Here is a 51,444-nt window from a genome sequence, read left to right as displayed (position 1 = left end):
CCCCGGCGCCGTATCGGCGCCGGGGTTCTTAGTCGTTCGGGTCGGCCGATCAGCCGGCGTCGGGGTCCAACGTCTCCTTGATCTTGCCCATGACGCCCTTCTCCGTGCCGAGAGCCGCGTTCGACGGTTCGCCGAGTCCGCCGTCGTAGGTGGCGTAGAGCTTCGGGTCCGGCGGCGGTCCACTCTGCTTGTTGCCCAGCGGCTGCGGATCGGCGAGGAACCTGTTCTCGTGGCGGCCGTCGGGTGCGGTGCCGTGCGCCCACCGGCCCTTGTCGGACTCGGTGCCGTCCGACAGATGCCACAGCGTGCTCGCGTGCTCGTCGTACTCCTCGTCGAACAGGTCGTTCGGCGCCACCACACCCTCCAGACCGTCCGCCTGCAGCTCCTCGATGGCCGCGAGCCACATGTTCTGGTGATACGTGTCGCGGGCCAGGTTGAACTCGAGCATGTTCTTGACACCGGGATCGTCGGTCATGTGCCACAGGCGTGCGGTCTGCACGCGGCCCTGCGCCTCCGCCGCGACGTTGGCGCGGAAGTCCGCCAGCAGGTTGCCGCTGGCGACGATGAAGCGCCCGTTCCACGGGACACCGTTGCTGTCGGCGAGGGTGGGTCCGCCGCCGGACACGATGGCCTGCTGCGGATCCATCCCGCCCAGCACCGCGGCGACGACGGGATCGGCGGCAGCGTTCTTGGTGGACTCGGTGGCCGGTGCGCCCTCGAGGAGCCGCGCGACCATGGTCGCGATCATCTCCACGTGACCGATCTCCTCGGTCGCGATGTCCATGATGAGGTCCTTGTACTTGCCTTTCATGCGACAGTTCCATCCCTGGAACAGGTACTGCATCGTGACGGTCATCTCGCCGTACGCGCCGCCGATCAACTCTTGCAGCTTTCGGGCGTAGACGGGATCCGGCTTCTCCGGATTCACGTCGAACTGGAGGTGGTCGGTGTGACGGAACATGAAGGCTCCTGACAGTGCTCGGGGGTCGTGCTCTTGTCGCGCCCCGGCTACCCGGAGGCGGACCCGACAAACGACCCGGATCGCCGGATCGTGCGCGTGGGTAACGGCCCCGCGAACGGGTAACCGGCTGCGATGAGCACCGACCTGAACGACCCTGCGGCCCCGGGCGACTCCCCCGGTCTGCGTCGCGCCGTCACCGGCAAACTCCTGTTCGTCTTCATCCTGGGTGACGTTCTCGGAGCGGGCATCTACGCACTCGTGGGCGAGATCGCCGGCGAGGTCGGCGGTGCCGTGTGGGTGCCGCTGCTGGTAGCCCTCGCCATGGCCATGCTCACCGCGGCCTCGTACGCCGAGCTGGTGACCAAGTACCCGCGTGCGGGTGGCGCCGCCGTGTTCGCCGAGCGAGCCTTCGGACGGCCGGTGGTGTCGTTCCTCGTCGGGTTCTCGATGCTGGCGGCGGGTGTGACGAGCGCGGCAGGGCTGTCCGTCGCCTTCGCCGGTGACTATCTGGGCGCCTTCCTCGACGTCCCGACGGTTCCTGCCGCGCTGGTGTTCCTCGCCGTCGTCGCTCTGCTGAACGCGCGTGGCATCAAGGAGTCGATGCGGGCGAACCTGGTCATGACCGTCGTCGAGGTCAGCGGACTCGTCCTCGTCGTCGTCCTCGCCTGCATCGTGCTCGGTCGCGGCGACGGCGATCTCGGCCGCACCCTCGAGTTCACCGACGCCGTGAACCCTGCCGTGGCGGTCCTCGCGGCGGCACTGCTCGCTTTCTATTCGTTCGTCGGGTTCGAGACCTCGGCCAACATGGCGGAGGAGGTCCGGGACGTGCACCGCGTCTACCCTCGCGCGCTCTTCCTCTCCCTGGCGGCGGCCGGTGCGGTCTACGTCGCGGTCGGACTCGCAGTGAGTGCGGTCGTGCCCGCGAGCGACCTCGCGGACACCTCGGCGCCCCTGCTCGCCGTCGTCTCGGCCGCCGACGTCGGTGTCCCCGACAGGCTGTTCGGACTCGTCGCGTTGATCGCCGTTGCCAACGGCGCCCTGCTGACCATGATCATGGCCAGTCGCCTCACGTACGGCATGGCCGGACAACGACTGCTGCCCGCCGTCGCGGGCCGGGTGTTGCCACGGCGGCAGACACCGTGGGTGGCCATCGTCGCGACCACGGTGGTGGCCATGATTCTCGCGGCCACCGGCACGGTCGCAGCACTCGCCGAAACCGTCGTCCTGTTGCTCCTGATCGTGTTCGTCAGCACCAATCTCGCCGTGCTGGTGCTACGCAAGGACCGTGTGGACCATCCGCACTTCCGCACCCCGGTGATCCTTCCGGTGCTCGCTCTGATCAGCTGCGGCGTGCTCGCGACGCAGCAGACCGCACAGACATGGCTGCGTGCCGGCGTGCTGCTCCTGGTCGGCGGCGTGCTCTACGCGGCGATGCGGTGGACACGGAGTTTGAGAAGTCCCGAAATCGTCAACACGTGACCTGTCTCCTGTAGAACGGGGACGTTCGATGTGTGTCCGACGCCGGAATTCCGGCGTCCGGTCGTGACGACTGAAAGGTAGACGATGGCTATCAACGACGACGACATCACCACTTCCGGAGCAGCAGGCGGCGAAGGCCCCGCCGACGGCGGCTCCAACCCGAACGGTCACGACGGCGGCGCCGACGGCACCGCGTCCAGCACGGAGGGCCCCGCGGACGGCGGCTCGAATCCGGGTGGACACGACGGCGGCGCGGACGGCTCCGCGGCCAGCGGCGAGGGCCCGGCCGACGGCGGCTCGAACCCCGACGGCCACGACGGCGGTGCGGACGGTACGGCTTGAGCCGACCGACCGATGACGAGCGCGGACCGGGAGACCGGTCCGCGCTGCGTCGTCTTCTGAGCATCGAGCCCCGCGCCTTCGCCGAGGACCACTGGGGTCGCGCGCCGCTCCTGACGCGCGCGGTCGATCTACCCGCTCCGTTCACCGATCTGCTGTCGACGGACGCCGTCGACGAGCTGGTGTCCGAACGCGGCGTGCGCACTCCGTTCGCCCGGATGGCCCGGAACGGCGCACTGACCGACCGCAGTCAGTTCACCGATTCGGGTGGCTTCGGGGCCGAGGTGACCGATCAGCTCGACTCCGCCGGAATTCTGGCGGCCTTCGCGGACGGCCACACCCTCGTCCTGCAGGGACTCCATCGACTGTGGCCTCCCCTCATCCACTTCACCGGCGACCTGGTCGCCGATCTCGGCCACCCGGTGCAGGTCAACTCGTACATCACCCCCGCATCGTCGCGGGGATTCGATCCCCACTACGACGTGCACGACGTCTTCGTCCTCCAGATCGCCGGCGAGAAGCGGTGGATCCTGCACCCCCCGGTGCACGAGCATCCGCTGTCGAACCAGCCGTGGTCGGATCGCCGGGACGCCGTCGCCGCCATGGCGCGCACGGACCCGACCCTCGACGTCGTTCTGCGCGAGGGTGATTCGCTGTACGTTCCGCGTGGCTGGATCCATTCCGCCGAGGCCCTGGGTGACACCTCGATCCATCTGACCGTCGGAATGTCGGCCTTCACCCGGTACGACCTGCTGCATCACGTGCTGGGCACCCTCGCGGACGACGCGAGCTTCCGGGCCCCGCTGCCCGTGGGGCTCGATCTGACCGATCCGGACGCCGTCGCACCGCACGTGCGCGCGCTGATCGCAGACCTGACCGCGGCCCTCGCCGAGACCGACGGCCGCGACAGTCGAGCGCGGGCGGCGGCAGAGCGAGTCGGCCGTCGCTTCGTCGAGGTCACGCGGCCGGCCCCGGTGCGTCCTCTCGAGACCGTCCGCACGATGGCCGGCCTGACCGCGGCCACCGTGGTGACGTGGCGATCCGGGCTCGCCGCGCGGGTGACGCAGTCGCCCGAGGCGGTCGCCGTCACGACGCGGACCAAGACGATCACGCTGCCGGCGATCGCGGCGGACGCCGTTCGGCAGCTGCACAGCGGAAAAGACTGCGCTGTCGGCGATCTCACGGGTCTCGACGATCAGGACGCGGTCGTCGTGGTGCGTCGCCTGCTCCGCGAGGGTCTCGTCGTCGCGCGACCGTGACGACGCCGGTGACCACCACCGCGGCGTGGCGCCCGTGCAGCGATAGGGCGCGCGATCGCGGTGACACGTTGCAGGGCAGCGGTTCTCGCGGCGATCGGTGGTTCCTCGTCGAGCTCGCGGGCAGTTGGGGCCCGTCGGCGTTCCTCGATTCCCCGTCGGTCCTCGATCCCGTGCTCGGCAGAGCCCTCGTGCGCCGCATCGAGGGTGCCGGACTCCGCCCGCTGGCCGTGCGTGAGCCCGGCCGTCGCCGCGGCCGAGGTCGGTGGCGGTGGGCTCTGGTCGACGCACGGCCCGGCCACGAGAGCGTGCGCCGGGGCGAGGTGACCGACGCCGCCGATCTGCTCGACGTCCCGCTCGACGGATCGTCGGGTACCGCGTCGACGGAGACCATCGTGGCCGTGTGCACCCACGGCAGGCACGACCGCTGTTGCGCCGTCCGTGGTCGCACGATCCTCGCCCCGGCCGTGGCGGCGTACCCCGGCGAGGTGTGGGAGTGCTCGCACCTCGGTGGCGATCGGTTCGCCGGCACGATGATCCTCCTGCCGCACGGTCTCTACTACGGCAACGTCGACGACGCGGACGTCGTCCGCATCCTCCGGCGCCACCACGACGGGCTCGTCACCCCGGAGTTCCTGCGTGGCCGCAGCGCGTTCTCGGGCGCCGTCCAGGTGGCCCAGCACGCGGCGCGCGCCGCTCTGCAGGACTTCGCCATCGACACCCTGCACCCACTCTCGGAGGCCCCGGGCCCGGACGGTCGGCGACACGTCCTCCTCGACCACCACGGGGACACCGTCGAGGTGGTTCTCCAGGAGACTCTGTCGGCGCCGATCCTCACCACGTGCCACGCCCGCGTCGCCGGACCGGTGCGCACCCACGACGTGGTGTCCGTCCGCCGGTCTCGGCCCCGCTGAGCGACCATTACTCTGGACGGGAGGCCGGTCGTACATCCGGAAGGGACACGTGTGGAACTCGTAGTACTGCTCGATGAGGACGGCCGTGCCATCGGCACCCACGACAAGGCCACTGTGCATCACGACGCCACACCGCTGCACCTGGCGTTCTCGAGCTACGTGATCAACCGCGAGCGCGAGGTCCTGGTGACACAGCGGGCGCACGACAAGCGCACCTGGCCCGGAATCTGGACCAACACGTGCTGCGGACACCCCGCGCCGGGTGAGCGTCTCGACTCCGCGGTTCTGCGGCGCCTCGATCACGAACTGGGTATCGGTGCGGACAGCGCGGCTCCGGTGCTCCCGTCGTTCCGGTACCGCGCCGTGATGGACAACGGCGTGGTCGAGTACGAGATCTGCCCGGTGTTCCTCGTCCTGCACGACGACAGGACCGTCGATCCGAGACCGGACGAGGTGGCCGACTACCGCTGGGAACCGTGGGACGAGTTCGTCGCGACCGTGCTCGCGGGCGAGAGCGATCTGTCGCCGTGGTGTCAGGACCAGGTCCGTCAGCTGCACGCCCTGGGGTCCGATCCCCTGGCCTGGCCCACCGGCGGCACCGAGTCCCTCCCACCCGCCGCGCGCGTCGCGTGACGCACGGGTCGGGACCGAGCGTCGGCGAGAGAGGTGCACCACCTCGCGGCAACGTGTTGATGACGGCGGTGGATCGGATCTCGCATGCTCTCGGTCGATCGTCGATCTTCGCGGACGTCGATTTCGACGACGAGACACATCCCTGGTTCCTGTCCGAGGAGGAGCGCGCCAACCCGGACACCCGCATCCGCGCGTGGACGGCGGGCAACCGCTGCGTCGCTCTCGTGCACGGCGACACCTACTTCCGGGTGTTGAACGACCACCTCGCCGACGCGGAACCCGACGATCTGGTGATGTTCACCGATTGGCGCGGCGACCCGGAGCAGGTGCTCACCGACCGCGGTCCCACGGTCGAGGACGCATTGACCGGCGCCGCGACGCGCGGTGTCGTCGTCCGAGGCCTGCTGTGGCGCTCGCACGCGGAGGGCCTCGGATACACCGGCGGCAAGAACAGTGCCCTCGCGACCGCCCTCGAGGACGCGGGCGGTGAGTGCGTTCTCGATCAGCGCGTTCTGACCTTCGGCTCCCATCATCAGAAGCTCGTGGTGCTGCGTTCCTCCTCGCGTCGCGACGGCAACGTCGCGTTCGTGGGCGGTATCGATCTGGCCCGGTCCCGACGGGACGATGCGCACCATCACGGCGATGCCCTGAGCCGACCGTTCCCGCCGGAGTACGGGGAGACCCCCGCCTGGCACGACCTGCAGCTCGAGATGCGCGGTCCGGCCGTGCGCGACGTCGAGGACACCTTCCGGGAGCGCTGGGAGGATCCGGCGGCGCTGTCGCGGCTGCCGTGGCACGTGGTGAGCGACGTCGTCCGCCGGCACCGGCGCGAGCCGTCCGAGCTGCCCGCTGCCCTCCCCGACCCCGAGGCGACGGGAACGTGCTCGGTGCAATTGCTCCGCACCTACCCGCGTCGCCGACCGTCGTACCCGTTCGCGCAGGACGGTGAGCGCAGCGCCGCCCGTGCGTACGCCAAGGCCCTCGGTCGCGCCGAGCGCTTGATCTACATCGAGGACCAGTACCTGTGGTCCTTGGACGTCGCGCGGGTCTTCGCGCGTGCGCTGCGGCGCTCGCCCCGGCTCCGCATGATCATCGTGGTACCCCGTCACCTCGACGACGACAGCGCGATCACCATCCCACCGTCGCTCCTCGGCCACGCCGCCGCGTTGGATCTGCTGCGTGACGCGGGCGCCGACCGGGTGCTCGTCCTCGACGTGGAGAACGACGACAGCGTGCCGGTGTACGTGCACTCCAAGGTCTGCATCGTCGACGACGTGTGGGCGGCCATCGGTAGCGACAACTTCAATCGCCGTTCCTGGACCCACGATTCGGAGCTCACGGCGGCCGTGGTCGACGAGGAGCGGGATGCGCGCGAGCCCGTCGATCCCGGTGGCCTGGGTGACGGTGCGCGGGTGTTCGCCCGAGACCTCCGCCTCGAACTGCTCGCCGAACACCTGTCCCGTGGGAGCGGCGCGGACGCCGACGTCGCCGACCTCCTCGACCCGGACGACTGCTTCGACGCGGTCGCCGATCAGGTCAGCGAGCTCGACGCGTGGCACGACGGGGGCCGCGACGGTGATCGCCCGCGAGGACGGTTGCGCATGCATGCCATCGAGGTGCCGCCGCTGTGGAAACAGCGGGTGTTCTCGCTCCTCTACCGGCTGGTGGTCGACCCCGACGGCCGACCACTGCGCCTGCGGTTGACGCGCCGCTTCTGACGGTGCGGCCGCGCGGGCGCTCGGTCATGCCCGAACTGCATCCGCGACAACGTGACTCCTTCCATGCCGTCGTGTCCGGACGAGACGTGCCGGCACTGCTGGTCCTGAGCCCGCTCATCGCGTTGCAACGCGACCAGGTGGATGTCCTGCGTCATCGACTAGTTGGTGTCGGCCGGGGCGCCCTGGCGACCACGATCCTTCGAGGAGCGCGACATCGCCGAGCGACGGCCCCGAAACGGACCTTCGACGACCTGCGGGAGCCGAGAACCGGGACCGACCACGACGGACGCGCGCGACTCGGACCGCAGGTTCGTTTAGCGCGTCGACCTGGCGGTTCCGAGCGCGGATCGACTGGGAAGACCGTAGATTCGCGCATGACAGACATCCCCGGGGGAGGGTGTGCCGTCGCTCCTTCCTGCCCGTCGAGTGTGAGGTTGCTAGACCACATGACAGACCTGAAGCCCTTCTTCAAGAACGTTCAGTCGCACTACGACCTGTCCGACGACTTCTTCGCGCTCTTCCTCGACCCCACGTGGACGTACAGCTGTGCGTACTTCGAGCGCGAGGACATGACGCTCGAGGAGGCACAGCTCGCGAAGATCGATCTGGCCCTGGACAAGTTGGGCCTCGAGTCGGGCATGCGCCTGCTCGACGTCGGCTGCGGATGGGGAACCGCGATGATCCGCGCCCGCGAGCGGTTCGATGTGGACGTGGTCGGCCTGACGCTCAGCGAGCACCAGTTCGGACGCGTCCAGTCCCGTCTGGACGACCTCACGGGCGACCGCAAGGCCGAGGTGCGCCTGCAGGGCTGGGAGGAGTTCGACGAGCCGGTCGACCGGATCGTCAGCGTCGGCGCCTTCGAACACTTCCGCCGCGCGCGCCACGTCCCGTTCTTCGAGAAGGCGCACTCGTTGCTCCCCTCCGACGGAGTCATGTTGCTGCACACCATCGTCGGCTACGGTCTGGACGATCTGGCGGAGAAGGGTGTCGCCGTCGACAAGCGCGACGCCGTCTTCATGCGCTTCATCCTCCGGGAGATCTTCCCCGGCGGGGAGCTCGAGCGCCCGGGCACCATCCAGGAACGCGCGACGTCCGTCGGGTTCTCGGTCGACCGGGTGCACTCGTTGCAGCAGCACTACGCCCGCACGCTGGAGATCTGGACGGAGAACCTCGAGGCCCGCAAGGACGAGGCCATCGCGATCGCCGGCGACGAGGTCTACGAGCGCTACATCAAGTACCTCGGCGGATGCGCGAAGCAGTTCCGCCGCGGAACCATCGACATCATGCAGTTCACGCTGTCCAAGTAGAACCACTCCGTGTGGAACCATGTCGGCGGGGAAGCCGCCGGCATGGTCTCCCACGGCAGCTACACGTTCGACGTCGGGGTTTTCGCGCCGCCGGACGAGGGTAGGCCACCTGAACACGAGACCCGACGTTCAGGACCCGAGAGAAGGAGGCAGTCGTGCCCACGACGGACGACGACGGCAGGCCCATCGAGTCGGAGCTGCCCTCCACCCTGCAGAAATCGGACGAGAAGGCGCAGCGCACCTTCGCGAAGACACTCGACTCCGCGGAGGAGGAGTACGACGACGAGCAGCGGGCGCACCGAGTCGCCTACTCCTCCCTGAAGCACAGCTACGAGAAGGTGGGCGACCACTGGGAGCCGAAGGACGAGAAGGGCCCCTCCGACGAGCGCGCCGAGAGCGGCGGCCCGAACCCGAAGGGCCGCAGCGCCGGCGGCGTCGACGCGAACGCGTCGAAGAAGCACCTCGAGGAGGTCGCTCGCGACCTCGACGTGCACGGCCGATCGACGATGACCAAGGACGAGTTGGTCGACGCCATCGACAAGGAGAACAGGAAGCAGACCGCGAAGAAGCGGTGAGGAGTCAGCGGAAGGCCTGCTGGCCGGTCAGCGCCTTACCGATGGACAGCATGTGCATCTCACTGGTTCCCTCGTAGGTGAGCACGGACTCCAGGTTGTTGGCGTGCCGCAACGGCGAGTACTCCAGAGTGATGCCGCTACCGCCCAGGATCGTGCGGCACTCGCGAGCAATGGCGATGGCCTCGCGCACGTTGTTGAGCTTGCCCAGACTCACCTGATCCGGCGTGATCTCACCGCGGTCCTTGATCCTGCCGAGGTGGACGGCGAGAAGGAACCCCTTGCCGAGCTCGAGCGTCATGTCGGCCAGCTTCTGTTGCGTCAGCTGGAAACTCGCGAGCGGCCGGTCGAACACCTCGCGGGAGTTCGCGTACGCAATGGCGGTCTCGAGACTGTCTCGCGCTGCGCCGAGAGCGCCGAACACGATGCCGAACCGCGCCTCGTTGAGGCAGGAGAGCGGAGCCCCGAGGCTGGTGGCACCGGGCAGCATCGCCGACGACGGGAGCCGGATGTCGTCGAAGACGAGTTCCGCTGTCACCGAGGCGCGCAGCGACAGCTTCTTACCGATGGCGTGCGCGGCGAATCCCGGTGCGTCCGTGGGCACGACGAACCCACGGAAGCCCTCGTCGGTCCGCGCCCACACCGTCGCCACGTCGGCCAGGGTGCCGTTGGTGATCCACATCTTGGAGCCGGAGAGGATCCAGTCGTCGCCGTCCCGTCGCGCACGGGTGCGCATCCCGGACGGGTTGGAACCGAAGTCGGCCTCGGTCAGTCCGAAACACCCGATGGCCTCCCCGGTGGCGAGACGTGGGAGCCATTCCTGCTTCTGCTCCTCCGACCCGTACCGGTGGATCGAGAACATGGACAGCGAGCCCTGCACGGAGACGAAACTCCGGAACCCGCTGTCACCCGCCTCGAGTTCCATGCACGCGAGGCCGTAGCTCACCGCGTTGGTCCCGGCGCAACCGTACCCCTCGAGGTGCATGCCCATCAGACCCATGCCGCCGAACTCGCGAGCGATCTCCCGAGGCAGCGTGCCGGCCTCGAACCAGTCCCCCACCTCGGGCTTGAGCCGCTTGTCGACGAACGTGCGGACCGTGGCCGCGATGTCCCGCTCGTCCTCGTCGAGCAGGGAGTCGGCGGCGAAGAGATCGAGTGGTCCGACGGGTGCTGCGGTGGTGCGCGGTGCGGTGGTCGTCATCCTGTCGAACCTACCCGGATCCGGGCCTGTACTCGATGAGTCTCGCGCTGTTTCCGACGACGATGACGGACGACGCGTTGTGCAGGATCGCCGCGAGTACCGGTGACAGCGCTCCGCCGGCACTCACGGCCAGCCCGATCGCGTTGACCGCGATCGACATGGCGTAGTTCTGGCGGATGACGGCCACCGAGCGCCGCCCCAGCGCGCGCACGTCGAGCAGTCGTGCCAGATCGTCCCCGGCGAGAGCGACGTCCGCGGTCTCCACCGCCACGTCGGTCCCGGCGGCGCCCATCGCGATGCCGATGTCCGCGGCCGCGAGCGCCGGCGCGTCGTTGGTGCCGTCGCCGACGACCGCGACGATGTGGCCCTCGGCCTGCAGGGCGCGGACGACGTCGAGCTTGTCCTCGGGCATGAACTCGGCGCGCCACTCGTCGATACCGAGCTCGGCCGCGACGGCGGCGGCCGTGGCCGGGTTGTCCCCGGTGAGCATCACGATGCGGTGCACACCGTCGGCCCGCAACGCGCGCAGTACCTCGGCGGCGTTGTGGCGGATCTCGTCGCGCAGACTGACCAGCCCGACCAACACGCCGTCGACCGCGAGGAGCAGAGGCGTCTCGGCACGGTGCTGCAGACGGGACACCCAGTCGGACGCCTCCTCGGAGACGTCGACATTCTCTCTGCGCAGCAGCGACGCACTGCCCAGCAGCAGCGTCCGCCCGTCCGAGACGGTCCGCATGCCCAACCCGACGAGCACCTCGCACTCCTCGTGCGGTGGAATCTCGATGCGACGTTCCTCGGTACTGCGAATCACGGCTTCCGCCAACGGATGCCGAGAGTGGATCTCGGAGCTGGCCGCATAGGCGAGCACCTGCTCCGGCTCCCACGCGTCGTGGAACGCGATCACGTTGGTCACCACCGGGCGCCCGACCGTCAGCGTTCCCGTCTTGTCGAAGACGACGGCGTCGACACGGCCTGCCTGTTCGAGGTGGGACCCGCCCTTGATGAGGATTCCGCGCCGGGCACCGTTGCCGATGGCAGCGCTGATGGCGGTGGGGGTGGACAGACCGACCGCGCACGGGCACGCGACGAGCAGCATGGTCATGGCCCGGCGGACGTCACGGGTGACGAGCAGCGTGGCGGCCGAGAGCAGGAACGACGCGGGCACGAAGCGACGGGAGAAGTTGTCGCCCACCGTCTGGATGGGCGCGCGATCCTCCTGCGCCTCTTCGACCCGGGCGATGATGCGGCCGATCGCCGTGTCGCGACCCACGGCCGACGCGCGGACGACGACGCGGCCGCGCAACACGACGGATCCGGCCGACAGCCGGGTCCCCACGGTCACAGTGACCGGCAGCGTCTCGCCGGTGATGGCGGACTGGTCGACGACGGCGTCTCCCTCGATCACGGTGCCGTCGACCGGGACTCCGACGTGGTCGTGCACCACGACCTCGTCGCCGACCTCGAGCGAGTCGATGTCCACGGAGACCTCGGCACCGTCACCGGTCCGGATCCACGCGGTGTCGTGGGTGCCGCTGAGCAGATCCGAGATGGCACGCCTGGTGCGGCGCAGCGTCAACTCCTGGAGGTACTCGCCGATGTTCAGCAGCCACAGCACGGTGAGGGCGACGACGTTCTCACGCAGGACGAGGCTCGCGACCGTCGCCGCGGACACCAGGGCGTCCGTTCCGGCCGCGCGGCCTCCCGTGAGGGACCGCACGGCGCCCTTCAGGAAGGGATAGCCGGTGAAGACGGTGACCCCGGTGGCGACGAGCCGACTGGTGGGGCCCAGCACGGGAGGTCGGCGCAGCGCGTACCGGCGCAGGCCCAGCAGGACCAGGGCCGCTCCGCCCACCGTCATGCGCAGCAGCTCGCCGGTACCGACGTCTGCCGACCGTGGTGTGCGCACCGCGGCCTGGCCCGGCGTGAGCGCGGTCGCCGCGGGTACGGCCGTCAGCGCGGCCAGCACCGACGCGGCGTCGGTACGGGAGCGGGAGTACCAGACGACGACGGACGCCGTCCGAGGGAAGGCGTGCACGGCGCGGACACCGGGAACGGCGTCGAGAAAGTCCTCGACCGCGACCGCGCGGACGTCACTGCCGGCGATCCAGTCGAGTCGGACGCGCATCCTGCCGGCGCCGTGGGACAGGACCTCGGGTGCTGCGGGTGTCGGCGTCTCGGCGGGATCGGTGTCCGTGCGAGCGGCGACCGCGGTGCTCACGTCGGCGCTCAGTGGTCGTGGCCGTGACCGACGTCGGACGCCGCCGGGGGCCGCACCTCCTCACCCATGCGATCCTTCGCCTCGGCGACCACGTCGGAGACCGCGAGACGGGCGGACTCGGCCTTGACCTCCGCCTTGCGCACCCCCCGCAGGCTCACCTCGGTGACCCGGACGGCAGCCTCGCGCAGCGGTGCACGCTCGACGACCTTCTTCACACCGTTGTAGGCCGCGACGCCCACGACCCCGGTCACGACGGTGGACGCCGCCTTGGCGATGACGGGAAACATCATGGTGGGACTCCCTCTGCACCGCGCTGCGAGCAGCTGCGGATCGGTGACGGTGGATCGCCTGCGAGGACGACGTGCAGCGATCATAGCGTTACCGACAACCGTTGTCGGATCGGACGGGCGACGTCGGCCGGTTTGCCCCCATCGTCACGAACCCCTACTGTCTCGACGACAACGATTATCAGTATCGACAGAAGGCGGAGGAACACCACCGTGCTCGAGGTCGAGGACCTGACCGTCCGGGTCGGCGTCACCACGCTCGTGACCGGCATCACGTTCGATGTCGTTGCGGGACAACGTGTCGCACTGGTCGGCGCGTCCGGCTCCGGGAAATCCGTGATCGCGTCCGCCGTCGTCGGCGTCACTCCTCCCGACCTGGTCGTCGCCGGTCACGTGCGCATCGGTGGTCACGACGTGGCGGGCACGCCCGTCCCCCGCCGCCCCCGTGACGCCCGGGCGGCGATGGTCTTCCAGGACGCGTCGTCCGCACTCGCCCCCTTCCGCACCGTCGGACGGCAGCTCGATCTCGCACTGCGCCATCGCGGCGAGGCGAGTCGGCGACGTGCCGATCGAGAGGAACTGTTGCGGGGCATGGCTTTCACCGATCCCGAGCGCATCGCGGCAGCGCGTCCGGCCCAGCTCTCCGGCGGGCAGCGTCAGCGTGTCTGCATTGCGATGGCTCTGGCCTCGAATGCCCCGGTGATCGTGGCCGACGAGCCCACCACGGCACTCGACGTGGTCAGCCAGAGCACCGTCGTCGCGACTCTCGGCGCCGCGACCGGCGGCGATCGAGGACCCGCCCTGCTGTTCGTCACGCACGATCTGGCCGTCGCCGCCGCTCTCTGCGACCGCGTCGTGGTCGCCGACCGGGGAACGATCATCGAGACAGGCACCGTCACAGACATTCTCGCAGCACCGCGCCATCCCGTCACGGCGAGGCTCGTCTCGCGCGCACGGTCCGCCGACGCGGCGCTGCACTCCGCCCCGGTCGCATCGTGACGTCGGGATCTCCCGGTCTGCACGGCCGCGCACTGACGCGCCGGTACGACGGACACACGCTCGCGGTCGACGACGTCACCGTCTCCGTCGCGCCCTCGGAGCGAATCGCACTCGTCGGCGCCTCCGGCTCGGGCAAGTCGACCCTGCTCCGGATGCTGCTGGCGATGGAGACACCCGACTCCGGCGAGGTGACACTCGACGGCGCCGCGATCCGGCCGGGAACGGCCCGCTCGACCCGCTGGTTCCGCCGCGAGGTGCAGTACGTTCCGCAGGATCCCGGTTCCTCACTGGACCCGCGTCGCACCGTGCTCGACTCGGTCGCCGCACCGCTGCGGTGGCTGCGGTGCGAGGGCGATCACCGCGCTCGCGCCCTCGCGGCTCTGGACTCGGTGGAGGTGGCCGCGTCGATGGTCGGCGCCCGCACCGGTGAGCTCTCGGGCGGCCAGAGACAACGGGTGGCCATCGCTCGCGCCCTCGCGTGCCGACCCCGCTACCTCGTCGCCGACGAACCGGTCAGTGGACTCGACCTGCCCCTGCGAGATCTCGTCCTGGACGTCCTCGAGACCGTGTGCGACCGCGACGGCACCGCGTCGCTGCTGGTGACGCACGATCTCGCCGTCGCCGCCCGCACGAGTGACCGTCTTCTGGTCATGGCCGACGGCGTGATCGTCGAGAGTGGCTGCACCACCACGGTTCTCGGGTCCCCGCAGCACACCCACACCCGCGCCCTGGTCGATGCGGTACCGCGTCTTCCCGTCCGCGCGCGCCTGTAGTTCGTTCCGTCCGACCTTCCCTCGAAAGAATGCCCATGATGCGGTCCCCCCGCCGAATGCTGCCCCTCTCCGCCGTTCTCACCGTGTCGGTGCTCGCGCTGTCCGGCTGTTTCGCGGCATCACCGTCCGCCGACGACGGGAGCGGCCGAGTGCGTGTGGCGATGCTGCAGCCGCCGCGCTCCGGGCTGACCCCGCTGAGCGACGACGCCTTCAAGTTGTCCCGATGGTCGACGGCCGAGACCCTCGTCGTACTGGACGATCTCGGCGAGGCACAGCCTGCCCTCGCCACCGCATGGACTCGCGTGGACGACACGACCTGGAGCATCGACCTGCGGCCCGACGTCCGGTTCCACGACGGGACGCCGCTCGACGCCGCCGCGGTGGTCACCGCACTCACCGCGGCCACCACCGCCTCGCCGAAGCCCCGCATTCTCGACGGTGTCGACATGACCGTCGAGGCGGACGGCACGGACACCGTGACCGTGCGCACCGCGACGGTGGATCCGCTGGTACCGCAACGACTGTCGAGCCCACAGCTGGCCATCCTCTCGCCGGGCGCGTACGCGGGCGGTGGTCCCGTCGATCCCGTCGGACACGGCACCGGTGCGTTCGTGCTCACCGCCGTCGACGGCACGTCCACGGCGACACTCGATCGCAACGACGACTACTGGGGTGGTCCGGCGAAGGCCTCGGGCATCGACGTGAGTTTCGTCCCCGACGGCACGGCCCGGGCCGCGGCGCTGCGGAACGGTACCGCCGACATCGTCGAGGCGGTGCCGGTGTCGCAGGCGGCGCTGGTCGATCCGGCTCTCGTGCACGAGGTGCCCATGCCGCGCACCAACACCCTCTACCTGAACAACAGGACGGGCGCCTTCGCCGACCCGTCGATGCGCGCCGCAGCGCGGGAGGCCGTCGACGCCGATCGACTCGTCGACCAGGTCTACGAGGACCGCGCCGACGTGGCCCGCGGACTGCTGGGACCCGCCCTGCCGTGGACGGCGGACCGGCCCGCACGCACGACCGCCCCGGCCGGCGATCCCGCGGGGCGACGGATCACCCTGGGCACCTTCACCGATCGCGCGGAACTGCCCGAGGTCGCGGTGTTGTTGCAGCAGGAGCTCGAGGCCCGCGGTTTCGTGGTGGAGCAGGTGGTCCGGGAGTACCAGTTCATCGAGGCCGATGCTCTCGCCGGCGCGTTCGACGCGTTCGTCCTGTCGCGGGCGACCGTGCTCGACTCGGGTGACCCCGTCGCCTACATGTACTCCGACTTCGCCTGCGCCGGTTCCTTCACCATCGCGCAGTTCTGCGACCCCGCCGTCGACGCCGCTCTGTCCACCGCCTCGGCGACCGAGCCGGGAGCAGCGCGCCGAGCCGCCGTCCTCGAGGCGGAGCGGCTGATACTCGAGCGCGATGCGGTGGTGCCGATGCTGCACGAGCGCGTCGTGCAGGGTGAGGCCGCGTCGGTGTCGGGTGCAGCGCGCGATCCGCGGGAACGGATGTTGGTCACCACCGAGACCACGGTCGGATGACGTCCGGCCGCGTCCTCGTCTCCGCCTCTCGCCTGCTGTCCGTCGCGGGCGTGATCGTGGTGGTCGCACTGCTGCCGTGGCTGTCGGGCCGCGACCCGGCGTTGTCGATCCTGCGTGCGCGCTCCGCGGACCAGGAGCCGACACCCGCCGCACTCGCCGCGATCCGCGCCGATCTGGGACTCGATGCGGGTCCGATCACACTGCTGCGCAGGTGGTTCGGCGCAGTTCTGCGGGGCGATCTCGGCACGTCGTGGAACACCGGCAGGCCCGTCCTTCCCGGCGCCCTCGACGCGCTCGCCGTCTCGACGACCCTGATGGGGTTCGCCCTCGCGGTGGCCTGTGCGGTGGCGACGGTGATCGTGGCTCCGGCACTGCGCGCCGGGCTACGGGGGCGGCCCACCCGCTCGTCGGGTGTCGGCGCCTCGGTTCTCACCTCGGTGCCGGAGTTCCTGCTGGCGTCCGTCGCGGTGATCGTCGGCAGCGTGTGGCTGTCGCTCCCGTCCTACGGCTGGACCGGCCCGACCTCGGCGATCCTCCCGGCTCTCGCACTCGGTCTCCCGGCCGGCGGGCTGCTCGGCCGTCTGCTCGCCGATGCCGTGTCGGTGTCGTTCACCGAGGCATGGGTGACCACGTGGACGGTCGCCGACGTGGACCGCGGCACGCTCGCCCGTGCGGTGCTGCGTCGCGCGGCCTCGTCGCTCACGTCCCAGATCGCCCTCGTGATGGTGGGTCTGCTCGGTGGAGCTGTCGCGGTCGAACGCGTCTTCGCCATCCCCGGGATCGGACGATCGATGCTCGGACACGCTCAGTCGCAGGACCTTCCGGCGCTGCAGGCCGACATTCTGCTGCTCATGGGGGTCAGCGTGTTCATCGGTGTGGCCGCGCAGGCCGCCCGCCGGGCACTGCTCGGCCGGTCGGTGCACGATCACGCCGTCCCGGTACCCACCGCTCGAGTCGCCGCGGGTCGGTTCCCGTTCGTCGTGCCCGCCGTCGCCGCGAGTGCGTTGGGCACCATGGTGCTCGTCGGCCTGCCCCGCGACCCGTTCGCCACCACGCGAGGCAAGTTCCTGCCACCGTCCCTCGCGCATCCGTTCGGCACCGACGCGTCGGGACGCGACGTGCTCGCCCGCGTCGCTCACGGTGCGGCACACACCGTCACCGTGTCCGCGACGGTCGCACTGGGATGTGTGCTGGTGGGTCTGGTTCTCGGTTCGGCGGCGCGGGTGTTCACCGGTCCGATCGAGGTGACCAACGCCGCGCCACCGGTCATCGCCGGCGTGGTCGTCGCCTCCGTCGTGGGCCCCGGCGCCGCGTCGGCAGCCGTGGCTGTCCTGCTGGTCTCGTGGGCACCCCTGGCCGCGCACACTGCAGCGCTGTCGGCCGAGGTCGCGGCCAGGCCGTACGTCGCCGTCCTGCCCACCCTCGGCGCGGGTCGACTGCGCGTGCTGTTCGGGTCGGTGCTCCCGGCGGTCGGTCCCGCCGTTCTGCGTCACGGGGTGGTGCGGCTGCCGGGTATCGCCCTGGCACTCGCCGCCCTGGGCTTCCTGGGACTCGGACCGCAACCACCCAGTCCCGACTGGGGTCTCGTGCTGGCCGACGGGGTGTCCACGGTGGAGCGGGCGCCCTGGGTGGCCCTCGCGCCCCTGGTGAGCCTCGTTCTGCTGTCGGTCACGGCGGTGTCGCTGTCGAGTGCCGTCCGGTCCCGCCGTGGGCGTCGGTCCACCGACGGTCCCGCCGCGCAGGCCGACCGTCCCACCCCGGTCTCCGCGTGCTGAGGGCGTCTCGCCGCGGTCGAGTGCTCCCCTGGCACGACCTCCGTGCGGCCACGCCCACCGTGAGACTGCTCGTCCTCACGCAGATGGCCTTCAACATCGGCTTCTTCATGGTGCTGCCGTACCTGTCCGTGCACCTGACGTCCGACCTCGGTCTCGGCGCCGCGCTGGTCGGTGTCGTGCTCGGAGTCCGCACGTTCTCGCAGCAGGGACTCTTCGTCGTCGGCGGAACGCTGGCGGACCGCCTCGGCGTCAAGCCGGTGGTGCTGACGGGCTGCGTCCTGCGCGTCCTCGGATTCGTGGGACTGGCTCTGGCCCAGAGCCTTCCGGCCGTCCTCGCAGCCACGGCGCTCACCGGCGTGGCCGCGGCGCTGTTCTCGCCGGCCGTCGAGAGCGCGGTGGCGCTGGAAGCGGGCGAGGGTGAACGCGCGGGTGGCCAGTCCCGCCTGGACGCGTTCGCGTTGTTCACCGTGTTCGGCCAGATCGGCGCGTTCACCGGTCCGCTGCTGGGCTCCGCGCTGCTCGCGGTGGACTTCCGACTGACCTGCCTCGTCGCGGCCGGGGTCTTCGTCGTCATCACGCTCGCGCACGTGGTGCTGCTGCCAGCTCGACGCGCCGAGTCGACCACGGACACCTGGCTCGACGACTGGCGGGAGATCGCCCGCAACCGTCTGTTCCTCGTCTTCGCCGCCGCGATGAGCGCGCAGCTCGTCGCGTACAACCAGCTCTATCTCCTGCTGCCGCTGCGGGTCGAGCAGGTGTGGGGATCGCAGGCACCACTGGGATGGTTCTTCGCCGCGGCGTCGGCACTCGTCGTCGCCGGGCAGATGGGCGTGACCCGAGCACTGCGCCGGTTCCCGCTGGTACGTGTGCTCCCACTGGGTTTCGCCGTCATGGCGACCGCGTTCGCCGCGGCGGCCGTGGCCGCACTGCTCGGCACCGAGGGTGCCGCAGGGCTCGTGGGGCCCGCCGCGTTCGTCATGCTGCTGACGGTAGGTCAGATGATCGCCATGCCGTTCGCGCGCGACCTGGTCCCGCGGATGGCGCGGGAGCGCAGCACGGGCTCGTACTACGGTCTGCTGGCCTCGCTGGGCGGGATCGGGGTGCTCGTGGGGTCGGTCGCGCTCGGCGCGATCATCGACGCGATGCCGGACACGCCTGCAGGCGAGGCGGTTCCGTGGGCGGCCGCGGCGGTCCTGCCGCTCGCGGCGGCAGTGACGTTGCGCTCGGTGGCTCGCCGACTGGTACCGGTGACCCCGGCGATCACGCCGCCAGAACCAGATCGCGGCCCGTCAGCACCTCCGTCTCGCGAGTGATGCGTGCCCACACGTCCTCGGTCACGTCGTCCATGATCGAGAACCGGTCCCACCACATCATGCGGGTCCGGTAGCGCTCGTCGGGGTACGCGGCCGGGGCGATGTTCTCGGCCACGCGGCCGCCGCCGGACTCCCACCGTCGCAGCACGTGATCGGCCGCCGTGGCCATGACGTACCGGGCGCCCGTGAAGACCATGGTGGGCAGCGCCGTACGGGACAGCAGTGCGGAGAGCGCACCGGGATGCTCGGCGTCCGCGGAGACGAACGCGGTCTTCATCTCCACCACACCGGCGGGCAGTCGACCGTGGACGAGTTCCGCGACGTCGGGCCGAGCGGCGTTGCCCTCCCACTCCACCAGAGCGTGCGACTGGTCCGCGCTGAGGTACGGGCCCTGGCCGCGGACGCCGGCGACGACCTGCCCCGCACGGTCCACGGCCGCGTAGAACACAGCGGTGTCCGCACCGTCGGCGACGCGCTCGACGTCGAGCGCGACGCCCACTCCGTGGCGCTCGTAGGACCGCGTGGCGCAGGCGAGGTACTCGTCCCAGAGCCCACGATCGGCGGACGGGGAACTCATCACCAGAACGGTCCCACTATCACGATCTGCAAGGCGCGTGCTCCCTTGTGTGATCAGGCGGGTGGGGGCGAGCAGAGTCGTCGACATCGGACACCTCTCGGACAGAGTTGTCGGATCGCCGTCCGGCGCCCCGACCAACAGACCACGGACTCGCCGGACGACGAATCCACACACTTATTGTCCCGCTTCCCGAGCAAAAAGTGGATTCCGCCCCGAAATCGGTGACCTGCGACGAATGTGCCCTTTTCGAGGCCCGAGAACGAACCGCAGGTCATTGACCCGTTACGACAACCTATATCCGAGTTACCCGTTCGTATTCCGGGTCGCTTTGGTGACTCCTCGTAGAACTGCACCGACGAAGCAGACTGAATTTCGTGAAAAGCCACGAACGGCGGGTCGGCGATTCGTGGCGAATTCGCGCTCCACGACGGCCACTCGGGCGCTCTCACAGCGCCACACCGACACCTCGGAACGCAGTCAGCCCCGGACCACACCTCCCGAGAGGTACGGTCCGGGGCTGCTGGAGACCCGGGAGTGGAGCGCGGGAACGGCTCGCCTATCGGCCGGCGCGGCCGAACAATGGTCGTCTGCCGGCCGTCTCGCGACGCGACGACGTGGCTGCGGAGAGGGAGTCCGCGAGCATCAGCTCGACGGTGCGCTCGGCATCGAGCTTGTTGTCGCCGATACCCCCCGTGGCGCCACGCTTGGCCCATCCCACGACGTAGGCCCCGGCCACCGGGCGGTCGTCGGAGTCCACGACGCGACCCTCGACGTTGCGCACGGTTCCGCGGTCCGCGTCGAAGGGAAGTCCGGGCAGGGCGGACCCGCGATACCCGGTCGCCTGCAGCACCAGATCGGCGGGAATCGAGCTCGCGATCCCCGCGTCGGACGTGCCGGATCCGCGGACGTCGAGCGCTCCCGGGCGTACCGCCACCGGTGCGCGCCCGAACGAGAAGACGATGCGCGGCGCGCCGTCACCCGTCTCGGCCTCGTCGGCGCGCGGTGCGGCGGCGAGCGGTGCAGCGGACGCGGACAGCGGCAGCGCCGCCAGGACCGAGGAGAGATCGTCCTCGCCCGCGACCAGAACGGGCACCGATGTGCGATCGACGAGCGCCTGGCACTCGGACCGGGTGAAGGCGGCGACCTCGGGACCGCGTCGACCGAGCACGGTGACCTCCCGCACCGCACTGTCCCGCAGCGCCGCGAGCGCGTGGGCCGAGATGTCCGTGCCCACGAGGTCCTCGACGGGAGCTGTCAGAATCCGCGCCGCGTCGAGGGCCACGTTCCCGTTGCCGATCACGACGACGCGCGTCACGCCGCGCAGATCCACGGCGTCGGCGGGGACGTCGGGGTGACCGGTGTACCAGCCGACGAGGGTGCGGGCACTCATCGGGACGACCTCGGACTCGAGGGGAAGCTGCCTGTCTTGATCGGCACCCACCGCGTAGACCACCGCGTCGAAGGTCCGCGAGAGTTCCTCCACCGTGACGTCGACCCCGACCTCGACGCCGAGGCGCATCGTCACGCGCGAGTGCACGAACAGCGACCGGAAGTGTTCACCGATGCGCCGGGTACTCGTATGGTCCGGTGCCACACCGTATCTCGCGAGACCACCCGGCACGGGCAGCTTGTCGAAGAAGGTCACCGCGGCATCGGTCTGACGCAGGAGCGCCGTCGCGGTGTAGCAGGCGGCCGGCCCGGTTCCCACCACGGCGACCCGTTTCAGCGACACGGAGCCGATGTCCGCGGGCGGGAACGTCGGTGCGCCCCATGCATGATCGACCGGCCGGTCCCGGTAGTAGTCGGCGTTCAGTTCCGCGTAGATCGTCTGCGACGGCGACAGCCGCGACACCCGCGTGATCGCGTCCACCGGGCACGCGTCCGCGCAGGCGCCGCAGTCGATGCAGGACCGCGGATCGATGTACAGCAGGTCGGTCTTGCCGAAGTCCGGCTCGTCCGGCGTCGGGTGGATGCAGTTGACCGGACAGACCGACAGACACGATGCGTCGTTGCAACAGTTCTGGGTGATCGCGAAGGCCATGGGAGCGTCAGACCATGTGGATGGTGCGGTAGACGGCCGCAGCGGGCTTGGTCAGCAGTCCACAGTCGCTGAGGAACGCCATCAGGTGCTGGCTGCTCGTGCGCATCATGACGTGGTGGTGCGTGTTGTTCTTCGCCTCGCGCACGGCGCGGTCCCGGTCGAGACCGGCCGCGGCGTAGACGTCCTTGTTCACCATGTTGGACACGATGACTCGGGCGGCGATGGCGATGAGCAGGGCCGCGGACTTACGGCGGGCGGTGGAGATTCCCGCCATGTTCTCGCGCATCTGCTGACGCGCGAACGTCATGTGCCGCGACTCCTCGACGACGTGGATCTTGCTGGTGGTGCGTACCAACGGGAGCACGTTCTCGCCGCGCATCCAGTCGCGCTGCATGACGTCGAGCACCTCCTCGGCGACGAGGATGCCGCCGTAGGCGGCCTCGGACACGGCGAGGGTCTTGAAGCCACGACCGAGCTCGATGCTGAGCCGGCGCGGGACATACGCCTTGATGCCCATGGTGCGGCACGCCTTGGCGAACATCAGGGAGTGGCGGCACTCGTCGGCGATCTCGGTGAGCGCGAACTGGAAGTCCGAGGACGACGAGTCGCTGCAGTACTGATCACGCAGGACCATCTGCTGCAGGATCATCTCGAACCAGATGCCGGTGCTCATGATCGAGCAGACCTCGTGGCGGGTGAGGGTGACGCGCTGTTCGGGCGTCATCTCCTTCCACAGATCAGTGCCGTAGAGGGTGCTCCACTCAGGATTGAGGCCGAACTGCTCCGGGTCGAGTGGAGCCTCCCAGTCGACCTCCTGCATGGGGTCGTACGAGAGCGCTGCGACGGAATCGAGCAGCCGAGCAGACACGTCCTCGGCGTCCGAGACGGTGAGTTCCGGGTCGAGTGTGCTGGTCATGGCGTCGTCCTTCCGTGGGCGGGTACATCTCCGTGACTAACTGTGACAGAGGTTATCAGGTACTCGCCGTCACGGGAAGACGTCGCCGGGTCGGGACGGTCCCGAATCGTCAGGAGATCTGCGGCATCTCCAGGTCCGTGTGCGCCACTGCCCGAGCGGTGTCGGGGTCCGTTCCGAGCATCACCAGCAGCCGCTCCGCTGCGTCGTCGATCCGGCGATCGTCGACGGAGCCCGGGTCCTCCAGCCATCGGTGTACCAGGGCGAACAGCACACCCGCCGTCATCGCCGTCGCGAGAGACAGGTCCTCGATCTCGAGTCGTCCGGCGTCCACCGCCGCCGCGAGATCCCGGCGGGCCCGCGGCCCGAGACCACCGGGCGCGTCGAGCAACGCGAACCCCGACCGGTCGACGATCTCCGCGGCCTGACGATGCGAGACGGCGGCACGACCGGTCCGCCTGACGGCGTCGCAGAAGATCTGCACCGGATCGTCCGAGCGCGGCGAGACTCCGTCGAGCGTCTCCCCCATCTGCTCGAGAACCTGCTCCACGGCGGCGGCGAAGAGTGCGGGCTTGTCCTCGAAGTGGTTGTAGAAGCTCCCGAACCCGACGTCGGCGGCGGCCGTGATGTCGGCGATGCTCGCGGTGGAGGAACGCCCGTCGGCGATCATCTCGCGCGCGGCGTCCACGAGAGCCTGGCGCGTGCGCGCCTTCCGTCGCTCGAGCCTGTTCCCGGCAGTCTGCATCCGGAAAGTCTAGGTCGACGGGTGCCCGGTCGTCGGCGCGGCGAGCCCGCTGACGACGCGTCGCGACGTCAGCGGGAGACAGGAGCGGACCAGATCCCCACGATGGCGTCGACGAGGTCGATGCCGCACGCGGTCCAGTACGCCGTCGGATCGGCGCCCGACGCGGCGAACTCCGCCTCTCGTTCGGCCATCACGTGCGTCAGCAGAGTGCGCGCCATGGCCCCTCTGGCCGAGCGGACGTCGGCAGGAATCGGGGGCAGACACGAGATGACGCCGGCCACCGTCTCTCGCAGCGTCGCCGAGGACAGTGCCTCGTCCACCAGGATCGGCCGCAGCACCGGGTCCGTCATGACCTGGGAGGCGAACCGCGCGTACCAGGTGGGGGCGCCGAACTCGGCGAAGTACTGCGTCGACGGAAGGACCAGTGCCGACACCCACGCTCGCAGGTCGGCGCCCTCTCCGATCGCCGCGACGTGGGCGGAGCGGATCCGTTCGACGTCGCCCGTCCGGCGGACGACGATCGCGCGGACGAGATCCTCCTTGCTGCCGAAGTGGTAACCGACCACGGCGCTGTTACTCTGCCCCGCCGCGTCGCCGACCTGACGGTTCGACACCGACACGACACCGTTCTCCGCGTACAGCCGCTCGGCGGCACCCAGAATCGCCTCGCGCGTCGCCTCGGAGCGCGCGGACGGGGCTCGCGTCGACCGGGCCTGGCTCATTCCACCGGCTCGGTGGCCCGGTCGGTGACGGCACCTCCGACGACCTCCGACGCCTCGCCCTCGCCGTCCTGGTGACGCGGAAGGAAGGAGGCGAGTACGACCGAGAGGATCGCCGCGCCGGCGGCGATGGCCATGGTGATCCGGAAGGCGGCCTCGGACGGCACCGCGGTGGATCCGAACGACACGGTCATCGACGCGAGAACGACCCCCGCGACCGCACTGGCGAACGACGTTCCGAGGGACCGCATCAGCGTGTTGAAGCTGTTGGCCGCCGCTGTCTCGGAGGCGGGCACCGCCGACATGATCAGGGCGGGCATCGCTCCGTACGCCAGTCCGATGCCCGCACCGATGACGAGCGAGACCACGATCAGCTGCCACACCGCGCCCATCATCACGATGCCCAGCAGGTAGCCGACGGCAACCGTCGCCGCGCCGGCCATGAGCGTGATCTTCGGTCCGCGCGTGGTGGTGATGCGCGAGGACACCGGCGCGACGGCCATCATGATCAGTCCGGACGGCGCCATCACCAGGCCCGCGACGAGGATCGACTGTCCCAGGCCGACACCGGTCGCGGCGGGCAACTGAAGGATCTGCGGCAGAACGAGACTGAGTGCGAACATCGCGAAACCGAGCATGATCGACGCGGCGTTGGTGAACAGCACCTGCCGCCGCAGCGAGACCCGCAGGTCCACCAGTGGCTGGGGAGTGCGCAGTTCCCACACGATCCACGCCGCGAACGCGAGGACGGACGCCAGCAGCAGGCCGAGGATCGACGCGCTGCTCCACCCCCAGTCGGAACCCTTCGAGATCCCGAGCAGCAGGGTCACCAGGGCGACCGACAGCGTGAGCGCTCCACCGATGTCGAACGTGCCGCCGGTGCGCACCGTCGACTCGGGAACGACGACGACCACGGCGACCGCCACCAGTGCGCCGAGCGCAGCCGCCGTCCAGAACAGGAAGTGCCAGTCCGCGTACTCGGCGATGATCGCCGCGGCCGGAAGACCCAGGGCGCCGCCCACTCCGAGCGACGCACTCATCAGCGCGATCGAACCGGGAAGCTTGTTGCGAGGCAACACGTCCCGCATCACGCTGATGCCGAGGGGAATCACACCGGCGGCGAGACCCTGCAGTGCCCGCCCCACGACGAGGGGCACGAGGCTGTTCGCAAGGGCACCGACCACCGATCCGGCGACGAGCAGCGCCAGGCTGACCAGCAGCATGCGCCGCTTGCCCACCATGTCGCCGAGTCGGCCGGTCACGGGAACGGCGACCGCACCCGCCAGCAGGGTGGCCGTGATGGCCCACGCGGTGTTCGCGGCCGAGGCGTTCACCAGAGCGGGGAGCTGGGGAACCAGCGGGATGATCAGTGTCTGCATCAGGGCGACCGTGATGCCGGCGAAGGCCAGTACCGCGACGATGCGTCCGGTTCCGGTCTCCTCCGTCTCGGCCGTGGCAGCGATGGGTGAGGACATGGGTCGAGTCTCTTCTCAGCTAGTTTGAAACAGCTGTTTTAAATTAGGCACCGATCCTTACCCACGTCAACGTTCTCGCCGCTCCTGTGGCCCGCATCACCACGTCACCGGACGAATCGGTCGAGGAAGGCATTGCCGAACACGCGGTGCGGGTCCAGTCGGTCGACGGTGCCGACGACGGAGTCCCAGTCCCGCTCGCCCGAGTACCCGTCGCGGAACGAGTCGGGGATGGTGGCCGTGAGCGCCTGCACGTCTCGGTAGGGGCGGTCCTCGTCGAACGCCCACCCCTTGGACCACTCCGGCCGGAACACCGCATCGGCACCGTCGAAACGTTCTCGCATCCACTGCTCCATCTCGCGATAGAACGCGAACATCCCGGGCGTTCCCGGAATGCCCAGCACGTTGAGCCACACCGCCGTGTCCCACTCGGGACGATCGGGTACCGGACGCATGGCCGAGATCGTCGGCGGGCCGGCCGAGTCGACGAGGACGTCCGAGCCCTGGTCGAGACCACAGCACCGGATCTCGACTGGGCCGTTGATCGGGAACTGCCCCAGGGACGCGTAGTGCTCGGTGCGCTCTCGGAACCAGCGGGTGAAGTCGTGCAGGACCGCAGCCACGTTCGCGCGAGCCGTGATCACCGCACCGCCGCCCTCCGTCAGGAGCAGTGTGCTCGGACGGATGTAGAACTGCGTGTTCTTCGGCGCTCCCCAGATGTCCGACGACCCCGTGGCCGCGAGCCCCGCCACCGTCGTCGCGAGGAACACCTGACCCAACGCGGGCGTCAGTTCCGTCCGCCCGGACACGACAGCACCGATCGCGTCGGACACCGCTTCCGGGAGGGTGTCGGAGAACGTGTAGTTGTACGGTCCGTCGACCTCGCGGGAGGACGGCGGTCGCACGGGAGTCGGCGTCCACACCTTGAGCCACGGAGTGTCGGTGAACGGGTACCAGATCGCCTCCGCGCGGCCGGACCGGTCCAGGAAATCGACGTACGTACGCCCCGGTGCCCCCGGCGCTCCGAACAACTCCGCCCAGCCGATGTCGGTGATGCTCTCGCATCGCATAGGAGTCGCCGGATGCGCCTGCATCGTCACCTCGGTGACGAACGCTCGGCCGAGATGGACCGCGAGATCCGGCGCGTCGGCCTCCGACCGGGCGACGGTCCGCAGTGCGTACCCGGTCCCGTTCCACGCGACCACCGTCATCGAGGTCATCAGATTGCTCAAGGATCACGACGACGAACCGATCGGAACCTGTTCTCCCACTGCGCGTACCACGGCGCCGTGCGCCCCGACAGCCAGAGCGCCCGCGATGGACAGAACCCCCGGCGCGGGCACACTCGACCATCCGAGACCGTGGTCCTCCAGCGCCTGGAGGACGTCGGACAGAGTCGCGCCGGCACCGGCGGTGACGGTGGACGACGCGGTGTCCACGGTGACACCGGTCAGCGCGGTCATGGTGTCCACGAGCACGACCCGGTCCAGGTTCTCGCCGTTCTCGATGGTGAACGGGGTCCACCCGTGCATCGCGCCGCGCGGCCGCAGCCGGTGACCGGAGGCGTGAGCCCAGTTCGCGAGCGTCACCACGTCGTCGGCGGATCGCGGCGAACACGTCCACACCGCGTCGACCACGATCTCCTTCGACCAGTTCTGGTACCGCTGCCGGAACAGCGGGATTCCCGGCGGGAAGTCGGGTGGAACCGGCCCGGAACCGTCGGTCCCCGCCGGAACGGCGTTCACGAGAGCAGGTCGAAGCACTCCCGCGAGCGTGGCGGCCACGGCCGAGGCGGCGGATGCGGACAGGAAGGATCGACGGTCGAACGATGGCATGAGTCCCCGATGCGCGAGATGCGGATGATGTGAGCCCCACGCCTCGTGAGCGCACTGCTGGGCAGTCCGGATCTGCTTGTCCCCCCGGAGGGTTTACACCTTTGACATACCCGTAAAGATTGTCAAGTCCGGGAGGGTCTCGGCCGGGTGGGTCACGCGCCGGGCAGGTCGAGGACCGGCACGAGGCGGCGGCGCAGATAGCCCCGGAGCGCGTCGTCGGAGCGGGTCGCCTCGCTGTCGAACTGCACCACGGACAGGAACATGCGGATGCAGAGGTCGGCGACTTCGTCGAGGTCGCCGCCGGCCTCGGCGGGCGCTCCCACCAGAGGCGTGAGGAAGGACCGGGTCAGGCTCAGCGCGTCGATCCCGAAGGCGGATCCGTCGTAGATCACCGTTCCACGGCCGGGATGCACCAGCGGCGCCAACGCCGGCGACGACCGGAACGCCGCACGCGCGGCGACCATGGCCTCGACGACGAACTCGGACACCGACTCCCGCTCGCCGACCGCGGACACGACGGACCCGATGACACGCGAACTCACGTCCTGCAACGCGTCCGACACCAGGGCGTCGCGGGTACCGAAGTGCGCGTACACCGTCGGGCGGGAGACACCGGCCTCGTCGGCCACGGAACTGATGGTCACGCCGTCGAAACCACCGAGCTCGAGGCGTCGCACCGCCGCCGCGAGGATGCGTTCCCTCACGCGGGCGGTGGCTGCCATGCGGCGATGTCCACACCCATGGCGGTGCTCGGCGGTTCGTCGTACAACCACTCGCGCGCGATCCGCCCCCAGTTCGCGGTGGCACGAAGTTGCCCGAGGATGCCGAACGTCAGGAAGTCCGCGCGACGGGAGAAGACGTGCTCGGGCGGCAACCACTGCTTGGTCATGGTGCCGAAACTGCCCGATCGCGGGTCGACGGCGAGGACGAAACACGCCCCCGCCATCTCTGGCGTCACGGTGACCGACCCGTCGTTCAGACTGAGTTCCGCTGCTGCGCAGACGTAGTCGAGACAATCGCTCGCCGTCACGGCGGCGCCGGGGTCGAGAATCCCCCGCGCGGACATGGCGATGAGCAGATCGTCTCCGCGACCCTCGATCGCCGCTCGCAGGCACTCTCTCTCGAAACAGACGTCCGCCGGACTCATCCGCAGGTACAGACCGAAGTCGACGAAGGTGACGCGCCCGTCCCGAGCCAGCAGGACATTGCCCGGATGGGGGTCACCGCAGAACTCGCCGAGCGTGTGCAGAGACCCGATGTAGAAGCGGAACACCGTCTCACCCACCCGGTCTCGCACCTCCGCCGACATCGCACGGATCTCGTCGAACGGCACCGCGTCGACGAACTCGGTCGTCAGGACCGCCGCGCCGCACCGCTCCGGCACGGTGTCCGGGATGAAGAAGTGCGGGTGCTCCCGATACAGTGCCGCGACGCGGCGCTGCGTCCGCTCCTCCGCCGGGTAGTCGAGTTCCGCCTCGAGGTTTCGGCGCAACTCGTCGACGACGGCACGGGAAGACAGCATCGGGATCGACGCCGGCAACAGCTTGACGTAGAACGACAGATTCTTCAGGTCGGCCCGCACCGCGTCGTCGATACCGGGGTACTTCACCTTGACGGCCACCTCCCGGCCGTCGTGCAAGCGGGCACGATGCACCTGACCGATCGACGCGGCGGCGAACGGGCTCTCGTCGAACTCGGCGTAGAGCGACTCGATCGACTCGCCCAGATCCGCCTCGATCACAGTGCGCACGTCGTCGAACGAGACGGTGGGTGCGCGGCTCTGCAACTCGGCGAGCTTGCGGTGGAACTCGTCGCGGTGCTCGTCGGGGACGAACGACAGGTCCAGCATCGACAGCATCTGGCCCAGCTTCATCGCCGCTCCGCGGAGACCGCCCAGGACGGTCACCAGCCGTTCGGCCGAGCGGACCGCCTCCTTCGCCGTGAGGGCGGCACGCAGTTCCTCGGTGCGACCCGCCATGCGTACTCGCATGGTGGCGTTACGCGCCGTGCGACCCGCGACGAGGCGACCCACCTCGGCGCCCCGGGCCACCCTGGACGTCGGCATCTTCTCCGGCACTTCCCCAGTATCCCGCACCGTGCCTGCGCTCGATCGATCGCGGCACCGCGGACCCGGAAGTTTCTGGCGCACCGGACATCTCGGGCACGCTATGTCGCACATCACGTTTCCGGAGGTCCGCGAGGGCTTACTCTTACTTCGAGTAACGATATACCGCGCGACGGGGACCGCGCGACGTCGATCAGAGGGGGAAACACAGCATGACCAGCACCATCACATCAGGAGACACACGGACCGACGCTGTCGCCGCCCGCGCGGCACACCTGTTCGACACCGACGCCGAGATGCGCGCCGCGGCCGCCGATCCCGCGGTGTCGGCACAGGTGGCGGACCTGACGCCCGATCTTCACGCCATGGTCGAGGTGGTCATGGACCGCTACGCAGACCGGCCCGCGCTGGGTCGCCGGGCGTACGACGTCGAGCCCGCGGACGACGGTCGCCGGGTGCGTCGGCTCCAGCAGCGCATGGACACCATCACCTATGGATCGCTGTGGTCCGATGCCCTCGATCTCGCGACCGCACTCGGCGACGTCGCCACTCCGGACACCTTCGTCGCGACCCTGGGATTCGCCGGTGCCGACTACGTCGTCGCCGAACTGGCGACGGTCCGGACCGGTGCCGTTGCCGTTCCCCTCCAGTCCGGCGCGGCTCCCGGACGCCTCGCCGACATCGCCGCCGAGGTCGAGCCTGTCGCACTCGTCGTCGACAACGAACAGTTGTCCACCGCCACGGCTGTGGCCGCCGCGTGCCCGAGCATCCGCCGCATCGTCGTACTCGACCACGACGACCGTGTGGACGACGACGAGGACCGCCTCGCCGAGGCTCGACGATCCGCACCGGGCACGGTGCTCGCGATCGAGACGCTGCGGGAGGCGATCGCACGCGGTCGCACTCTCCCCCGGCTCGCCGGCCCCGAGGCCGTCGATCCCGACCGGATCGCCACGTTGATCTACACCTCCGGCAGTACCGGGACCCCGAAGGGCGCCATCCACACCCAGCGCATCGTCTCGCGCCTGTGGTCGACGTCCCACTGGTACGACCAGAGCGCGGAGTCCGACGAGGCCGGGCGACCCGGTGCGATCACGCTGGACTACCTGCCCATGAGCCATCTCGCCGGGCGCGCGGTGGTGTTCACGACCCTGGCAGCCGGCGGCATCGTGTACTTCGCGAGTTCGAGCGATCTGTCCACGCTTCTCGACGACTACGCACTCGCCCGGCCGACCGTGGCCATGCTGGTTCCCCGCGTGTGCGATCTACTGCGTCAGACAGCCCTCGGACGCATCGAGACCCGGGCGCACCGCACCGGCGAGAGCGCGGACGCCGTCCGCGCTGAGGTCCTCGAGGACATGCGATCCACCACTCTCGGTGGCCGCATCCTCTCCGCAGTGGTGGGTACCGCGCCGACCTCCCCCGAGGTCATCGACTTCGTCTCCGAACTCCTGGACACGACGGTGCAGAACAATTACGGCTCCACCGAGGCCGGCATGGTGTTGTTCGACGGCGTCGTCCAGCGGCCGCCGGTGCTCGAGTACCGCCTCGACGACGTTCCGGAGCTCGGGTACGCGGTGACCGACCGCCCCTACCCGCGCGGTGAGCTTCTCCTCAAGACCGATTCCCTCGTGCCCGGCTACTACAAGCGGCCGGACGTGACGGCCGAGATGTTCAGTGCGGACGGCTTCTACCGCACCGGGGACGTGGTCGCGGAGACGGAGCCGGACCATCTCGTGTACGTCGATCGCCGCAAGAACGTGCTGAAACTGGCGCAGGGCGAGTTCGTCGCCCTCTCGCGCCTGGAGTCGATCTACGCGTCCGCCGACGCCGTCGACCAGATCCATCTGCACGGCAGCGGCGAGCGGTCCTACCTCCTCGCCGTGGTCGTGCCCGCCGACGGAGCCGACACCGCCACCGTGCTCGACTCCCTGCAGGCCCTCGCGCGCGAGGAGCAGCTCGAGTCCTACGAGGTCCCGCGCGACATCGTCCTGGCCGCGGAGCCCTTCACGCAGGAGAACGGTCTGCTCTCGGGAGCGAACAAGCAGCTGCGTCCCGCTCTGACGGCGCGCTACGGCGAGGCGCTCGAGGACAGGTACCGCGAGATCGACGAGGGCCAGACGGCGAAGATGAGCGAACTACGCCGCCGCGGCGCCGACGCACCCGTCCTGGAGACCGTCGGCGAGGCCGCCGCGGCGTTGCTGGGATGCGCCGGCACGGAGGTCTCACCCGATGCGCACTTCACCGACCTCGGCGGTGACTCGTTGTCCGCGTTGACGTTCGCCACCCTGCTGCAGGACATCTTCGAGGTGGACGTCCCCGTCACGGTCGTCATCGCGCCGTCGTCCGACCTCGCGGCGATCGCGACCCACATCGAGCGGCGACGCGGCGACGCGGATGCCACGGGAGCCGCGACCTTCGCCTCGGTGCACGGAGCGCACGCGACGCAGGCCCGTGCCGATCAGCTGACGCTGAGCGCCGTCCTCGGCGACGAGTTCCTCTCGTCCGCGGCTGACGTGGGACCGGTGCGCACCGACACCCGGACCGTGTTGCTCACGGGCGCCAACGGATACCTCGGGCGCTTCCTGTGCCTGGAGTGGCTCGAACGCCAGGCCGCGGTCGGCGGCACCGTCGTGTGCCTCGTGCGCGGACGCACCGCGGCGGACGCTCGTGCCCGTCTCGACACCGCGTTCGACACCGGCGACCCGGCCCTGTGGTCGCGGTGGACGACGCTGGCCGACACCGCGCTCGAGGTCGTCGTCGGCGACGTGGGCGAGGCGAACCTGGGCGTGAGCGACGAGGAGTACGCGTCGCTGGCCGAGCGGGTCGACCGCATCGTGCATCCCGCGGCGCTCGTCAATCACGCGCTGCCGTACGAGCAGTTGTTCGGCCCCAACGTGATCGGCACCGCCGAGATCGCCCGGCTCGCCCTGACGCATCACCTCAAGCCGGTGACCTACCTGTCCACCGTGGCCGTCGCGGCGGGCGTCGAGGCCTTCTCCGAGGACGGCGACATCCGCGAGATCAGTCCGGTCCGCGCCCTCGACGAGTCGTACGCCAACGGATACGGCACCTCCAAGTGGGCGGGTGAAGTGGTGCTGCGCAACGCCTTCGACGCCTTCGGACTCCCCGTGACCGTCTTCCGTTCGGACATGATCCTGGCGCACCCCCGGTGGACCGGTCAGCTCAACGTCCCGGACATCTTCACCCGCACGGTGCTGTCGCTGATCGCCACCGGAATCGCCCCGGAGACGTTCTACCGGCAGGACACGGGCGCACCCGTCGACGATGCAGGGCGGCCGCGCGCACACTACGACGGACTCCCCGCCGATTTCACCGCAGCGGCGATCACCGAGCTCGGTGGCAGCGCGACGTCGGGACACCGGACTTTCGACGTGCTCAATCCGCACGACGACGGCATCTCTCTCGACACCGTCGTCGACTGGATCATCCAGTCCGGCAGAACGATTCGGCGCATAACCGACTACGACACGTGGTTCGCCGAGTTCTCCGACGCGCTCGAGTCCCTGCCGTCGGCGCAGCGGTCCGCCTCGGTGCTGCCGCTGCGGCACGCCTACGCGCGGCCGGACCTGCCGACCGCCGGGTCACCCCTACCGGCCGAGGTGTTCCGTGCCGCAGTCCGCGACACGTCGACACCGGGGTCGGCACTGGCGGACATCGACGACATCCCGCACCTGTCGCGCGATCTCGTCGCGAAGTACGTGCGTGATCTCGAGGCGCTGGGGTTGATCCCGACGCTCTGACAGCCGATCAGCGTCCGGTGCGTGACCGAACGAGCCGGACGGCGGGATCGAGGATCCGATGGCGTGCGAGCGCGAACACCGTCCCCACGGGGGAGCTCGCACCGCCACCGGATCCTCGCCGCGCCGCGGTGAAAGCGTCGATCCCGTTGCGCTGCACCGACGACAGCATCGTCTTCGCCACGGGCCGAGCCGGATCCGGATCCTTGCCGGCTCCCATCAGATGCAACTGATCGGTGTGCCACTGCAGATCGAGCAGTCCCCCCAGCGACCGGACCGAGCGGTGGGTCGCGAAGCGGGCCGGCACCGGAACGGAGATGGACGGGCTGGGCAGTACGCTGACGGTGCCGTCGAGAACGTCCCGTGCCGCTCCGGGCAGGACGGCGGTCGGGCGGCCGAGTCCCACCATCTGACACGCACCGGACCGCACCGCGTCCGACATTCCGTCGCGCGTGCGGAACCCACCGGTCACGGCGAGCGGGATGTGGGGAGCGAGGTCGCGCACCGTGACGGCGTAGTCGAGGAAGTACGCCTCGCGCGACGCCGTACTGGCCGACACCGCGGTGCCCATCATCGCGGGCGACTCGTAGCTGCCGCCGCTGATCTCGATGAGATCGACCGGCAGATCACCGATCATCGAGACCACCTCACGGGACTCGTCCTCGCTGAAACCGCCGCGCTGGAAGTCGGCCGAGTTGAGTTTGATGCCGACGGCGAAGCCCGGGGAGACGGCGGCCCGTACTCGTCGCACCACCTCGAGCAGGAAACGCGCGCGGCCCTCGATGTCGCCGCCCCACTCGTCGGTCCGCAGGTTCGTCAGGGGCGAGAGGAACTGGCTGACGAGATAACCGTGGGCGGCGTGGATCTGCACTCCGTCGAACCCCGCCTCCTCGGCCACCGCGGCCGTCGTCGCGAACCGCGACAGGATGTCCTCGATCTCCGCGCCGCTGGCCGCGCGGGGCGCCGGGATCCCGGGGATGTCCAGGCCCACCGCGGACGGCGCCAGGGTGCCGCCGACCGTCGTCACCGGGTTGCCCTGACGGCCGGGGTGGTTGATCTGCATCCAGATCGGACTGCCACCGTCCTGCGCCGTCTTCGCCCAGCGGGAGAGGGCGTCCAGGTCGCGTCCGTCCGCGACCGCGACGTTGCCGGGCTCGCCCAGATGCCGGTGGTCGACCATGACGTTCCCGGTGACGAGGAGCCCGTAGCCACCATCGCCCCAGCGGCGGTAGAGACGCGACAGTCTCTCGTCCGGGGCGTTGTCACGGGTACCCAGCGCTTCGCTGAGCGCGGACTTCATGATCCGGTTCGGCAGGACCTGTCCGTTGGGCAACGTCAGCGGTGCGGACAGCGACACGTCAGGCATGGAACCCCTCGTCGGGTGAATGGGTGGGTGGATCCGTTCCCCGGAGTACACCAGATGTGGTGTGATGATAGCTGTCATCACTTGCCGCGGTGTCCGTGAACGGGCGCCCCACCACTCGGGAGCGCGATGCGCAGCGTCACGGTCGTCATCATCGGCAGCGGGTTCGGTGGGCAGTGCGCCGCCATCGAACTGCTGCGTCGCGGCATCGACGACATCGTCGTCCTGGAACGACGCGAGTTCGCCGGCGGAACCTGGCGGCAGAACTCCTACCCCGGAGCGGCCGTCGACGTGCAGAGCCCGCTCTACTCGATCGCGTCCGAGCCGTACGACTGGTCGCAGATGTTCGCGGTGCAGAGCGAGCTCGAGGACTACACCCGCCACGTCGTGGACAAGCACGGTCTCGGGGATCTCACCGTGCTCGGCGCCGAGGTGAAGCGCATCGAGTGGGTCGCCGACTCCTGGCACGTCACGACCACAGCGGGTGACTATCGTGCGCAGTTCGTGGTCAACGCGACCGGGCCGCTCAGCACGCCTGTCGTTCCGCCCTTCCCGGGTCGCGAGAGTTTCGCGGGCGCCCAGTTCCACACCAACGCGTGGAACCACGACGTCCCCCTCGCCGGCGCGCGTGTCGCCATCGTCGGCAGTGGTGCGAGCGCGGCGCAGATCATCCCGGCCGTTCAGCCCGAGGTGGGCGAGCTCCACGTCTTCCAGCGGTCCCCGCACTGGGTGATGCCCCGACCCGATCGGAAGTTTCGACCCTGGGAACGCCGTGCCCTGCGGGTGGGCTTCGTGCGTCGAGCACTGCGCGCGGCCATCTACTGGAAGCTCGAGGCCCGGATCATCGGCTTCAAGTACTCGAAGGTCGGCCTCTGGCTGTTCGCCGAGCGTCACGCACGGAATCTGCTCCGCAACCAGGTGGCGGACCCCGATCTCCGGGCCAGGCTGACACCGGACTACACGATCGGGTGCAAGCGGATCATCCTGTCCAACACGCTGTATCCCGCCATCAGCTCCGCGAACACGACGCTCCACGACCGTGACGATGGCATCGCCGAAGTCACCCCCACCGGCATCACCACCGCGACGGGGCGCGAGATCCCCCTCGACGTGATCGTGTGGTCCACCGGATACGACGCCACCGACGGCGTCATCTCCTACCCGGTCATCGGCCGGAACGGCAGCGCGCTCCGCGACGTGTGGTCCGACTACCCGAGGGCCTATCTGGGCACGACCGTCCCCGACTTCCCGAACCTGTTCATCGTCACCGGGCCGAACACCGGGATCGGCCACACGAGCGCCATCTTCGTCATCGAGGCCCAGATGCGGTACATCATGTCGGCCATCGAGCACGCTCGGCGGACGTCGTCGCGCACGGTGGAGGTCACCCGCGCCGCCGAGGAGCGCTACACCGCGATGATCCACGACGAGATGACACGCACGGTGTGGCAGAACGGTGGCTGCACGAGCTGGTACAAGTCCGCGTCCGGACGCGTGATCGCCATGTTCCCCGGCTTCAGCTTCACCTACCGCAGACTGGCCGGCTCGTTCCGGGACGACGACCACGTCCTGCGGCCCGCGTCGACCGACACCGAGAGAGTGGCAGCGTCATGACCTCCGGCACCCCGGGCATGTTCCGGAGATCCCCGCGGCTCCGCCTCGACGGGCGCGTGGCCGTCGTGACGGGGGCCGGCGGCGGCATCGGATCCGCCGTCGCACGCGAACTCGTCTCCCGCGGCGCCGCGGTCGCGCTGCTCGACGTCGCTCCGTCCGTCGACGACGTCGCTCGTGCCCTGGGCGACCGGGCGATCGCCCTCCGCGTGGACGTGACGTCTCCCGACGAACTCCGTGCGGCCGTCGCCTCTGTCCACGACCGGTTCGGCGGGATCGACGTGGTGCACGCCAACGCGGGCATCTCGAGCGGCGACACCGCGTACACCGTGGCGACCGTTCCCGACGGGGTCTTCGAGCGTGTCGTCTCGGTCAACCTGAACGGCGTGTGGAACACGATCCGGGCGACACTGCCGGACATCGTCGCCGCCCGCGGCCACGTGCTGATCACGTCGTCGACCTACGCCTATCTCAACGGCCTGGCGAACGCTCCGTACGCCGCGACCAAGGCCGCGGTGGAGCAGATCGGTCGCGCCCTGCGTGCCGAGCTCGCTCACACGGGCGCGACCGCGGGAGTCCTGTACCCGGGGTGGGTCGCGACCCCCATCGCGGACGTGGCCTTCGGCGCCGACGACATCGCGACCGCTCTGGTGGCGCGAGCCTTCCCCGCACCCCTTCTCACGCCCATCTCCCCCGAGGCTCTCGCGGCGGGAGCGGTGGACGGTATCGAGCGACGAGCAGCACGGATCCAGCTTCCGGGACGGTGGCGGGCCTATTCGGCGATGCGCGGGATCGCGAACCCGCTGTCCGATGTCGTACTGGAGAAGGACCGGACGATCCGGACGCTCGTCGCGCGGCTCGAACGCCGCCGGCCCTAATTCGGCTATTTCCCCGTTTGTGACCCGCACACTGGTGATTAGTACCGACAGTGTCTGTTATCACGGGTATCGTTCCGATGCATGATGCTCGCCGCCCTGCTCCGGGAATGCTGGTCCGCCCAGCGTGACACGCAGCAGTTGCGGCTCTTCGTGGAGTCGCGCGGCCTCGCGCGATGGATGCGCGGCCTGATCTCCTGCCTCACCCTCGTCGTCACGGCCATCGCTGTCCTGTCGCTCGGATCGCCGTCCGGAGCCCAGGGTCTCGCGGATCGAGCCGTCGTCGTCGTCACCATCGTGGGTGGAATCGGCTGGGCCGTGCGCTGGAACGTGGCGCACTGGCCGTCCTTCCGCGAATCGGTCGTCTTCTTCGCCTACGCCGATGTCGCCATCGCCGTGGTCTGCTTCCTCGACTCGAGCTCGCTCGCCGGCTTGAGCGGTGCCGGTCTGCTGGTGCTCCTCGGGACCTACGCGACCTTCCTGCTGGGGCCACGGGTGTTACTCGCGCACGTCGTGTGGTGCGCATTCACCATCGCGGTGCTCGCCGTCAAGGTCGCGCTCGACCCCGAGTACGACCTGGCGATCGCCGCCGCCAAGGCGATCATGCTGACCGTCGTCGGCGTGGTGGTCCCCATCGTGATCGAACTGGGTGTCCATCTCATCCGCGTCGACGCGGACAAGTCGTTGACCGATCCGCTCACCGGCCTCAGCAACCGCCGGGGGCTCGAGTCGCGACTGATGCTTCTCGCCGACGACATGCGTTCCACGACCACCCGCGCCGCCGCTGCCCACCCGGTGGCCGCCGTGATCGTGCTCGACCTCGACAAGTTCAAGGCGATCAACGACGAATTCGGGCACAACGTCGGCGACGAGGTGCTGGTGCGCGTCGGACAGAGCCTGGTGCGCGCGGCCGGATCCGCCGCCGTGGTCACACGCCACGGCGGCGAGGAGTTCCTCGTCTTCGATCTGTACGACGACGCACTCGCGGCGTTGCGGGCCGCCCGCGCCGTCCGCGACGCGGTGGCGGAGAGGATCCCGGGGCCGGCGGTCACCGCGAGTGTCGGGCTCGCGATGGCGAGCACGACCACCCTGCTGCACGATCGCCGGCGCCTGTCGGCCACACTCACCGAACTCGTCGATCGGGGCGACACCGCGATGTACCGGGCCAAGCGATCGGGTGGGCACTGCGTCGCCGTGGACGGGGGAACGGCGCGCGGTCTCGCGTCGACCGGTTGAATGGTGGCGTGACCGATCCATCGCCCGCACGTACCTACGGCGGGGAGAGCGCCGAGGAGCGCACGGCTCGTCGCCGGCGCCAACTGCTCGACGCGGGGCGCGCGTCCTTCGGATCGGTGGGTTTCCGAGCGTCGACGGTGCGCGGCATCTGTCGTGACGCGCACGTCGCCGATCGCTACTTCTACGAGCTGTTCCCCACTCTCGAGGACCTCCTGGTCGAGGTGTACCGCGAGTGCATCGCCACACTGACCCGATCCACCACGGCGGCGGTCGACGACCTGCCCGCCGGGACGGACCCGCTGACGCTCTCGCGTCACGGCCTCGACGGCTTCTTCCGCGCCGTGGAGGACCGTGAGCTCGCACGGATCGTGTGGCTCGAGGTGCTGGGGGTGAGCCCACGGGTGGACCGCACGTATCTCGACACGATGCACGGATTCGGTGAGCTGATGGTGGGGCTCCTCGGTCGCCACACGCCGGACATTGCCGTCGGTAGTTCCCTCGACAGGTTGGCCACCGCCGCTGTCGGCGGCATCAGCCACACCGCCATGACCTGGCTCATGGACGGATACCGAGCGGACAGAACCGATCTCGTTCACGGGACCGCCCGGTTCCTCGCCGCGGTGGTCGGTGCGGCCGAGCCCGAGTAATTCGGTCGACGCGGTCCCCCCTCGGGTGTTTCAGTGGTGCGAACCGACCACCGGGAAGGCCGGAGGCCGGCCGACATCGAACCGACCACGACTCGAGGACGCACGCATGTATCCCACCGATACCGACGTGTTCCTGCTCGTCCGACGGCAGGAACACGCGACCTTCACCCGCGACGCCGAGCACCGGCGCGTGGCTCGCGCCCGCGCACGTCTCGCCCACGACGAACTCCGCGTCCAGCGCGCATGGGAGGAACTGACGGCGGCACTGGCCGAGTCCGCGCAGTCGCGGCAGTCCCTGGCCGACCTGGTGCACAGCAGCCGCTGAGTCAGCGTTCGTTGCCCCGAAGTTCGATGCCCCGAAGGAGGATGTCGACGGCGGCCTCGATGGTGGCGTCGTCGGGCAGCGTCCCGTACATCAGCGTCGGGCAGACCACGGAGCCGGACAGCATGGACACCGCCGCCTCGAGCTCCGGGCCCTGGATCACCGCACCGAGCATCTGCCGAGTGTGCTTCTCGCCGTCGTCGACGATGCGGCGGCGCACCCGGCCGATCTCGGCGACGGTGGCCCCCCACTGCGCCATGGCCATGAGCACGCGATCGAGGCGCTGGGTGGCGATGGCGTCACGGAGCATCCGCAGCTCACCGATCAGGTCCGTGCGGACGTCGCCGACCAGGTCGTGATGCGGCATGTCGCCGATCGCCTCGAGAGCCATGGTGAGCAGGTCGGAACGGGACGGCCAGTGCGTGTACAGCGTGGTCTTGGAGTAACCGGCCACCCGTGCGACGTGCGCGTGGGTCACCGCCTCCCACCCCTCGCCTGTCAGCACCTCGAGCGCGGCGCGCGAGACGTCCGCGCGAGTGCGAGCGACGCGGGCGTCCTCTGCCACGGCGTCGGGCTCGATTCCGATTCCATTCTCGTCCGACGGGGTATCACTCATCGCGTCACTCACCTCCTCGTTCAGCCAGTGCTTCCAATTGCGGGCATCGAAGTTCGAGGGTTGAAGTTACGCGAGTTTCGGGTACAGACCTATTGAACGAAATGTTCATTACTGTACTGTTGTCCCAGATTTTTGCACGGCATTTCGACCGCGAACTCCCCCACCATCATTCGCGACGGGTCATCCGTCGCCTCGGGCCACGGCGCAGCACAGCGTCGGGCCGGTCCACGGAAGGACACCGATGTCTGCCATCCTCTTCGGCTCCATCAGCACTCTCGCCGACACGTCCGAGCTCCAGCGACGCGCCTTCAACGAGGCGTTCTCCTCGCACGGGCTCGACTGGAACTGGTCACGCGACGATTACCGGTCCATGCTCGGGTCCAACGGCGGCGCGAACCGGATCGAGGACTTCGCGGCGTCCGAGGGCGTCGAGGTCGACGCCTCCGCGGTGCACGCGACCAAGTCGGAGATCTTCCGGTCCCTCCTCTCCTCGGCCGGTGTGAGCCCGCGACCCGGCGTCGTGGACACCATCGCCGCGGCGAAGAAGTCGGGCGCCAAGCTCGGCTTCGTCACGACCACGTCGAAGGAGAACGTCGACGCCGTGCTCGAGGCGCTGTCCCCCGAGGTCACTCGCGACTCCTTCGACGTCCTCGTCGACGCGGACGACGTCGAGCAGGGCAAGCCCGACCCCGCGTCCTACGCCTTCGCCCTCGACAAGCTGGGCGAACAGCCCTCCGCCTGCGTCGCGATCGAGGACAACGCCGGTGGTGTGGCCGCCGCAGCCGCAGCCGACATCACCTGCGTCGCGTTCCCGAACGAGAACACGGCCGGCAGCGACTTCTCCTCGGCATCGGAGACGGTCGAATCCCTCGACCCCGCTCGCATCGAATCTCTGGTGACGGCTCGACAGTGACCTTCACCGGTCGACTCCACACCCTGTCGAGTCACATCCACGCCAACCCCGGTTCACCCGTCGAGCGCGATGCTCGCGAACCGTTTTCCTCGGGAGAGAAGTAGTGAGCAACCTCCAGGCACGTGTCACCGCAGACGATCGCACCTTCCACGTCGAGGGATACGAGAAGATCGAGTACGACCTCGTGTACGTCGACGGCGTCTTCGACACCGCGAACACCGAGCTCGCGGACAGCTACCGGCCGTACGGCCGCTGCCTGATGGTGGTGGACGACAGCGTCCTCGCGCTGTACGGCGACGCGATCCACACCTATTTCCGCCATCACGACATCGCGCTGACCATCGTCCCGGTGCAGATCCGCGAGACGGCGAAGTCGATCGAGACCTTCGAGCGGATCGTGGGCGAGTTCGATCGCTTCGGCCTGGTGCGCACCGAGCCCGTCCTGGTCGTCGGCGGCGGACTCACGACGGACGTCGCCGGCTTCGCGTGCGCCAGCTACCGCCGGAACACGCCGTACATCCGCATCCCCACGACGCTGATCGGTCTCATCGACGCCAGCGTCAGCATCAAGGTCGCCGTCAACTACGGCAAGCACAAGAACCGTCTGGGCGCGTACCACGCCTCGCAGAAGGTGTTGCTGGACTTCAGTTTCCTGGGCACCCTGCCGGAGGACCAGGTCCGCAACGGCATGGCGGAACTCATCAAGATCTCCGTCGTGGGCAATCTCGAGATCTTCGAGATGCTCGAGAAGCACGGCCCGGAGCTGCTCGCGACGCGTTTCGGTCACCTCGACGGCACCGCGGAACTGCGCGAGATCGCCGACCGCCTCACCTACAAGGCCATCGCGACCATGCTGGACCTGGAAGCGCCCAACCTCCACGAGATCGACCTCGATCGCGTGATCGCTTTCGGCCACACCTGGAGTCCGACGCTCGAGCTCACCCCGCCCGCGCCGTTCTTCCACGGACACGCCATCAACATCGACATGGCGCTGTCCACCACCCTCGCGGAGCAGCGCGGCCACATCACGGCCGACGACCGCGACCGCGTGCTCGGCGTCATGAGCGGGATCGGGCTCGCGCTCGACAGCTCGTACCTGACGGCCGACCTGCTCGCCGAGGCCACGTCGTCCATCCTCAAGACCCGAGACGGGATTCTCCGCGCGGCGGTGCCGGCGCCCATCGGGTCCTGCGAATTCCTGAACGACGTGACCGTCGACGAGCTGTCGGACACGCTCACCTTGCACAAGAAGATCTGCCTCGAGCACGACCGCGACGGCGACGGCGTGGACATGTTCACCGCGCCGCAACCGGAGGTCGCGGTCGGTTCGTCCCACGATGAGTGATGCCCGGCCGGTCACACCGAGCACCATCGCCGCGGCCGAGCTGACGGAGCTGTGCCGGGACCTCGACGACCTCGGGGTCCCGGCAGCCGTTCTCGGCCGCGCTCGGCGTGCGCGTGACGTGATCGCGGGCCTCGACCCGTACCTGGACGAGTGCACCACCCCGGAATCACCCGCTCTCGCGGATCTGGCCGCACGCACCCGATCCGCGGAATGGTCCGGCAGCGCGCTCGAGCAGGAGATGCTGTCCGGCCACGTCGAGGGACGTTTCCTCGACTTCCTCGTGCGGATGACCCGCGCCACGTCGGTCCTCGAGATCGGCATGTTCACGGGGTACTCGGCTCTCGCCATGGCCGAGGCACTTCCACCCGGCGGAAGCATCGTCGCCTGTGAACTGGACGAACCCGTCGCGGCGTTCGCCCGACAGTGCTTCGACGCGTCGCCGGCAGGTGACGCGATCGAGATTCTCGTCGGTCCTGCGGCGGAGTCCCTCACCCGTCTCGCCGACGAGGGACGCCGGTTCGACCTGGTGTTCATCGACGCCGACAAGGCCGGGTACCTCGGATACCTGACGGCGCTTCTCGACTCCGAGCTGCTGACGCCGGACGCCGTGGTCGCCGTCGACAACACACTCCTGCAGGCCGAGCCGTACCTCGGTACGGCCATGTCGGACAACGGTTCCGCCATCGCGGAGTTCAATCGCGCCGTGGCGGCGGACTCCCGCGTCGAGCAGGTCCTGGTCCCGCTGCGGGACGGACTGACGCTCATCCGTCGATCGAGTGCGTCGTGACGAGCGTCGGCCGGTCCGTGGCGGTCCTCGTCGGCTCGCTCGTCACCGCCCCGCTCGACCTCGTGCCCGTCCTGGCGGCGCTAGCCCGACCGCGCACGGCACCCGGTTCGCCTGCCGCACAACGTAGGACGGTCGTGATCAACGGCGGCAAGATGACCAAGGCGCTACAACTCGCGAGATCGTTCCACGGCGCCGGCCACCGGGTGGTACTGGTCGAATCGGCCAAGTACCGGTACACCGCGCATCGGTTCTCTCGAGCGGTGGACGTGTTCCACACCGTCCCCGAGGCGTCGGAACCCGGATATGCGCGCGCGATCGCCGACATCGTGCTGAGCGAGAGAGCGGACGTGTTCGTGCCGGTGTCGAGTCCGGCGTCCAGCGTGCCGGACGCCGAGGTCGGTCGTCTGCTCGACGGGCGGTGCGACGTCGTCCACGTCGACTCGGCCACCGTGCGCATGCTCGACGACAAGGTGCAGTTCTCGAAGGTCGCGGAGTCGCTCGGTCTGCGCGTGCCGGAATCACACCTCGTCACCGACCGTCGGCAGGTCGAGGACTTCGACTTCCCCGACGGCCGTACCTACATCCTCAAGCGCATCGCGTACAACCCGGTGGGTCGTATGGACCTCACGCCGTTGACGGGACGGGACCGCGCGGCGAATGCCGCGTTCGTCTCCGGGCTCGACATCTCGGACGAGGATCCGTGGATCATGCAGGAGTTCGTCACCGGTCAGGAGTACTGCACCCACTCGACTGTCCGCAACGGGCGCGTGCAGGTGTACGGGTGCTGCGAGTCGTCGGCGTTCCAGATCAACTACGCCATGGTGGACAAGCCCGAGATCCGGTCGTGGGTGGAGCATTTCGTCGGCGAGCTCGGGCTCACGGGCCAGGTGTCCTTCGACTTCATCGAGGCGGCGGACGGCCACGCCTACGCCATCGAGTGCAATCCGCGAACGCATTCGGCCATCACCATGTTCCACGATCACCCGGACGTGGCGGCTGCGTACCTCGACGACGGGCACCCCGTCATCACGCCGCTCCCGTCCGCCCGGCCGACCTACTGGATCTACCACGAGATCTGGCGGCTGCTCACCCAGCCTGGCCGCCTCGCCCGCGCACGCACCATCGCCACCGGGAAGGACGCGGTGTTCACGCGGTGGGATCCGTTGCCCTACTTCATGCTTCACCACCTCCACATGCCGTCGCTGATCTGGGCGAACCTTCGCGCCGGTCGCTCGTGGAGCCGCATCGACTTCAACATCGGCAAACTCGTGGAGGCCGGCGGTGACTGACGACACGGCTTTCGTCCACCCGACCGCACGGGTGACCGTGCTGCACCTCGCGGGGTCCGCCGAGGACGAGTTCCACTCGGACCTGTCGCGGGTGTACGCCTCGGACGCGCTGTCCGCGCTCGCCGATCCCGCACGGTACGAGTTCCACGTCGCACTGGTCTCGCCCGACCGCACGTGGCGCTTCCCGGTCGATCTCACCGACGACGCGGTGGCGGCGGCTCCGCCTCTGTCGCTCGCGGACGCGCTGCGTCACATCGAGGCTCTGGGTGTCGACGTCGTCGTGCCGCAGATGTTCTGCCTGCCCGGCATGACGTCCTACCGGGCGCTGGTCGACGTCGTGGGTCTCGCTCTGCTGGGCAACACCGCCGACGTGATGGCACTCGCGGCGGACAAGGCGCTGACCCGAGCGGTGGTCGCTGCGGCGGGCGTTCCGGTGCCGGAGGGCCACGTCGTCGTCGTGCCCCCGGACGCACCACGGTCAGGCACGCGGTCGCCCGTCCCGTTACCGGTGGTCGTCAAGCCGGTGGACTCCGACAACTCGGTGGGGGTGTCGCTCGCGCGCACTCCTGACGAGTACACCGACGCGTTCGCGGACGCTGCGCGGTTCTCCCGCCGGGTGCTGGTGGAGCGCTACGTCGAGTTGGGACGTGAGGTGCGCTGCGGCATCGTCGTGGTGGACGGTGAACCGGTGTGCCTGCCGCTCGAGGAGTACGCCGTGGACGCGGACGATCGTCCGATCCGCACACGCGAGGACAAGTTGTCCCGCGACGAGGACGGGGCGCTGTACCTGGTGGCCAAGAACGCCACGAAGGCGTGGATCGTCCCCGAGGACGATCCGATCACCGAGCGGATCCACGCGGTGGCCCTCGAGTGCCACCGAGCGCTGGGGTGTCGGCACTACAGCCTCTTCGACTTCCGGGTGGACCCCGACGGTCGACCGTGGTTTCTCGAGGCAGGCCTGTACTGCTCCTACGCGCGGGGCAGCGTGGTCGCGGTGATGGCTGCGGCCGCGGGAATCAGTCTCGAGGACCTGTTCGCCGCAGGACTGCGCGAACTCTCGATCGAAGGAGCACGATGATGCGACACACCACCCTCGAACCCGTCGGCGCACACGTCGAGGACGTCCGGGTGGAGGACCTCGACGCGGCGGGAATCGACGAGACACGCCGCCTCGCAGCAGATCACGGCGTCGTCGTCTTCCGGGGGCAGTCGCTCGACGACGACCGTTTCACCGAGTTCCTCCGTGCGTTCGGCGACCTCGTGTTCACCGAGGGCGAGACACCGGTCCCCGGACACCCGGATCTCAACGTCATCAGCAATGTCGGCCGGACGACGACGCCGCGCTCCACCTTCCACGTGGACACGAGCTATGTGGCACACCCACCGGCGTACACCTCGCTCCGTGCGGTCACCGTGCCGTCGGAGGGAGGACAGACCGTCTTCAGCAACCAGTACCGCGCGTGGGACACACTGCCCGACGACCTTCGCGACGAGCTCGTCGACCGCACGCTCACGCACGTCGTGACCGGTCTCGATCTCGCCGACGATGCCGAGTCGTCCGCAGTGCATCCGCTCGTGACGACCCATCCGATCAGCGGACGGCGCTCGCTCTACCTGTCGACTCCCGCGCGATGCGCGTCGATCAGCGGAATGTCGCCCGACGAGACCGCCGAGACCGTCCGGTTCCTCTACGACCACTCCACCGCCGAGGACAACGTGCACCGGCACACGTGGCAGCCGGGCGACGTCGTCTTGTGGGACAACCGGTGCGTCATGCACCGGGCCGACCACAGCGGAGTGGTGGGCGACCGGGTGATGCACCGCGGGATGGCAACCGACGGTCGCGCTCGCTCCTGAGGCCGATCGTCAGCGCGCCAGGACAGCGGCCCCTCGCCGCACCACCACGTCGCGGAAGGCGAGGGCCTGCGCCGGCAGGGTGCGTGCGGGCCACACCACGCCGATGCGCCGCCGCGCCGCGGGGTCGTTCACCGCGATGTCGACCGTGGGCAGCGGGCCGGCGGGAGTGGTCGTGCGAGGGAGGACGCTGACGCCGAGGCCCGCCCCGACCAGCCCGCGCACGGTGTGGATGTCCTGCCCCTCGAAGGCGATGGTCGGGGCCATTCCCGCAGCGGCCCACAGTGTCTCGCAGAGAGAACGCATGCCGTACCCGTGTTCCATCGCCACGTACGGGTCGTCCGCCGTTTCCACGAGGTCCACCGATCGGCGGCCCGCCAGTCGGTGATCGGACGGGACGACCAACACGAGCCTCTCGTCGTACAGCCCGAAGGACGTGTCGGTGCCGTGTTCGGTGCCGAGCGCCACGAATGCGAGGTCCGCGCTCCCGTCCTCCAGTCTGTCGAGGCACCGGGCCCGCGCGCCCTGGTCGAGGGTGAACGTGACGGCGGGATGATCGGCGAGGAAGCGCTTGATGAGCAGCGGGAGCACGCCCTCGCCCACCGTGTTCTGGAAGCTGACCGAGATGCGGCCACGAGTGCGGGCGTCCTGCTCGGTCATGGCGTCGAGCCCGGCCTCGAGTTCGCGGACCGCCCGGTCGAGGAAGGGCATCAGTGCACGTCCCGCAGGCGTGAGGGCGATGCCCCGACCACGACGCTCGACGACCGCCACTCCCAACGCGGCCGAGGCGCGGGCGAGTTGCCGGCTCACCGTCGGCTGCGGGAGGCCGAGGACGTGCGCCGCCTCGGTGATGTGTTCGGTCTCCGCCACGGCGAGCAGTGTCGGGATCAGAGGCAGGAGTGCCTCGGCTTCCTCACGCATGAATCGAACGATACGTCACGATCATGATTGTGCGAGATGCAATGCATTGGACGAATAGGTCGCGTCCGGCCTACCGTCGGATCCCGTGACCATCGACGAGGCGACCGACACCGACTGGGACGGACACACCCGTGGGTCCCGCGAGTACCGCAGGCTCGTCGCCGGGCTGCTTCTCGCCGGTGTCGCCACTTTCGCCCAGCTGTACTCCGTCCAGGGCATCCTCCCGCTCATCGCCTCGAACCTCTCGATCACGCCGTCGCAGTCCTCGCTCGCGGTGGGCTGCGCCACGGTCGGCGTCGCGGTCGCCGTACTGCCGTGGTCCGTGGTGGCCGACCGCGTCGGCCGGGTGCGTGCCATGAGCATCTCGATCGTCACGGCCACCGTCCTGGGCCTCGTCGTCCCGCTCTCCACGTCGTTGCCGATGCTGCTGACGGTGCGGTTCGTGGAGGGCGCCGCCCTCGGCGGGCTGCCGGCCATCGCGATCGCCTACCTCAGCGAGGAGGTGCACCGCCGGAACACCGCGGTGGCCGCGGCCACCTACGTCTCGGGCACCACGCTGGGCGGGCTGCTCGGCCGCATCGTCGCCGGACCCGTCGCCGAGTACACGAACTGGCGCATCGGAACACTGACGGTCTCGATCATCGCCGCCGTGGCCGCGATCGCCTTCCTGCGCCTCGCCCCCGCACCGCGGCGCGCGCTCCCTGCGCGGGATGGCGGCCCGGGGCTGGGGAAACGCGTCACCACACACCTCCGGGACCCCGGCATGCGCGCGCTGTTCGGGCAGGCGTTCCTGCTCATGGGCGGTTTCGTCACCGTCTACAACTATCTGGGCTTCCGCCTCGAGGCAGCCCCGTTCGGACTCCCCCAGTCGCTGATCAGCCTCATCTTCATCGCCTATCTCAGCGGAACCGTCTCGTCTCGCGTCGCCGGACAGCTGGCCGGCCGGTTCGGACGCTCCGCGGTGCTCGCCGGGTCGACGGGCGTCATGATCGCCGGGGTCGCCCTGACGATCGCGCACACGCTGATCGTCGTACTCCTCGGCCTGGTGGTGTTCACGATGGGATTCTTCGCCGCGCACGCCATCGCGTCCGGATGGACCGGGCATCGCGCGACGGACGGTCGCGCTCAGGCGGCGTCGCTCTACAACCTCTTCTACTACGGCGGTTCGAGCATCGTCGGCTGGACGGGCGGCGTCGTGTATCAGGCCTACGGCTGGTCGGCCATGGCCGCGTTCGTCATCGCACTGGCCGTCGTCGCCGCTCTGTGGGCACTGGTCCTGCGGTCGCCCGGCGCCGAGGCTCAGTCGGCGTAGTCGCCGGGGTCCAGGATGTCGTTCATGTCGCGACGGACGAGCCGGACCATGAGCGGGAGCGGCAGGAACCGGGCCCCGAAGGCGACCTGGCGCGACCGGTGTCCGGTGACGATGCGCATCCGTCCGGACTCGACGTCCCGCACCACGCGCTCGGCCACCGCCTCGGGCGAGGTGGCGTAGTACTTCGCTGCGAACTGCTGGGATCCCTCGGCCCGCGAGATGTTGGTCGCCACGCCGCCCGGATGGACCAGGTGGACCGAGACGGTGGACCCGGCGAGTTCGGTCGCGAGGGCCTCGGTGAATCCCCGCACCGCGAACTTGCTGGCGCAGTAGTCGGTGTGGTTCGGCGTCCCCTGCAGTCCGAAGATGGAGGACACGTTCACCAGCGCAGCCGCCGGCCGCGACATCAGCTGCGGCAGGAAGGCGCGCGTCCCGTGCACCACCCCACCGAGATTGACCGCCATCACCCGGTCGTAGGACGCGTCGTCGAGATGCCAGGCGGGCCGGAAACCGCCCTCGATGCCGGCGTTGTTGACGACGACGGTCGCCGGGCCCACCTCCCGGGCGACGCGGGCGGCGAAGGCCGCGACGGCGTCGCGATCGGCCACGTCGTACACCTCGGTGAGCACCGTGCCGCCAGAGGGCAGGCTCGTCACCGTCTCCGCGAGGGCGTTGCCGTCGATGTCGCCGAGCGCGAGGACCGCCCCGCGTGCGGCGTAGGCCGCCGCGTACGCGCGGCCCATGCCGGATCCGGCTCCGGTGATCACCACCACCTTGCCTGCGAGGTCCGCCAACGGTCTCCGTCGTCCCACCATCATCTGATGATAGCTGTCATCACATCGCGTCGCAGTGTCGATGTGCCCGGGTACTGTGCGTGTCATGCCCGACGTCGTCGTACCCGCTGCCGATCGAATCCACTGGCGCAACGAGTGGCTGGACTCCTGGCAGTCCTTCCCCGTGGCGGGCAACTTCGATCTCGCCGCGAATGCGCACGGGTTGCTGCTCGTCCACAACGACGACACCGTCGACGCGGGCGAGGGATTCGACAGCCACCAGCACGCCGACGTCGAGATCGTGACCTGGGTGCTGGACGGATCACTGGTGCACCGTGACTCGCTCGGGAACGAGGGGACCATCACGCCCGGGTTGGCGCAGCGGATGAGTGCGGGCTCCGGCGTCGTCCACTCCGAGCGGAACGGGGCCGGATATTCCGCCGGGACACCGCTGCGGGTCGTCCAGATGTGGCTTCCGCCGGACGAGAACGGGCGGCCGCCCGGGTACGAGGAGTACGCGGCGGCAGGCGAACTGGCCTCCGGCCGCCTGGTCACGGTCGCGTCGGGACTCGACCGTGACCGCGGTGGCACGGCCGTCGGACTGGGCCAGAGCAAGGCGGCGCTCCACGTGGCGCGGCTGCGGCCGGGCACGCCCGTCACCCTCCCCACCGCGCCGTTCCTCCACCTCTTCGTCGCGCGCGGCACCGTCGAGATCGACGGCATCGGAACACTCGGTCCCGGTGACGCGCTCCGCGGTACCGACACCGGCGGACATGTCGTCCACACGACGTCGTCGGCCGAGATCCTGGTGTGGGAGATGCACGCTCATGCGTGAGTGTTTGCGGTCACACGGCCGGGGGTAGAGAACTGTCCACACGGGTCGCGATGTGGACGTACCCGCCCGGAAGACGGAGAACGAGATGGCCAACGTCGTCATGCTGCTGATGTTCATGGTGGTCGGTGTCGGTTCGGGCGCTGCCCTCCTGCTGCGACCGCCCGTCCGCTAGGGCATTCCGGCGCCACCGGTCGGCGCCGGGCGCCGGTAGTGTTCGCCCATGGCCACTCTCGATCACGGCGACCCCGGCGACGCCCCGTCGATGCCGACGCCCACCGCTCCCGTCACCCACCCTCGCCGGCCGTCCGCGGCGGAGGAGGCGCGCACGGTGGCCGCGTCGACCAACACGGCCACGCTCGCGAGCCTCTCGGCCGACGGACATCCGTGGGCGTCGTACGTGACGTACGGGCTCCTGGGCGGGAACCCCGTGCTCTTTGTCTCCCACATGGCGGAGCACGGTCGCAATCTCGCGGCGGATCCACGGGTGAGTCTGTCCGTCGTCGCTCCGGGCGAGAACAGTGATCCGCTCGCGAGCGGACGTATCACGCTGGCGGGCACCGTGCTTCGGCCGTCGGGCTCGGACGTCGAGGCTGCGCGGGAGGCGCACCTGGCGGCCGTCCCGGCGGCGCGGTACTACATCGACTACAGCGACTTCACCGTCTGGATCCTGTCGGTGGACCGAGTCAGATGGGTGGGCGGCTACGGCCGCATGGACTCGGCCACGGTGGCGGACTACGCAGCCGCCGTGCCGGATCCGGTACGGCCGGTGAGCGGGCCCGCGGTGGAGCACCTGAACGCCGACCACGCGGACGCACTCACCGCGATGACCGCGGCATTCGGCGGATTCCCCGATGCGACGTCCGCTGTGTGCACCGGCGCCGACCGCTACGGACTCGACATCACGGTCACCACACCGAGAGGCGTGTCCTACACGCGAGTCGGCTACACGTCGCCGTTGGCGTCACTCGACGATCTCCGTGCCGCGACGATCGAGCTGACGAGAAACGCCCGCCGCCCCTGAGGGGACGACGGGCGTCGATGGTCGAACGGCTCAGCTGACCGCAGCGTTCCGACGCGGCAACTTCCAGTCGGGGCGGACCCAGTGGCAGGTGTATCCGTTGGGGATCCGCTGCAGGTAGTCCTGATGTTCGGGCTCGGCCTCCCAGAACTCGCTCGCCGCGGTGACCTCGGTGACCACCTTTCCGGGCCAGATACCGGACGCGTCGACGTCGGCGATCGTGTCCAGCGCGACGCGCTTCTGCTCGTCGGAGGTGTAGAAGATCGCCGAGCGGTAGCTCACTCCGCGGTCGTTGCCCTGACGGTTCTTCGTCGACGGGTCGTGA

Annotated in this window: 45 protein-coding genes and 1 pseudogene (1 of these 46 running past the window's edge); 28 read left to right on the top strand and 18 right to left on the bottom strand. The window is 69.5% G+C overall.

The features are described 5' to 3' along the window. Window positions 1-49 precede the first annotated feature (49 nt). A complete protein-coding gene (locus ASG69_RS02860; protein WP_056447315.1) occupies window positions 50-961 on the bottom strand; it encodes a manganese catalase family protein in 912 nt (303 codons plus the stop codon). Between the two features lie 132 nt (window positions 962-1,093). On the opposite strand from ASG69_RS02860, the gene ASG69_RS02855 reads away from it, so the two are divergent. From ASG69_RS02855 to ASG69_RS02820, 8 genes are all read left to right on the top strand, one after another. After that, on the top strand, window positions 1,094-2,440 hold the full coding sequence (locus ASG69_RS02855) for an APC family permease (protein ID WP_056447311.1): 1,347 nt from the start codon (window positions 1,094-1,096) through the stop codon (window positions 2,438-2,440). 84 nt (window positions 2,441-2,524) lie between these two features. Continuing rightward, window positions 2,525-2,782: a hypothetical protein gene (locus ASG69_RS02850; protein ID WP_027503975.1), complete on the top strand. Its 258-nt coding sequence runs from the start codon at window positions 2,525-2,527 to the stop codon at window positions 2,780-2,782. Further along, a complete protein-coding gene (locus ASG69_RS02845) occupies window positions 2,779-4,038 on the top strand; it encodes a cupin domain-containing protein (RefSeq protein ID WP_056447308.1) in 1,260 nt (419 codons plus the stop codon). The genes ASG69_RS02850 and ASG69_RS02845 overlap by 4 nt, the downstream gene beginning before the upstream one ends. 8 nt (window positions 4,039-4,046) lie before the next feature. Continuing rightward, window positions 4,047-4,949: a sucrase ferredoxin gene (locus ASG69_RS02840; RefSeq protein ID WP_056447601.1), complete on the top strand. Its 903-nt coding sequence runs from the start codon at window positions 4,047-4,049 to the stop codon at window positions 4,947-4,949. A 51-nt stretch (window positions 4,950-5,000) separates the two neighbouring features. Further along, window positions 5,001-5,582 (top strand): isopentenyl-diphosphate Delta-isomerase, encoded by a 582-nt coding sequence (idi, locus tag ASG69_RS02835; protein WP_056447305.1) that lies wholly within the window; start codon window positions 5,001-5,003, stop codon window positions 5,580-5,582. Between the two features lie 59 nt (window positions 5,583-5,641). Continuing rightward, window positions 5,642-7,300, top strand: a complete 1,659-nt coding sequence (locus tag ASG69_RS02830; RefSeq protein ID WP_056447600.1) for a phospholipase D family protein — start codon at window positions 5,642-5,644, stop codon at window positions 7,298-7,300. Between the two features lie 446 nt (window positions 7,301-7,746). Continuing rightward, complete coding sequence (locus ASG69_RS02825; RefSeq protein WP_056447301.1) at window positions 7,747-8,607, top strand: cyclopropane mycolic acid synthase family methyltransferase; 861 nt, start codon at window positions 7,747-7,749, stop codon at window positions 8,605-8,607. Window positions 8,608-8,762: 155 nt separating this feature from the next. Further along, a complete protein-coding gene (locus ASG69_RS02820) occupies window positions 8,763-9,182 on the top strand; it encodes a ChaB family protein (RefSeq protein ID WP_056447298.1) in 420 nt (139 codons plus the stop codon). A gap of 4 nt (window positions 9,183-9,186) precedes the next feature. Here the strand turns inward: ASG69_RS02820 and ASG69_RS02815 are convergent, their stop codons facing one another. The 3 genes from ASG69_RS02815 to ASG69_RS02805 all read right to left on the bottom strand — a co-directional run bounded on the left by ASG69_RS02815 (window position 9,187) and on the right by ASG69_RS02805 (window position 12,888). Continuing rightward, the gene (locus tag ASG69_RS02815; protein ID WP_056447295.1) at window positions 9,187-10,380 is read right to left on the bottom strand and encodes an acyl-CoA dehydrogenase family protein; all 1,194 of its coding nucleotides are present in this window, start codon (window positions 10,378-10,380) and stop codon (window positions 9,187-9,189) included. A 10-nt stretch (window positions 10,381-10,390) separates the two neighbouring features. Then, window positions 10,391-12,505: a heavy metal translocating P-type ATPase gene (locus ASG69_RS02810; RefSeq protein WP_056447597.1), complete on the bottom strand. Its 2,115-nt coding sequence runs from the start codon at window positions 12,503-12,505 to the stop codon at window positions 10,391-10,393. A 101-nt stretch (window positions 12,506-12,606) separates the two neighbouring features. Next, window positions 12,607-12,888 carry a DUF1490 family protein gene (locus ASG69_RS02805; protein WP_056447595.1) on the bottom strand — a complete coding sequence of 94 codons (282 nt, stop codon included), beginning with the start codon at window positions 12,886-12,888 and terminating at the stop codon, window positions 12,607-12,609. A gap of 210 nt (window positions 12,889-13,098) precedes the next feature. Here ASG69_RS02805 and ASG69_RS02800 point away from each other — a divergent pair, with 210 nt between their 5' ends. Genes ASG69_RS02800 through ASG69_RS22415 form a run of 5 tightly spaced genes read left to right on the top strand, consistent with a single transcriptional unit; the run spans window position 13,099 to window position 19,274 of the window. Continuing rightward, complete coding sequence (locus tag ASG69_RS02800) at window positions 13,099-13,884, top strand: ATP-binding cassette domain-containing protein (protein ID WP_056447292.1); 786 nt, start codon at window positions 13,099-13,101, stop codon at window positions 13,882-13,884. Beyond that, window positions 13,881-14,657 carry an ABC transporter ATP-binding protein gene (locus ASG69_RS02795; protein ID WP_235578822.1) on the top strand — a complete coding sequence of 259 codons (777 nt, stop codon included), beginning with the start codon at window positions 13,881-13,883 and terminating at the stop codon, window positions 14,655-14,657. The genes ASG69_RS02800 and ASG69_RS02795 overlap by 4 nt, the downstream gene beginning before the upstream one ends. Before the next feature lie 35 nt (window positions 14,658-14,692). Next, window positions 14,693-16,186, top strand: a complete 1,494-nt coding sequence (locus ASG69_RS02790; RefSeq protein WP_235578821.1) for an ABC transporter substrate-binding protein — start codon at window positions 14,693-14,695, stop codon at window positions 16,184-16,186. Further along, window positions 16,183-17,961 (top strand): ABC transporter permease subunit, encoded by a 1,779-nt coding sequence (locus ASG69_RS02785; protein ID WP_056447290.1) that lies wholly within the window; start codon window positions 16,183-16,185, stop codon window positions 17,959-17,961. The genes ASG69_RS02790 and ASG69_RS02785 overlap by 4 nt, the downstream gene beginning before the upstream one ends. Next, on the top strand, window positions 17,955-19,274 hold the full coding sequence (locus tag ASG69_RS22415; RefSeq protein WP_235578820.1) for an MDR family MFS transporter: 1,320 nt from the start codon (window positions 17,955-17,957) through the stop codon (window positions 19,272-19,274). Before ASG69_RS02785 ends, ASG69_RS22415 begins: the two co-directional genes overlap by 7 nt. Here the strand turns inward: ASG69_RS22415 and ASG69_RS02775 are convergent. From ASG69_RS02775 to ASG69_RS02735, 9 genes and pseudogenes are all read right to left on the bottom strand, one after another. Further along, on the bottom strand, window positions 19,222-19,851 hold the full coding sequence (locus ASG69_RS02775; protein WP_056447287.1) for a hypothetical protein: 630 nt from the start codon (window positions 19,849-19,851) through the stop codon (window positions 19,222-19,224). The genes ASG69_RS22415 and ASG69_RS02775 overlap by 53 nt on opposite strands. A gap of 556 nt (window positions 19,852-20,407) precedes the next feature. Then, window positions 20,408-21,892 (bottom strand): 4Fe-4S binding protein, encoded by a 1,485-nt coding sequence (locus tag ASG69_RS02770; protein WP_056447283.1) that lies wholly within the window; start codon window positions 21,890-21,892, stop codon window positions 20,408-20,410. Between the two features lie 7 nt (window positions 21,893-21,899). After that, window positions 21,900-22,808 carry an AurF N-oxygenase family protein gene (locus ASG69_RS02765; protein ID WP_056447281.1) on the bottom strand — a complete coding sequence of 303 codons (909 nt, stop codon included), beginning with the start codon at window positions 22,806-22,808 and terminating at the stop codon, window positions 21,900-21,902. Between the two features lie 109 nt (window positions 22,809-22,917). Beyond that, a complete protein-coding gene (locus ASG69_RS02760) occupies window positions 22,918-23,550 on the bottom strand; it encodes a TetR/AcrR family transcriptional regulator (RefSeq protein ID WP_056447278.1) in 633 nt (210 codons plus the stop codon). Between the two features lie 68 nt (window positions 23,551-23,618). Beyond that, window positions 23,619-24,272, bottom strand: a complete 654-nt coding sequence (locus ASG69_RS02755; protein ID WP_056447275.1) for a TetR/AcrR family transcriptional regulator — start codon at window positions 24,270-24,272, stop codon at window positions 23,619-23,621. After that, on the bottom strand, window positions 24,269-25,744 hold the full coding sequence (locus ASG69_RS02750) for an MFS transporter (protein WP_056447272.1): 1,476 nt from the start codon (window positions 25,742-25,744) through the stop codon (window positions 24,269-24,271). Before ASG69_RS02750 ends, ASG69_RS02755 begins: the two co-directional genes overlap by 4 nt. 104 nt (window positions 25,745-25,848) lie before the next feature. Then, a pseudogene (locus tag ASG69_RS02745) lies at window positions 25,849-27,576 on the bottom strand (cholesterol oxidase substrate-binding domain-containing protein). A gap of 152 nt (window positions 27,577-27,728) precedes the next feature. Then, window positions 27,729-28,298, bottom strand: coding sequence for a TetR/AcrR family transcriptional regulator (locus ASG69_RS02740; protein WP_056447269.1), 570 nt, complete (start codon window positions 28,296-28,298; stop codon window positions 27,729-27,731). After that, window positions 28,277-29,653 (bottom strand): ABC1 kinase family protein, encoded by a 1,377-nt coding sequence (locus ASG69_RS02735; protein ID WP_056447266.1) that lies wholly within the window; start codon window positions 29,651-29,653, stop codon window positions 28,277-28,279. Before ASG69_RS02735 ends, ASG69_RS02740 begins: the two co-directional genes overlap by 22 nt. Window positions 29,654-29,853: 200 nt before the next feature. Between ASG69_RS02735 and car the strand changes: the two genes are divergently transcribed. Further along, on the top strand, window positions 29,854-33,405 hold the full coding sequence (gene car, locus ASG69_RS02730; protein WP_056447264.1) for a carboxylic acid reductase: 3,552 nt from the start codon (window positions 29,854-29,856) through the stop codon (window positions 33,403-33,405). Window positions 33,406-33,412: 7 nt separating this feature from the next. Here car and ASG69_RS02725 read toward each other — a convergent pair whose 3' ends face one another. Next, window positions 33,413-34,768: an NADH:flavin oxidoreductase/NADH oxidase family protein gene (locus ASG69_RS02725; protein WP_081821033.1), complete on the bottom strand. Its 1,356-nt coding sequence runs from the start codon at window positions 34,766-34,768 to the stop codon at window positions 33,413-33,415. Between the two features lie 126 nt (window positions 34,769-34,894). Here ASG69_RS02725 and ASG69_RS02720 point away from each other — a divergent pair, with 126 nt between their 5' ends. From ASG69_RS02720 to ASG69_RS02700, 5 genes are all read left to right on the top strand, one after another. Then, the gene (locus ASG69_RS02720) at window positions 34,895-36,379 is read left to right on the top strand and encodes a flavin-containing monooxygenase (RefSeq protein ID WP_056447261.1); all 1,485 of its coding nucleotides are present in this window, start codon (window positions 34,895-34,897) and stop codon (window positions 36,377-36,379) included. Continuing rightward, window positions 36,376-37,254: an SDR family NAD(P)-dependent oxidoreductase gene (locus ASG69_RS02715; protein WP_235578819.1), complete on the top strand. Its 879-nt coding sequence runs from the start codon at window positions 36,376-36,378 to the stop codon at window positions 37,252-37,254. Before ASG69_RS02720 ends, ASG69_RS02715 begins: the two co-directional genes overlap by 4 nt. A gap of 81 nt (window positions 37,255-37,335) precedes the next feature. Next, a complete protein-coding gene (locus tag ASG69_RS02710; RefSeq protein ID WP_056447258.1) occupies window positions 37,336-38,487 on the top strand; it encodes a GGDEF domain-containing protein in 1,152 nt (383 codons plus the stop codon). Between the two features lie 8 nt (window positions 38,488-38,495). After that, window positions 38,496-39,134 carry a TetR/AcrR family transcriptional regulator gene (locus tag ASG69_RS02705; protein WP_051612942.1) on the top strand — a complete coding sequence of 213 codons (639 nt, stop codon included), beginning with the start codon at window positions 38,496-38,498 and terminating at the stop codon, window positions 39,132-39,134. Between the two features lie 106 nt (window positions 39,135-39,240). Continuing rightward, a complete protein-coding gene (locus ASG69_RS02700) occupies window positions 39,241-39,459 on the top strand; it encodes a hypothetical protein (RefSeq protein WP_156380415.1) in 219 nt (72 codons plus the stop codon). Between the two features lies 1 nt (window position 39,460). Here the strand turns inward: ASG69_RS02700 and ASG69_RS02695 are convergent, their stop codons facing one another. After that, window positions 39,461-40,072 (bottom strand): TetR/AcrR family transcriptional regulator, encoded by a 612-nt coding sequence (locus tag ASG69_RS02695; protein ID WP_156380414.1) that lies wholly within the window; start codon window positions 40,070-40,072, stop codon window positions 39,461-39,463. A 241-nt stretch (window positions 40,073-40,313) separates the two neighbouring features. On the opposite strand from ASG69_RS02695, the gene ASG69_RS02690 reads away from it, so the two are divergent. The 6 genes from ASG69_RS02690 to ASG69_RS02665 all read left to right on the top strand — a co-directional run bounded on the left by ASG69_RS02690 (window position 40,314) and on the right by ASG69_RS02665 (window position 46,263). After that, entirely contained in the window at window positions 40,314-40,985 is a 672-nt protein-coding gene (locus tag ASG69_RS02690; RefSeq protein WP_027504000.1) for an HAD-IA family hydrolase, read from the top strand. Window positions 40,986-41,088: 103 nt separating this feature from the next. After that, entirely contained in the window at window positions 41,089-42,330 is a 1,242-nt protein-coding gene (locus ASG69_RS02685) for a sedoheptulose 7-phosphate cyclase (protein WP_027504001.1), read from the top strand. After that, the gene (locus ASG69_RS02680) at window positions 42,323-43,117 is read left to right on the top strand and encodes an O-methyltransferase (RefSeq protein ID WP_056447249.1); all 795 of its coding nucleotides are present in this window, start codon (window positions 42,323-42,325) and stop codon (window positions 43,115-43,117) included. Before ASG69_RS02685 ends, ASG69_RS02680 begins: the two co-directional genes overlap by 8 nt. After that, window positions 43,114-44,406 (top strand): ATP-grasp enzyme, encoded by a 1,293-nt coding sequence (locus tag ASG69_RS02675; RefSeq protein WP_056447245.1) that lies wholly within the window; start codon window positions 43,114-43,116, stop codon window positions 44,404-44,406. Before ASG69_RS02680 ends, ASG69_RS02675 begins: the two co-directional genes overlap by 4 nt. Beyond that, a complete protein-coding gene (locus ASG69_RS02670; protein WP_235578818.1) occupies window positions 44,399-45,484 on the top strand; it encodes an ATP-binding protein in 1,086 nt (361 codons plus the stop codon). The genes ASG69_RS02675 and ASG69_RS02670 overlap by 8 nt, the downstream gene beginning before the upstream one ends. Then, the gene (locus ASG69_RS02665) at window positions 45,481-46,263 is read left to right on the top strand and encodes a TauD/TfdA dioxygenase family protein (RefSeq protein ID WP_231476121.1); all 783 of its coding nucleotides are present in this window, start codon (window positions 45,481-45,483) and stop codon (window positions 46,261-46,263) included. The genes ASG69_RS02670 and ASG69_RS02665 overlap by 4 nt, the downstream gene beginning before the upstream one ends. 9 nt (window positions 46,264-46,272) lie before the next feature. Here the strand turns inward: ASG69_RS02665 and ASG69_RS02660 are convergent, their stop codons facing one another. Next, on the bottom strand, window positions 46,273-47,181 hold the full coding sequence (locus ASG69_RS02660; protein WP_056447241.1) for a LysR family transcriptional regulator: 909 nt from the start codon (window positions 47,179-47,181) through the stop codon (window positions 46,273-46,275). Window positions 47,182-47,266: 85 nt separating this feature from the next. On the opposite strand from ASG69_RS02660, the gene ASG69_RS02655 reads away from it, so the two are divergent. Beyond that, window positions 47,267-48,493, top strand: coding sequence for an MFS transporter (locus ASG69_RS02655; RefSeq protein WP_056447237.1), 1,227 nt, complete (start codon window positions 47,267-47,269; stop codon window positions 48,491-48,493). Here ASG69_RS02655 and ASG69_RS02650 read toward each other — a convergent pair. Next, a complete protein-coding gene (locus ASG69_RS02650) occupies window positions 48,481-49,287 on the bottom strand; it encodes an SDR family NAD(P)-dependent oxidoreductase (protein WP_235578817.1) in 807 nt (268 codons plus the stop codon). The two genes, ASG69_RS02655 and ASG69_RS02650, sit on opposite strands and share 13 nt — an antisense overlap. 85 nt (window positions 49,288-49,372) lie before the next feature. On the opposite strand from ASG69_RS02650, the gene ASG69_RS02645 reads away from it, so the two are divergent. Next, window positions 49,373-50,101 (top strand): pirin family protein, encoded by a 729-nt coding sequence (locus ASG69_RS02645; protein ID WP_027504008.1) that lies wholly within the window; start codon window positions 49,373-49,375, stop codon window positions 50,099-50,101. Window positions 50,102-50,321: 220 nt separating this feature from the next. Then, window positions 50,322-51,122 (top strand): HugZ family pyridoxamine 5'-phosphate oxidase, encoded by an 801-nt coding sequence (locus tag ASG69_RS02640; RefSeq protein ID WP_056447234.1) that lies wholly within the window; start codon window positions 50,322-50,324, stop codon window positions 51,120-51,122. A gap of 30 nt (window positions 51,123-51,152) precedes the next feature. Here the strand turns inward: ASG69_RS02640 and msrA are convergent, their stop codons facing one another. Next, window positions 51,153-51,444 carry the 3' portion of a peptide-methionine (S)-S-oxide reductase MsrA gene (msrA, locus tag ASG69_RS02635; RefSeq protein WP_056447231.1) on the bottom strand. The gene runs 245 nt beyond the window's last position, so the window shows 292 of its 537 coding nt (coding positions 246-537); its start codon lies beyond the right edge, outside the window; it ends in the stop codon at window positions 51,153-51,155.

The organism is Rhodococcus sp. Leaf225 (assembly GCF_001426145.1).
Taxonomy (GTDB): domain Bacteria; phylum Actinomycetota; class Actinomycetes; order Mycobacteriales; family Mycobacteriaceae; genus Rhodococcoides.
This window is presented reverse-complemented; position numbering and strand designations above follow the sequence as displayed.

Bases quoted from the DNA above. Each gene is read 5' to 3' on its own strand.
- ASG69_RS02770 (WP_056447283.1), bottom strand. From the start codon at position 21,892: ATGGCCTTCGCGATCACCCAGAACTGTTGCAACGACGCATCGTGTCTG.
- ASG69_RS02750 (WP_056447272.1), bottom strand. From the start codon at position 25,744: ATGTCCTCACCCATCGCTGCCACGGCCGAGACGGAGGAGACCGGAACC.
- ASG69_RS02695 (WP_156380414.1), bottom strand. From the start codon at position 40,072: ATGAGTGATACCCCGTCGGACGAGAATGGAATCGGAATCGAGCCCGAC.
- ASG69_RS02710 (WP_056447258.1), top strand. From the start codon at position 37,336: ATGATGCTCGCCGCCCTGCTCCGGGAATGCTGGTCCGCCCAGCGTGAC.
- car (WP_056447264.1), top strand. From the start codon at position 29,854: ATGACCAGCACCATCACATCAGGAGACACACGGACCGACGCTGTCGCC.
- ASG69_RS02720 (WP_056447261.1), top strand. From the start codon at position 34,895: ATGCGCAGCGTCACGGTCGTCATCATCGGCAGCGGGTTCGGTGGGCAG.
- ASG69_RS02700 (WP_156380415.1), top strand. From the start codon at position 39,241: ATGTATCCCACCGATACCGACGTGTTCCTGCTCGTCCGACGGCAGGAA.
- ASG69_RS02640 (WP_056447234.1), top strand. From the start codon at position 50,322: ATGGCCACTCTCGATCACGGCGACCCCGGCGACGCCCCGTCGATGCCG.
- ASG69_RS02855 (WP_056447311.1), top strand. From the start codon at position 1,094: ATGAGCACCGACCTGAACGACCCTGCGGCCCCGGGCGACTCCCCCGGT.
- ASG69_RS02645 (WP_027504008.1), top strand. From the start codon at position 49,373: ATGCCCGACGTCGTCGTACCCGCTGCCGATCGAATCCACTGGCGCAAC.
- ASG69_RS02810 (WP_056447597.1), bottom strand. From the start codon at position 12,505: ATGCGCGTCCGACTCGACTGGATCGCCGGCAGTGACGTCCGCGCGGTC.
- ASG69_RS02825 (WP_056447301.1), top strand. From the start codon at position 7,747: ATGACAGACCTGAAGCCCTTCTTCAAGAACGTTCAGTCGCACTACGAC.
- ASG69_RS02755 (WP_056447275.1), bottom strand. From the start codon at position 24,272: ATGAGCCAGGCCCGGTCGACGCGAGCCCCGTCCGCGCGCTCCGAGGCG.
- ASG69_RS02665 (WP_231476121.1), top strand. From the start codon at position 45,481: ATGATGCGACACACCACCCTCGAACCCGTCGGCGCACACGTCGAGGAC.
- ASG69_RS02765 (WP_056447281.1), bottom strand. From the start codon at position 22,808: ATGACCAGCACACTCGACCCGGAACTCACCGTCTCGGACGCCGAGGAC.
- ASG69_RS02690 (WP_027504000.1), top strand. From the start codon at position 40,314: ATGTCTGCCATCCTCTTCGGCTCCATCAGCACTCTCGCCGACACGTCC.
- ASG69_RS02850 (WP_027503975.1), top strand. From the start codon at position 2,525: ATGGCTATCAACGACGACGACATCACCACTTCCGGAGCAGCAGGCGGC.
- ASG69_RS02660 (WP_056447241.1), bottom strand. From the start codon at position 47,181: ATGCGTGAGGAAGCCGAGGCACTCCTGCCTCTGATCCCGACACTGCTC.
- ASG69_RS02775 (WP_056447287.1), bottom strand. From the start codon at position 19,851: ATGAGTTCCCCGTCCGCCGATCGTGGGCTCTGGGACGAGTACCTCGCC.
- ASG69_RS02715 (WP_235578819.1), top strand. From the start codon at position 36,376: ATGACCTCCGGCACCCCGGGCATGTTCCGGAGATCCCCGCGGCTCCGC.
- ASG69_RS02725 (WP_081821033.1), bottom strand. From the start codon at position 34,768: ATGCCTGACGTGTCGCTGTCCGCACCGCTGACGTTGCCCAACGGACAG.
- ASG69_RS02785 (WP_056447290.1), top strand. From the start codon at position 16,183: ATGACGTCCGGCCGCGTCCTCGTCTCCGCCTCTCGCCTGCTGTCCGTC.
- ASG69_RS02680 (WP_056447249.1), top strand. From the start codon at position 42,323: ATGAGTGATGCCCGGCCGGTCACACCGAGCACCATCGCCGCGGCCGAG.
- ASG69_RS02805 (WP_056447595.1), bottom strand. From the start codon at position 12,888: ATGATGTTTCCCGTCATCGCCAAGGCGGCGTCCACCGTCGTGACCGGG.
- ASG69_RS02830 (WP_056447600.1), top strand. From the start codon at position 5,642: ATGACGGCGGTGGATCGGATCTCGCATGCTCTCGGTCGATCGTCGATC.
- ASG69_RS02790 (WP_235578821.1), top strand. From the start codon at position 14,693: ATGATGCGGTCCCCCCGCCGAATGCTGCCCCTCTCCGCCGTTCTCACC.
- ASG69_RS02740 (WP_056447269.1), bottom strand. From the start codon at position 28,298: ATGGCAGCCACCGCCCGCGTGAGGGAACGCATCCTCGCGGCGGCGGTG.
- ASG69_RS02860 (WP_056447315.1), bottom strand. From the start codon at position 961: ATGTTCCGTCACACCGACCACCTCCAGTTCGACGTGAATCCGGAGAAG.
- ASG69_RS02760 (WP_056447278.1), bottom strand. From the start codon at position 23,550: ATGCAGACTGCCGGGAACAGGCTCGAGCGACGGAAGGCGCGCACGCGC.
- ASG69_RS02815 (WP_056447295.1), bottom strand. From the start codon at position 10,380: ATGACGACCACCGCACCGCGCACCACCGCAGCACCCGTCGGACCACTC.